This is a genomic window from Vibrio sp. C8, from assembly GCF_054051265.1.
Window position 1 is genome coordinate 115,344 of sequence record NZ_JBPAOE010000049.1, and the last position, 57,671, is coordinate 173,014.

Sequence of the window (57,671 nt, forward strand, 5' to 3'; positions counted from 1 at the left end):
GAAAACTGAATGTGACTCCTCCTAGTGTTTCGCAGCGGCTGCAAAATATAGAACGAAAGCTTGGCGTTAAGTTGATAGACAGGAATGCTCGAATCACCTCATTGACGACTGAAGGCGAAGTGCTTGCCAGTAAAGGACAAGCGCTGTTACAAGATCTTGAACACTTAACCCAAGATCTTTCAGAGAAGAAACTCGCCATTTCAGGTGATTTAAAACTCGTCTCATCCCTCGGGTTTGGTGAAAAACACATCGGTCCTTTATCAGCAGAATTTCAACAGCTATACCCTTCTCTGCGTATTGAACTGAATCTATCGGATATTCCAAAGTGGTCTGCACACAACAGCCCAGACATCATGTTCTACATAGGACACCTTCAGGACTCTGCGTTAAAAAGAATTGTGTTGTCTAAAAACCGTCGATTACTGTTAGCCTCGCCGGCCTATCTAGAATCTGCGCCAGCACTTGAGCAACCAAAAGACTTAGAGCAGCATCGCTGCATCGCGTTACGAGAGAATGATGAAGATGCCACCATGTGGCGACTTACCCACACCACAACCAAGAGTGAAACCAGCGTAAGAGTAGTTCCTGTTCTTTCAAGCAATGTCAGCCGTGTGACCAAAGATTGGTGTGTGGGTGGTCAAGGTATCATTCAACGTTCTGAGTGGGATGTACAAGAAGAACTTAAAAGCGGGAAATTGGTTCGCGTACTTCCTGACTATCAACTGCAAGAAGCAGACATTGTAGCTCTTCTTTCTTCTGAGCAGTTTCATCGTTCACAGAAAATAACCGCGTTTTTAGACTACGTAAAACAACGGCTACCTGAGCGTTTATCGACAAGTTAGCAATTGATAACAAGCATATCGTTAGCGGTATTGATACAAATTGTTTTCTAAACCATAGAGCATCATGGTGCCCGTTAGTTGAAACCCAACGTCTTTTAGCAATCGGTTTGAGGTATCGTTATCTGGGAAGGTCACTGCATAGACCTTTTCGATCTTGTTTGCTGGCAACTCTGCTTTCATCACTGCATGCGCAGCCTCTCTGGCGTAACCATTTGAGTGATATTGTGACAAAAACGCATAGCCAAGATCTGGTGAATCGAGCTCTGGCCTTTTCAAGATGCCACACATACCAATCGGGGTATGCGTTTCTTTCAACTCAACCATATTCAAGCCAAAACCATTAACCTTGTAGCTCAGCATCGGGCCATTGGATAAGTAGTGGATTGCATCTTTTTTCGTTCTGACTTTTTTGTCGCCAATACAGCGAATAAATGCTTCCTCGTTAAGCAGGCGAACAATGAATTCCGCATCTCTTAGTTCAAAATGTCTAATCACCAGCCTAGCTGTTTCACATACGATCTTCATTTATTCGCCTTATTGACTGCACTTACAAAAGTATTGGTTCGAACTGCATCAGCGATTGTGATTTATATTTTTGTAAACATCAAAAATAGATGATGTCGATTCGCGCACAATCAGATCGATTGGTGGTACTCGCACTTGGTGTTCTTCACCACTAAGCATCTTAAATATGGCTTCAGCACAAACACTACCCAATTCTTCAATAGGCTGACGCAGTGTTGTGAGTGCTGGCGTAAAGTAACTGGATGTTTGAAGGTCGTCAAAACCGATGACAGAAATATCTTCAGGAACCTTTAACTCCCTGTCGTGCAGCGCTTTAATGGCTCCATAAGCGGTTTGATCGTTAGCAGCAAAAATGGCTGAAAAGTAGACTTTAGAATCGAGTAGTTCAATGGTTTTTTGATAGCCTTGCTCTGAACTAAAATCACCTTGTTTTATCAAGCGAGAGTTGACGGGTATTCCCCTATCTTTCAATGCTCTTCGATAGCCTTCATAACGTCTTTGCCCGTCGGGTTGAGTGCACAATCCTTTAATATGCGCAATATTGACATGCCCCTGCTGTAATAGGTGCAGAGTCGCTAAATATCCGCCAAGCACATTGTCAAACTCAATAGTCAGTATGTTGTCGGCTTTAATTTTATTGTATCCAACCGCGACTATCGGAGTGTGTAACGAATACTCGATAAGCTCTTCATCAGAGAGATCACCAGAAACAATAATCACACCATCGACATGACTTTTGAAAAAGTAGTCAAGCGCGTGTTTTTCTAGTCGACGCTTCCAATGACCTGTTGCAATTACTAATGAATAGCCTCTGCTGCTCAAACTGGCTTCTAAATCCTTCAGAATACCGATCATAAAAGGGCTGTCTGCATTTTGTAGCAGAACACCAATGGTCATCGAGCGTCCCTTAATTGGGCCTTTGGTTTTATATGTGACCTTGTAACCACTCTTCTGTATCGCTTTCTCGATACTGTAGCTTTTCTCATCTGATACATAAGTAGAACGATTCAAGTATCTTGAAACTGTGCTTGGCGATACCCCAGCTAGTTTAGCAACGTCATAGATGGAGGCAGGCTTTTTACTCGTTATCATGTCCATAGTTCATATATCCATATAAGTCTTTGATTACATGTGCTGCGTAAAAACACAGACTACTGATATCCATTTAGCAATGCGTTTGGACTTGTTTTTGAGAGGTAAAATGAAGTAGTCAGAATAAGACCGGTAACCAAGCTGGCTTACGCAGATTGGTTAAGTCGTGACTACCCCAACATACAACTCTAGGAGAATAGAGCCGACCTCTGGCCGGCTTTGCATTGCTAATGTGATTATTCAGCCGTGACGTCACATACCATACGCCATGCTTCAGGCAGAACCTTAACATCGCCAACAACGTGAACTCTATGACGGAAATGTATCTGAGACGATGAAGAGCCGATCATCAGCTCAAACTCACCGCCTTCAACAACACGTTGATGATGACGATTAGTAAGATTGAGCATATCAACAGGCAGTTTGAAGGTAATGGTTTTGCTCTCTCCCGCTTTAAGGAATACTTTCTTAAAGCCTTTTAACTCCTTAACCGGACGAACAACACTCGATACCACATCACGAGCATAAAGCTGTACGACTTCAGCCCCATCAACACGGCCTGTATTAGTTAGAGTCAGTGATAGCTCAACGGTGCCTTCGAAACCTACCTTATCTGAAGCCACGTTAAACCCTGTGTATGCAAATTCGCTATAACTCAAACCGTGACCGAAATTGAAACTTGAACCAAAGTGATAGGCAATTGGCGTACCTGCACTCTTAAGTTTGTGATTGTAGAAATACGGTACCGCACCCACGTTTTTAGGAATCGAAATTGTCAGTTTTCCGCTTGGGTTGTTTTTGCCAGTGAAGGTATCAGCAATAGCATCAGCACCCGCTTGACCCGGAGCCCAACCCAACACAATTGCCGCCGCTTCATCTTCAGCGCGACCTAGATTGTATGGTCGCCCACCAGTCACCAATACCACTACAGGTTTACCTGTATCCAATACCGCATCAAGCATTTGCTGCTGTACACCCGGCAGCGCAAAGCTGTCGCAATCTGAACCTTCACCCACTGTGCCAGTCTGGAATAAACCAGCCAAGTCACCAACACAAACTACAGCAACGTCACTCTCAGCGGCTGTCGCAACTGCCGCTTCAATCTGACTAAGATCTTTGCTGATAGGTGACTCTGCGGCCTGACCGATTGCCATATCAACATCCCCAGGGAAAACTGGAGCATTGGCGTGACGCTCTGTCAAAATGTCACATCCTTTGGCGTACATAACCGAATCAAAGCGTTCTTTAAAGGCTTCCAAAAGCGTCTTCGACACTTTGTCTGTGCTGTCTTCCTGACTCAAAATCAGGTGCACAGGGAAACTATAACCACCGAGTAGTGCAAGCTGATCGTCTGCGGTAGCACCAATCAACGCCACTTGTTTATCGGTTTTTAGTGGTAGGGTTTGATCTTGATTTTTAAGCAGAACAATCGATTCACTCGCGACTTTGTAAGCAATCTCCTGACTCTTTTCATTGTGCAGAGGAGCTTGAGGAACGTCGGTATAAGGGTTCTCAAATAACCCCATTTCTAACTTTTTACTTAAGATACGAGCAACAATTTCATCAATTTTTTCTATTGAGATAAGACCGCGTTGCAGTGCTTCTGTCAGTTTCGTTGAGCATGCGTCATCGGGCAGCTCAACATCTAATCCTGCATTAAAGGAAAGCGCTGCGGCTCCCGCACGATCTTCGGCAATTGAATGGTGCGAGCTCAACAAATCAATGCCGCCGTAATCCGCGACAATCAACCCATCAAAGCCCCATTTCTCACGCAAAATCTCAGTAAGTAAAAAATGCGAAGCGTGGCAAGGTTCACCGTCAATGTCATGGTAAGCAGGCATGACAGAGCCTGCATTCGCCAGTTTTACAGCCATTTCAAATGGCAGTAAGAATGTATCATTGAGCTCTTTAAAACCCAGATTTACCGGCGCATGGTTACGCGCTCCTTCACTTGCTGAATGGCCAACAAAGTGTTTAAGCGTTGCCAGCAAATCACGCTTTTCACCCTGTAACCCTTTCACATAGTGAGTTGCCATGATACCAACAAGATAAGGATCTTCACCCAATGTTTCCTCTGTACGTCCCCAACGGACATCACGAGACACATCCAACACAGGGGCAAGCCCTTGTTTGGTACCAATCATTCGTGCTTGTCGGCCAATGTCCTTTGCTGCTTCTTCAATCAGATCAGGGTTCCAAGTATGACCATAGTTTAACGACGAAGGATAAAGCGTTCCGCCTTTCGCCATCAGACCGACCAAACACTCCTCGTGTGCCATTGCAGGAATGCCAAGTCGTGTCTCTTCAACTAAATATTTTTGCAGCTGGTTTAGTGCTTTTACGCCATTGACCGCATCAACTGTATGCGTTCCAAGTGGACGAGAAATCTGACCGAGGCCATATTTGAGTTTCTCTTTGACGGTGCGTTCAACGTTTTCACTGGTCATTTCAAGCTCACGCTCTTTATGTTCGCCAGTCGGATCAAGTATCAACCATTGCGCGCCCATTTGAGCCAATTTTTCTTCAACCGTCATATGTGAAAGCAGGTCGTTCACACGTTCTCTTATCGAAAGAGATGGATTCTTGTAGTTCATATTTTTCCTAACCGATGCTGATGACTTTCATAGGCTTAATATCTACCAAAATATTGCCTATTTCTTCCATGAGGAACTCAATTACCAAATAATAGAGACCGATTACCAAATATATTATCCACCCGTTATTTCTTATAAGAGTGATTGTTAAATAGTGACTTTCTTTTTTTGAATATGGTCAAATAAACCATTTTTAATAAGCCAAATATAAGTATTCGTAATAGTGATTAAACGAAATAACGTGATATGGAATGTTAAGAAATTAAGGGAAGGAATTATAAAATAAAAACAAAAAGCGGCTGAACACTCAACCGCTTTTGCTTAAGCAACCAAAGCTCTGTAAGCCTTGCTCGCTCAGTGAACCTTGGTAGTTTGTGTGACTTCAAATTCTAAAGTAATCAGATCTTCATTTTTTGACGAAGCACCGACCATTAAACTAAACGTGCCCGCTTCAACGACTTCTTCAAGTTCTGAATTCACCAGTGCTAAATCAGAGAAATTAACCTTAATAGTCACATCAACACTTTGCCCTGCCGGAATATCAACGCGTTCAAAACCACACAGCTGTTTAATTGGCGTGGTGACAGAAGAGAAATGATCATTAAAGTAAACTTGTACAATTTCAGTACCGTCAATTTCCGACTTATTCGTTACGGTAAGAGACACTTCAATATCGGTATTCGGTTCTATTACTACCTGTTTTAAATAAACATTACTGTATTCAAACTGGCTGTATGACTTACCTTCACCAAAACTAAACAACGGATGTTCCGGCATATCGATATAGCGCTCTTTATGACCGGTAGTATGTGAGTTCTGTGCATGCCAACCCTCATACTTGTTGTAGAAAACAGGTAACTGCCCCACATGATACGGGAAAGAGATGGTCAGTTTGCCCGATGGATTATGCTCACCGAGTATGACTCGTTTTACCGCCTCTCCACCCTTAGTGCCTGAGTTAAATCCACACAACAGGGCATTCGCATTCTCTGCAACCCAAGGGATTGTCATCGGCTTAGAGGCAACTAAGTTAACAATCAATGGTACGCCCGAAGCTTTGATCTGCTCCAACATGGCTTGCTGTTTACCAGTTAGGTCCAGATTCGCTCTGTCATGGAACTCACCATTTTGCGCTAACGTATCCCCTACACAAGCAATGACCACATCGGCTTGAGTCAACGCGTGGGCTAACTCTTCGACCTGCTCAAATTCACTGTCAATACAGCAGGCCCCTTTCACGTATTCAACCTTGAAACCATATTGCTTTGACGCCGCTTGGAACGCCTGTAACGTCGTCACTGCCTGCTCACGGTGAAAACTATCATTTGTAGCACCGGCCTGCATTGAACCAAATGACCAGTCACCTAGCTGCGCAATAACATCATCGGCATTGGGTCCGGTTACCAGCACGGTGAAATCTTTGGTTGGTTTCAAAGGCAAAATGCCATCATTTTTGAGCATCACTATGCTCTTGAGGCTTGCTTCCATTGCCAGTTCTAAGTTCTGCGGATTGCCGAATATTTCTTGGCGATCTGGCGAATAGAATCGCATCTCATCGAACAGGCCTAACTCAAACTTTTTCGTCAGAATACGGGAAACAGCATTGTTAACAACTTCAATGTCCACTTGCCCGTCTTTAACCAGCTTCACCGCCGCTTCATAGAACTCCGCTGTCGACATCATCATATCATTACCCGCGACCAAAGCGCGATAACACGCATCCTCTATTGTCGGGCTTACTTTCTGCTTAGTGTGCAACGATTTGACGTTATCCCAATCAGTAACAATAAACCCGTCCAAACCCCAATCCGTTTTCGCTACATCCGTCAGCAACCATTTGTCAGCGGTACAAGGCAAACCATCGTTGGAGTGATAACCCGTCATAAGAGAAGCAACTTTTGACTTTTGAACCACTTTGCGAAATGGAGGAAGGAAGATAGATTTAAGCTTACGACGAGACACATCAGCTTCATAAGAGTCGCGGCCACCCGTTGTTTCTCCATAAGCAACATAGTGTTTGGCACACGCAAGAATAGAATCTGGGCTTGCGAAATTGTCACCTTGATACCCTTTCACGGTCTCTGCTGCCATTTCGCCGATCAACCACGCATCTTCACCATAGGTTTCATTAACACGTCCCCAGCGCGCGTCTCGTCCAATGCAAAGTACTGGTGAAAACGTCCAGTGAATACCCGTAGCGCGAACCTCTTGAGCGGCCACTTTTGCCATTTCTCTCATTAGTTCACGATCCCAGCTTGAAGAAGCGGAAAGCTGAGTGGGGAACACGGTCGCATCGTTGTCGAAACAGTGGCCGTGAATAGCATCAATACCAAAAATAAGTGGGATGCCAAGACGTGTTTTTGCCGCACGTTCTTGCAAACGCATTGCAGCATCACCGGTGCAATGGAGATAGCTGCCAATATTCCACGCTTCCAACTTATCCGTGTTGCCTTCGACGTTGGCAGGAAGTTGAGTCAACTGACCGATTTTCTCCTCAATGGTCATACGGCTCAACAGGTCAGATACACGTTCGGACACCGTCGCGTTTTTGTTCATGTAGGTTTCTGTCATTATTATTGTTCTCTGTTTAGAAAGAGCCTCTATTGGCATAGTGACTCTTTGGCTTCAGCAAAAAGTATTTAAATTCAGTTTAATGGCTGATTGGTGGTTGGTAAGAAAACTCACCTTTAGATGCAGCAAGTAACGAACTATAAACAGCTTTAAATGCTTGTTTCGGTTTATAGTTCTCATCAAACATCAAAGCACGACCATAACCGGTAAACCAACCGGGCACCCAACTGTACTTATCAGTCACGCCCCAAGTGGTGTACATATCAATCTCTGGGTAATAGATAGCCATATCCATTAAACGGCTGAATATACGTGCCTGAGCATCAAGTGCGAAGTGACTAGCATTGTCGCGGATACGCACATCTATTTCAGTGAAGTGAATCTTAAGACCGAGATGTTTTAAGCGATCAATGTTACGTGTAATATCCTGCTCGCTAAGAGAGTGTTCACCCATCAAATGCAATTGGAAGCCAACACCGTGAATAGGAATCCCCTCTTCCACCATGCTTTTCAACTTGCGATATATAGCATTCGACTTCGCACCCATCCCTTCATTGTTGTAATCGTTATAGAACAGAATCGCATCAGGGTCCGCTTCATGGGCAAACTTGAAGGCTAACTCCAAATAACGTTCACCAAGTACTTGGTACCAAAGGGTTTCACGATAAGAGCCATTTTCATTAAAGCTTTCGTTCACCACATCCCAATACTTTACTTTTCCCTTATAGTGGCCGACCACCGTTTTAATGTGTGCTTCGAGTACTTTTTCCAACTCAGGGGCGGTCCACTGCTTTTGCGTTAGCCAGTCGGGGTTTTGAATGTGCCAAACCAGCGTATGACCTTTCACCTGCATATCGTACTGTTGAGCAAATGCCACCAGTTCATCGCCTTTGCTAAAATCAAAGCGATCTCGCTGGGGATGAATGTTCACCCATTTCATCTCATTTTCTGGAGTGAGCTGGTTAAACTGACTGGAAAATGTGTTGGCAAATTCAGGCTCTTTAAGGTGACGCGTTTCTAATGCCGCGCCAATGTGAATATTGGATAGTTTTGCTAGTGATTTAAGGCTGGGAACTGGTAATTCGGAAGCATGAATAGCGATTGGAGAAACGAGCGAACAGGTGACAACGAACAAAGTGGTAATTGGGTGTTTCATTCTATTTTCCTTGAGAAGTATCAAGTGGAATAAAAAGAGAGCTGCTCAAATCGGGGGTCGATAGTGATAAAAGCAGCTCTGGAAAATTAGCCCTTAACCGCGCCTGAAGTTAATCCGTCGATTAAACGACGCGAGGCAATAACAAATAGGAACAACAATGGCAGAACAGCGATACTTGCGCCTATAGACACGGCACCCCATGGTACTTGTCCGGTACCTTGTAGCGCACGAAGTGCTAGAGGTACGGTGAACATTTTCATATCGTTCATTACAACCAGCGGTCCCATAAAGTTGTTCCAAGTACCAATGAAGGTAATCAGACCTAAAGTACCAAATGCTGGCAGAATCAAAGGCACGATAATGCGGTAGTAGATTTTGAACTCACGACATCCGTCCATGCGAGCCGCCTCAACAAGCTCTTTCGGAATGGAACTAGAGATGAACTGACGCATCATAAAGATACCCATTGCCCCACAAGCTGCAGGAACAATCAGTGCCTTGGGATCATTCATCCAGCCCAACTGCGACATCACCATTGCCGTAGGTATCATGCCGAGAAATGGTGGAATCAACATAGTCCCCATGATCATGACAAACAACGTGTTTTTAAAGCGAAACTCAAACATAGAGAATGCATAACCAGCCAGTGAACAAAACAACAAATTCAATGCTGTCACCACTATGGCAATAAACAAGCTCAAAGCAAGGTTGTGCCAAAAGTAAGGCAGAAAATCTATGAGCGTGTTGAAGTTCGTCACCAAGTAATCACCAAACGTAATCGGTGGCGGCACAGATAGAATGCCGGTATTGGAATGCGATGAGAAAATAAACATAAAGTAAAATGGTGCCAACATGATAATCGCACCGATAAACACGGTGATATAAGCTATCAGCTTATCTTTTCCCATTGATTTCATTAGTCGTTTCTCCCACCTAATAGTTTGCTATTGAGCCACGTTAAACCGGCAATGATCATAAATAGAATCCAGGAAATTGCAGACGCAGTACCAAAGTCGCTCTCTACAAAGGCAGTAATGTACATGTGCATAGCCGCAGTTTTGCCCGCTTGCTCGATACCACCAGTACCACCAGTAATAATGAACGGTTCTTCAAACAGTTGGAGGTTACCTATGATGGTGAGAGTAACAGCAAAGAACGCCATTGGTTTTAGCATTGGAAGTGTGATATGCCAGAATTGCTGGTATCGGTTTGCACCGTCGATAGTCGCTGCTTCATAAAGATCTTTCGGGATCGTTTGTAATGCAGAAAGATAAAGCACGGTATTCCAACCTACGAAACGCCAAAATACGACAAACGAAATCATATCTTTGGTATAAGCAGGACGGGACCAGTCAATGTTCTCCGTTGGGAACAACCACGCCAGAACTTTTATATCTGCAATTGTAAAATTCCCCAACGAAGTAAGCACTTGGTTAATCATGCCGTAGTCACGAGAGAACAGAGTGGTAAACACAAGTGAAATCGCCACTGTTGAAGTAATGTACGGTACAAAGTAGATGCCAATGACCGTGTTTCTCATTCGTGAAAAACTAGTATGAATAAAGTATGCCAGCGGCAAAGCCACTGCATGCTGAGGAATCCCCGATTTCAACGCAATAATAAAGGTGTTGTAAATGGAAGATTGGAACCATTCATCCTCAAGTGCGAATACATAGTTTTCTACCCCAACCCATTCCATTGAAGCCAATCCAGCTGCTGGCTCCCAATAGTGAAAGGAGAGGTATAAAGAGAAAAGAAGCGGGAATAGGCCAAATACGCCGAAAATGATAAAGAAAGGGCTGACATAAAGATATGGCGCTATTTTGTTTCCTTTCCTTAGCCAGAAGTTTCTGCGTCTGGTGGCATTAAGTGGACGTGTCATTGTTGTCATAGGATTATTTCCAAAATTGCTACATGACGCGGGGCTACCAACGTAGCCCCGGTTCTAACGATGAATTAACGACGACGAGCACGGCGTTTAATTTGTTTCTCTGCATCTGCCAATACTTGGTCAATATTGGCATCTTTCTCTAAAACTTTTTCCAGAGCATCATTCACCACCTGACGCGCAACTTCATCGTAACGGTCAACGGTCAATGCAGGAATGTGTTTGGTTGTTTCACGCCAAATTAGACGAGCCTTTTGATCACCTAAGTATGGTATTTCTTGGTTAAAGAAATCATCGTTGTGTGTGGAAACCAACACAGGGAACGCATTAATTTCTTTAAAGCCAGCTAGCTGAATTTCTTTGTCAGTCGCCATGAACTCGATGAATTTCCAAGCCTCTGCTTTGTGCTCTGCTTTTTTAGGGATCGCGTAGAATGAACCACCCCAGCTCGCCATAGCACCATCTGGAAGTTGAGAAGTACGCCATAGACCAGTCGCATCCGGAGCAATCCAACCTTGCAGGTGACCTCCTAGCCAAGCCCCCATCATCTGAACAGATACCGTTCCACGGCGTAGACTTTCCGTCCATTCGTTTGACCAAGCGGCCACTTTCGCGTCGATACCCGCATCACGGGCCTTCTTCGCTAAACGGAACGCTTCTTTAAAACGTTCGGAGTTAACGAGGATATTTTGGTCTTTATCGAAATAGATGCCTTCACCTTCTTTAAGGTTTGAACGAATAACAATGTCTTTAATATCTACCGCGTTAGCGATCAGATAGTTACCCGTTTTCTCTTTAACCTTAATACCCGCTTTGATAAAAGAGTCCCAATCTTTTAGTAGCTCTTCTTCTGTAACACCAGACGCTTCTAAAATGTCTTTACGATAAAAGGTTGCACCCGGACCGATGTCCGCAGGAATTGCTGAAAGAACACCGTCAGAATTGGTTGCTTGCGCAACAGAGTAAGGTACCAATTTGTCTGTAAATGCACCGGCTCCATAAGGCGACATATCATCCAGACCGCCGCTCTCAATAAACTGCCCCACATAGCTGTATTCAATGCCCATGACATCTGGAAGGTTCGCGCCAGTTGCGAGTGCCGTTGTCATCGCATTGTGATGGTCCGCATAAGCGAGCGTAACAACTTTAACCTTGATATCAGGGTATTTTTTTTCAAACATTGGTACCGCAATTTCTGCCACTTGGTTGAAATTGGGGAAAGAAGCAACCGTAATCTCAGTTGGTGCAGCAAACGCTGACACTGAAAAAACAGACGCTGCTATAGCAGAAGCAATGATGTTCTTTTTCATGATTTTTCCTTATTGGATTATGACCTTGTCGTTTTTATCAAACACATGAACCTTGTTTTTATCGAAATAGAGTTCAAATTTGTCGTGAATCTTGTCGTCGGTGTATGGGACTTCCGCAATGATCCTCTTATTGCCAAATGAACATTCGATATGCTTTACCGCTCCCATCAACTCCACCTGTCTCAGTTGAACGCTAATAGAAGCAAGGTTTTCAACCTCAATGTTGATTGGAGTCAGATGGAAATCTTGAGCACGAATACCGACAGATAATGGTTTAACGTCACCTACCCGATCGATCGTTGATTGGAAAAGAAATGGCTGAACCGCATCCCCGAGGTTTTCCAATATGTTCATCTCTGGAGCACCGATAAACTTGGCAACAAATTTACTATTTGGATGGTTATAGATTTCTTTTGGCGAACCAATCTGTTCTATAACACCGTTATTTAGAATGGCGATACGGTCAGCTAAAGTCATAGCTTCGATTTGATCATGAGTGACATATACCACAGTGGTTTTTGTACGTTCGTGTAACAGTTTGATCTCTGAACGCATCTGACCACGAAGCTTTGCGTCTAAGTTAGAAAGTGGTTCGTCAAATAAGAATACGTCCGGACTGCGAACCATTGCGCGTCCCATTGCAACGCGTTGACGTTGGCCGCCTGAAAGTTCTTTAGGTTTTCGAGACAACAGCGGCGTAAGCTCCAAAACTTCAGCGATTTCCTCAACCATGCGCATACGCTTTACTTTATCGAAACCCAAGTTTTCGAGTGCAAAAGCCATGTTCTCTCCCACAGTCATATGTGGGTAAAGCGCATAACTCTGGAACACCATTGCGATATTGCGCTCAATCGGGTGAAGTTCATTGACGACTTCATTTTCAATGCAGATCTCGCCGTCTGTTATATCCTCTAGGCCAGCCAACATGCGCAGCGTTGTTGACTTGCCACAACCTGATGGTCCCAATAAGACAATAAACTCTCCATGTTGAATATTAAGATTGATACCTTTAACAACCTCTGTATCACCATAGTTCTTAATCAAGTTTCGAAATTGAACTGATGCCATGTCCCCACCAAAATATGTAATTAATAACTTTCTTAACAACATATTATTCAGCTCACCAATAGTCACAATTACCAATATTTGAGTTTGTAATTACGATATTTTCTATTTGTGATTAATGTCTTCAGATAGGGTATTCCACGAAACTGTTTCATGGTTTTTTCTTAAAAATCATCAGCTGTTTATGGCGTGCATCACATAAAAAAACCAAGTAATAATACTTGGTTTTTTTGAATTTTATTGCCCTCTACTCCAATGATATTTCCCGATACTCAAGCGGTGTATAACCAAAGCTTTTTCGGTAAAGTTGATTAAGGTAATTTTGTCCTAAGTAGCCGCATTGCCTCGCTATGCTATCTACCGATAAAGAGGTTTCCCTGAGTAACTGCTTTGACTTCTCTAAGCGTAGATTTGATAGGTACTGATGGACCGTCTCACCTTTAAACTCAAGAAACTTATTGTCTAGCGTTTTTCTAGAAACCTTACAATAATCAGATATTTGTGCGACACGAATATTGCGACTGTAATGCTTATGGATATAGACCAGAGCATTATTTACCAGACTATCCGACTCAATCGCTGACTTAGCCGAACTGTCGACATAAAGCTGCTTAGCTTTATAGCTTAACTGTTTACTTGAAGGGCGAGGATTAAGCAGAAGTTCAATACACTCTCTTCCTAGTTGCTTAGGATTTAGATCTATAGAACTAATTGGAATTGGCGAAATATCTCGCTCTAACTCATCATAATCCGTTCCAATAATTGATACTTTATCAGGTACGGGAATATTGTTTTCTATACAGTAACGTATAAATTTTCTGGCTGATCGGTCTGTGGTGCAAAATACACCGACTCTATTTTCTGAGGTTGTAATGGCTTCGATGGCATTGGAGTAATAACAACACCCCAATTTTAGTGCGAGTGATGAAAAGCTATTTTTTCTCTCCATAGCCCAAGACTGGTAATAATCACTCAAATCAGAATAAACAGAAACATTGCGAATTTCATCATTAATAAAGTATCCCAATGCGATATCAGCAACATATTGGTTGTCGTTGTAAATACACAATATTCCATCTGGAGGGTTTGTCACTTTAGCATTAGAAAAAATGAGCTTCTTACCTGACAACTGAGAAATGATTTCATCACAGCCACGCTTATCAAAATCAGCAATTACGTAGTGCCACTTTCTAGATAACAAATAGGTAGCATTCTCTATTGAATCTATATGAATATTGATATTCATATTTAATTCATCGAGCTTAGACTTTACTCCTTTCAATAGCTCACGATCATAGTGAATCATGGTATCGATAAGCAGTAACAACTCCATACGAACCTCTTGAAATTAAATAAGGTTGCCAAAAAAGTTTAAACCTTAAGCAACCTTATCACTTAAATAATATGACCTGATTGATTGAAGACATGACAGCGGTTTGGATCAAAAAATAAATTTATTGACGTCTTTCCATCCAAATCAAAATCCGCTTCAACTTCTGCAATTAATTTCTGCTGTGCCATTGCTGCATTAATTTGTTGTGTGCTACCAAGTAATTCGCTGTTCGTTATAGAAACATTCAGAGCGATACTGCCTTCATTTTGGTTGGCATGAATATCTGTTGGACGAATACCCAAAGTTACGTTTTTTCCATCCATAGCGTCGTCGAAAGACTTACCCAAATCGACTTTTTGATCACCCAATACAACATGCCAGCTATTCGAATCACGTTGCAACTTACCTTCCATCAAGTTCATCGTAGGAGTTCCAATGAAACTCGCGACGAATTGACTCGCGGGTTTGTGGTAAACCTCGTAAGGTGTACCAACCTGCTCAATTTCACCATCGCGCAGAATAACGACTCGGTCTGCAAGTGTCATAGCTTCAACTTGATCATGGGTAACATAAACTGTTGTTTTTGAATACTTGTTATGCAAGCTCTTGATTTCTCGACGCATTGAATTTCGTAGTTTAGCGTCCAAGTTTGATAGCGGTTCATCAAACAAGAACACATTAGGCGTACGAACCATAGCTCTACCCATCGCTACTCGTTGACGCTGACCACCAGAAAGCGCTCTCGGCTTACGCTTTAACAACGGAGTAAGCTGTAGCATTTCAGCAACTCGGTTAACCTCTTTCTCGATCTCAACCTTCTTTTTGCCTTCCATTTTTAGTGAGAAACCGATGTTTTCAGCAACAGTCATATGTGGATAAAGAGCGTAGCTCTGGAATACCATCGCAATATTGCGTTCTTTGGGATTAAGATCATTCACCACGATACCATCAATGAGAATCTCACCAGAGCTGATCTCCTCTAGGCCAGATAACATACGTAGAGTGGTCGATTTCCCGCAGCCCGAAGGGCCTAAAAACACAACAAATTCACCGCTCGCAATTTCCAAGTTAATATCCTTAACGATATGCGTATCGCCAGAATAAACCTTGTTCACATTCTTAAAGGTTACTGAAGACATTCTTAATCCCAATATGATTTCTAACATTAACAATCATTCTTGCCATGTTAAATTTTTTCGCCAATTACCTTTTTTCTTAATCGAGTTTTTATATTTCACGATTGAGCCTTAGATCACGCATAAAAAGACAACTCGTTGATATATCGGTTTGATGGACGCCCAAAAACACACAATTATCACACGTTATTTAAATATAAAAATACCGAATTAAACCTAGTCAAATAATAAAAGCGCTATTCTACGCAGTCATTTCATCTGTCTAGGTTAGTAACTAAAGAATGGGATTTTAAAATCAGTATTTAATGCTATAAGGGGGAAAAATCGTAAAAGTTCTAAAATAAGTATTTTAGACGCGCACTTTCAGTTGTCTTATCACCTCAGGCATAGTTATATACCATTTTTATAACAGTACAAGTCACTTTCTGTTATGTTCTAAGCGCTAACGTCTGTATCTACTCTCTTTAAACATCTTCAGTAAGATAGGCTTATCTGGACATCAATGACGATCATGGTCCATTTTCACTGCTACCAAATGTTGTAACACCAAAAGCTAGGTTAAAACTTCTCAACTGCACTGTAGACAGTTCGTCAAACATGGATACTTCGCCAAAAAGACACAAAACTATGAAAGAGAAATTTTGTAAAGATTGCGGCCACTCACTCACTGAAAAGGACTGCACCAATGAAGGAATCGTTCCTTTTTGTAACCACTGTAATCAATATCGTTTCCCAGCATTTAACACTGCTATCAGCGCTATCATTTTGAACCCTGATCAAACTCAAATAGTGCTGATACAGCAGTATGGCCGCAAAGACAATATTCTGGTTGCCGGATATGTAGCTCAGGGAGACAACCTTGAATCAACACTAATAAGAGAAATCCAAGAAGAATTGGGGTTATCAATCCAATGCTACCGTTTCATGAGTAGTGAATACCACCAAGTCTCAAACACACTGATGTGTAACTACCTTTGCACAGCCAATTCTGAAAATCTGTCCGGCACCAACCATGAAATTGATCATGCTGCATGGTTTACATTCGAAGAGGCGGTTCGTTGCGTGAAAAGAGACAGTCTTGCACAAACATTCCTCCACAGAGCTATAGAGTCACTTAAATAGGTTAAATCAGTTTACATTGCCTTTCCTTGCCAATACTCTTCTGCTGAGTCGTTTTTAGAGTAGATAGCCTACAACAATAGATTGGCTAAACTGTGAGTTATGAAATCAGATAAGCAAAGACATTCAGCTTTAGATCGCCAAGCCAAACGAGAAGCCCTATGGGCAATACTTCTCGCTTTCGGTTATTTCGTCTGGTGGTACTGTAGCGCCTACATTTTTTCAGCTCCACAAGGTAAACAACAACTACCCCAACTTTATTGGGGCATGCCGTTATGGTTTTTGTTGTCCTGCGTTCTGGGGCCGATCATATTCACCGCGCTTTGTGCGCTAATGGTTAAGTACCTATATAAGGATGTTGACCTCAATAGTTATAACGATGACCAACATGAATAGTCAGCTTATTTTCCCTTTGTTCATTTATCTGATCGCCGTTTTCGCATTGGCTTTCCTGACTCAGCGTTATCAAAAGGCTGGAAATTTTCTTACTGAATACTTTGTTGGCAGCCGAAGTATGGGAGGATTTGTTCTCGCCATGACCCTTGCGGCAACCTATGCCAGTGCCAGCAGCTTTATTGGTGGACCTGGAGCCGCATATAAAATGGGGCTTGGTTGGGTACTACTGGCTATGATTCAATTGCCAGCAACTTGGCTTACTTTAGGCGTACTCGGTAAGAAATTCGCAATAGAAGCCAGACGCCACAACGCACTCACAATAAATGATATGCTTTATGCCCGCTATAAGAGCCGTAAAGTAGTGATTTTCTCTTCACTTGCACTGCTTCTGGCTTTCTTCGGAACTATGGTGGTGCAATTTGTGGGCGGTGCTAGACTTCTGCAAACCGTTTTAGGGATTAGCTATCAGAATGGGTTAATAATATTTGCGTGTACGGTCGGAATATACACCACTATCGGTGGTTTCCGAGCAGTGGTAATGACCGACACCATTCAAGGGGTAATGATGGTTATTGGTACTGTCATTCTACTGGTTGGTGTAATTCACGCTGGAGGAAGTCTCGAAAGTCTGGTCACAAAGCTTCACGATATCGATCCGGCACTGGTCTCACCATATGGGCCAGATCATTTCCTTAGCCAGCCATTTATTTTGAGCTTTTGGGTTCTCGTCTGTTTTGGTGTTATCGGACTACCTCAAGCTGCCGTAAGATGCATGTCTTACAAAGACAGTACATCGTTACATAAAGGTATGGTGATTAGCACTGTCATGATTGGCCTATTGATGTTTGGAACCCACCTGACAGGCGCTTTGGGAAGAGCACTCGTACCGGAAGTCGCCAGCCCTGATCAAATTATGCCAACACTAATGATGACTGTTCTTCCACCTATGCTTGCTGGCGTTTTTCTTGCCGGCCCTATGGCAGCCATTATGTCGACCATTGATTCACAGTTGATACAGGCTTCTTCAACCCTGCTTAAGGATCTCTATATCAACTACATTAATCCTCAAATCGTTAAAGAAAATAATGCCGACCGTAAGTTAAGTAGAATTTCCCTTTGGACTACAGGTATCTTCGCCAGCTTAGTCTTTGTCGCAGCAACAAATCCGCCTGACATGATTATCTGGTTAAACCTCGTTGCTCTTGGAGGTTTACAAGCAGTATTTTTGTGGCCTTTAGTATTCGGATTATATTGGTCTAAATCATCCGCATTTGGCGCGTTATCTTCGATGGTCATTGGGCTTGGGGTTTACATTAGCTTAATTATGATCAAACCGGATATGGCCGGCGTTCATCCCATCGTACCTACGATGATTACTGGACTGTGTGCATTTGTTATTGGCAGCTTCGTTAAACCTCGAAAAGACGTAAAACATTCATCAATGCCAATCAATGAACAGAGCTAATTTGTTTGAAAGCATGGTTCTTTAAAAGCATAGTTGTTTTAAAGCATAGGCGAGATGGAAAATTTGAAATGGCAAAGCACGCAATAAAATGCAGTTGGTACTGGGAAATTGCTGCTTTTGCCGGACACGAAACACCTAAAGTCACATTTGAACATTACTTTCATCTTAGTGACTTGCTCTCATCAAAATTGGTAGAAAATGAACAATCCTCTATTTCTCGAACGCATGCGGAAAAACTCAGCCTATCAACAAGACGGGATTTCCAAAAACTCAACAAATTAAAGCACACAGTAACATATATTGATTGCTATTCGTTTGTACTATCATCGCTAGATTGTGTTGAGATAAAACCAGATCTCACTACTTTATCGACGATGGCTCCATTGAAACTCCCAGTACAAAAACTTATCAATCTCAATATTTGTTATCAAACGATAGAAGCTATCTCGTTGGGCGAAAACATTAAAGACATCAGTTATCGTTACTGTCTTGAACAGACAGACATTAACAAATGGCTACTACTTAAAATCTCTAACTACAAATACCAATAATAAGCAGTCTTCAAGACACTTTTCATCTCAGCGAGAAAAAGCTTTATTGCCAGGGAAATTAAAAAATCAAAAAGAGTTGAAATATGTTGACGGAATAATCGAGAAACTACGTATTGAATACAAAGACGAAGAGAAAAGACATTCAATACAACAGATGATCATTTACTGCCTTACTCACACCTCAGTAAGTAAATCCGGTGTTACTTTTAACTCTCCTGAAATGTTACGGCAGTTTATCGAGACATTTCACTTCGCCATTCCTCTTGCACACTGGAGAGCGGTAAAACTCTACATAAACAACAGTACGCTAAAGTCACAATGGCAAGAATCCTTGAAAGGAGTGAAAACTGTCGAAGAAAAAAGAGGCTCACTAAAAGGTAGAACAGTGAAAGGTTCTATTCGCCTTGAACTGGTAAGTCCTATCGAATCCGAATATTTAAAAAAAGGCACAATGAAAAATATTCAACTCATTTATTAGTATATTTAATGTACATGACCTATGTGATGATAAACAATCCTTCATAGAAACTGTTTACCTGTAGTGGTCAACAAATTCCGGACACGGATTTAAGCCGATTTTCAGTATTTACTGGAGACAGCCCATCATTTGCTTGATGATGCTGTTGCTGATTGTAGTAGTCCATCAGATCATAGCTGATGGATTAGTGGAACCATTTTCTATGACCAGCTCTACAGCTGCTTTCATTACATGAGCGGATTTGTTGCGTAATTCCAATGGAAAGCGAAGATTTCTAAAATTGAGCAATTATTAAACAACTCACTGAGTTTTGGGCATACCTAGCCCCGTAAGTTTGTTCTGCTTGCTTTGCTTCCATTCGCTTATAGTTTCCACATCAATCCCAAAAGTGATTGAACCACGATTAATTAGGGCTTTGTTACTGGTATTGCTGCTCAGAATACTTTTCTACATGACGATTTAAAAAGTGCATCCCAGCAGAACTTAGTACATAGTGTCTGTCACCACATTGATAGAGAAAATTGCGATCTGCCAGATAACTAATCGCTTTATCCCATGTTTCAATACCAAGCGCCTGGCGAATATCGTTGTAATTCGCCTGTTCAGCAATTTCATCGAGAGCAGTACGTCCTAACCCAATAACAGGAGTAGCCAAATCGTCGAGGTCATAGCCTTTATCGACCCAGTAACGAGAGATAATCAACAGCATCGCCTGAATCTTGGTGGCATTAACATCCGCGTCTTCTTCATCATCACTACGACTGATATAGAAGAACTCGCCTTCAACATTGAAGTTCAGGGCATATCCAATATGTAGATATAGCTGGGTGAAATGCTCCAGATGATTATAGATTTCTGTATACAGTGGGCTGTCTAGGAACTGCTGTTGATGGATATCGTATACCTGTTTAGTGAGCACCCTACCGTTAACAAAAGTGGCATATATCTGTTGGCTTCTCGCCATGTTTATTTGTGAAAAAGCCGTTGTCATTGCTCCACTCTCTCCGTTCGTATTTTACGGTATAAATAGACCATCTCATCTTGAGATACGCGGTTACGATAATTAGTCGTGTTAATTACGTGTCCATCCAACAAAGCGTCGTTACGCATTACAAAATTAATACCTTCTAACAAGTCGATAAATCGATACCCTTCGAGGTTGTCTTTTAATCTACGGTGCAACGCCAAAGTAAGATCCAGATACTCTGCCATCTGCATCTTCTTTATCAGCTTATATATCTGTTCGGCACGCTGCAGGCGTAATTGGGTAGAATCATCTTTCGAACTAGCTAATTTCACATATCGGTTCTGCTGTAATAAATTTTGGTCGGCAACTCTGGCTTCAATATCACTGACGACATTATTCAAATACGCTTCTGAACTACTAATACGTAACACTTTTGGCCTTGCTTGCTGCATCAAACCTAAAAATGCTCCGTTGTTACGTGCAAATTCTCCATCAATCAGACTACGCTTGAGATTATAACGAGTCGCTTCTAACGCTTTGGTCAGTTCCCCAAACGCAGATTCAATAGCATTAAACTGTTTAAGACGCTTTTTCGAACGAGCTAAAAACTGGTCAACCGAATGTGAAACCTTACTGATCTGGTTATGAAAACTATTAAAGCTCACCTCATATCTCAGCATCGCCATTGCTCGTTGGTGATCCTGATGGAACTCAAACCTCTCCCGTAACTTTTGTAGACATTCAAATAAGTTTGGCCCGTCATTCAATCTACTTTTCTCATCAAGAAATTGTCTGGTAGGTAAAATATGACGTGAAAGCAAATGAGAAATCTTGCTGATAGATTCTCTCTGAAGTATGGAAAATGACTGAGGATTATCCGCTTTTGTCGCCAGCTCACTGGCTTCGCTCAGTTCCTGGTTGATCGTCTGCATTTTTACCAAGTTAAGACGTATTTTATTCAGCAATTCACTAAGGCGGTGAAACAGCTCATCCATCAGCTCTTTGTAATCCAGATCTTCATCGCTGAACAACATGGAACCTGAGTGAATTTGTTCCAACAACAAACGTATTCCGCCCAATTGAGTCTTTAGTGCCACATCTGTCAGGTCCTGAAACAGGCTTTTGTCAAACAGACGAAACAAGCCTATGACAGAACGATCGAAGATCAATCGGCTCTCACCACCGAACTCATCTTTATCCACTAAGATATGAGCCGCGAGCATATTATCTGTTGAAAATGCGGTTCGTAGTTGCTGGCGTTTTTCCCTGCTTTGATCCTGCATATAACGATGTAACCGAGCAACAAACCGAGCTTCACGAACATAGGGCTCACCGTTGCTATCCATCTCGCGAATAACGTCCCTCATGATTGAGTGATGCTCAAGCATGATGGAAAATGTTGGGATCGTCAGCAGCCTTTGCTCACTCATCGGCATCTCCAAACATATCCAGTTGTTCTCTGTCCATCGCACTGCCCTTCACAACAAAACTATCAGGCATACCGGTGAAAGCGATAGTGCGTGCTGGATGATAAGGTGTAGCCGTTCTCATGGCATCTAACCTGAAATGCTGACCAAACTTAAAAATGATCTCACTTGACGCAGAATTCGTTGAAGCACTGAGCACTCTAAAGCCAGCTTGCTTAAGACTTGGTAGTAACCAATCAAACTGAGAGCTGTCAACGGATGCGCCTTCATCAATAATCAGGGGGAATTGGGTTGTACACGCTTTATTTCTTAAACGACCAAGTAAAATCTCCACCAGCTTAAGATTTATCAGCATAATGGTTGAAGTTGATTGCGACTTACTCTCCCAGCTATTTTGTCCCTGCTTTTTCACCCGATACGCAATACCTGCCACAATCTGTTCCATAGTCAGTAACGCAGCTTTCCCATCCGGGAAGAACTTCTGACTGAACGCTTTTAACCGTTCTATAAACTGATCAGAAGCTTTTTGGTCTGAGTGAGTGTCTAAATGTTCGATTTCCCCGACTAAATCACTAAAACGGGCTTCGACCTTAATTGACGCTTCGACCTGAGTTAAATCATTAATAGAGACTCCGGCAAATGCCCGGTTAATACTCTGCTCAAACTGACGAACCATCTCCCGGTTATTTTTCAACTCGTTAATAATGCTATGAATCGAATGTTTATGCTCAACGAAGTTTTTACGCAGAATATCAAACTCCCCCTCCAAACCCTGATAACGGGATTGAAGCTGTTCAAACGCATGAGTTAACAGTTCATCATCAACAAACGAACGCATTAATTGATCATCATTCTCCAGAACCTGATTTCGGACGAAGTCCTGAAGTCGATTAACAATATCTGTTCTGGCAGAACGCTTTTTTTGCAAGTTACCAATCAACTGATGCAAATTGTCTTCGTTCAGCAGTAACGATGGATTGGGCATCACTGTAAAATTACTGGACGCTAAACCATTGGCTTCCAATTGAGCTTTTGCTGAAACTAAACACTGGTTTAAATTGCCAAGCTGAGATTTCATCTCACTCACTTTATCTGTCTGCTCATCGTGCTTTTGTCTTTCCAGAGTCAACAGTTCATTTTGAGTATCGAGTTTCTTAACCAGCTCTTGTTGCTTGTTTTCAACTTCTTCAAGCTCCTGATTTAGAGTCTGTAACTGCTGAGAGTTACTATTCGATGCCAAGAGCAATTCTATTTCAGATCTAGTTCGACCAATTTCAGTTTTTAACGCTGTAATATTTTTAACTTGTTCAAAACGATTCTCTTTATCCATGGCCGTGATTTCTGCCGCTTTTTTACGCTTTCTATCCAGAACCGCAAGTACCTTAGCTAAGCGGATTTGATCTGATTCTCTTGTATCCAGAGATATCGCATCAAGTTGGACACCAAACAGTTGATAGCGACCACTATCATCTAAAGTTATAAGATCGGTAAAAGCACTGATTGCCTGATCTTCAGCAGAAGACAACACCCTACCAAGATTAGATTCCGCAACATCCATATTCAGAGCGGCCAATTTCAACCACACAGGTTCAGCTAATTGGTTAAACAATTTAAACTGCTGATTATCTACTGACGCCTGATAACGCTTTGCTATTCCCTCAAACTTTTCGATCTCCTGCTCAAGCGTCAGCAATTCTTGTTGACGCTGTTCTGCATTCTCTTTCAGTTCAAGTTCATGCTCTTTTTCCGCCAAATGCCCACGGTGACCCTCAATAATGATCTCTAAAGTATCGTCTTCATCATACTGATTAATCAGTAACTGCGTTTTTTGCACCAAATCATCAAACTTGCTCTGCTGCCGTAGCAAAGTGCGATGGTCACCTAGCAGAGTCTTCTGATCACTTTCTATTTGACGACATTCAGCAGCACTCGCACGAACACGCTTATCCAGTAATGCTAATTGGGTCTCTTCAATCCCAAACTCTTTACTTTGCTGATCAAATTTCGTTTGCGACATCATGGCAAATTGCATCAGCTCTTGTTCAGCATTCTTGTTTTTTGTTAACTCTTCATAACTTGCAGAAAGTTTTTCAAATTCAGGGCGAAGACTTTCGATATTTTTTAGCAAACGTTCACGCCGGGCTAGCGTATCGTTGTGTTCAATGAAAGCATCAATGTCGAAATTCAGTTCATCTTTACGCTCTTTTTTCTGAGTTTCAATAATATTCGCAACAGCAACACGAACGGTATCGGACCCTGTTTTCATATCAAACAGCAAACGAACTAAAGCACGGAAAGCATCAACATTGGCATCGTCGGTGGTACTAAGAGGAAAAAGACAAAACCGCATCGTATCAACATCGAGCAATTGGTTAGCGTAAATCACTTCTTTAATCGCGGACGAACGCACTAAGGTTTTAAAGTACTTATCTTCTCTCTTCAGGAACTCAGTGACTTTGGTTGGGCTTAATCCATCAACTCGCCCGCCGATACCATCTTCTCCAGCGTTGGCATCCCAGAACAGGTGGCGTATTTGCTCATAACGAAGCGAAGTAAACATACGACGATAATCGAGTTTATCGGTGTTTCCACGGTATAAAATCTGGCAGTGAGGCAAGCGCCCGCCCAAATAGTTGTCGCATTCAAGGATTAAGAAACTGCTGTTACTTGGAAAGTAGTGTTCAAAACTCTCGTCATCAGAGAAAAATTTGCCCTCTTTATCGGAGAAACCAAACTTTTTAGAGGAACTTTTGAAATTCTCTTCAGGAAGTAAAAACAGGCGAATGGCGTTAAGAAGTGATGTTTTACCGATATTACCCCCACCTATCAATATTCCTCCTTCTCTAAGGTCAATCTCAGCAATAGCCACACCTGCTGAGTCAACTGCAACTAAACGGGATATGCTGATAAGTAAATTATCGATTGCGTGATTATCCATTTCGATTCCTAATTTTCAACTGACAAGAAAGATTCCTGTTCTAAAAATGCACGTGTTTGATTCATTAACTTCGCTTCTTGTGTAAGCCCCAATTCCCGAGCAAGTTTTAAAGCCTTCGCTAAATGGTCTGAAGTTTTAGGTTTAAGATTAAATTTATCTCGATGCAACTCCCAATCAGGTGGAGACAACCACTGACACTGCGGCAATGCTTTCTTTAATGTTTGATAGATAGCTAAACCGCCCAAATCCAAATCTTGAGCGCAGTAAATAACATCATATTTCGAGAGAAATGGAAGATTAAGCTGATCGCAAATTTGATTACCGGCACCCAACAAAATATCGCAATTAGCTATTAAACCATGTTGCTCAATAGCTGCCAGAAACGCCTTATAACAATAAAAATTTTCAACGTTTTCGACAATCACTGCTTGCTTGCCACACAACTGCCCTTTTGTTTTAAAACCGCTAGCATCAGAAAGAACCACAAATGGAATACCAGATGAGCAATGCTGGTTCAAAACTAAAATGTGAGAAAAGCTAGTGGTGACATCATGAGAACGACCATACTTTGCTGCACTTACCCTGTCCTGCATAAACGGCTTATACAGAGCCTGATGCGCTTGTTCATCAATGATCGTTAGTTGATATCCGCCTCGTTTCCGTACAGCCTTGTAGACTTGTCGCCATTGCTGAGTATCGGAATACGGCAAACACGCAATAAAACAATCAAGGTTGATGGGTTTACCTTGTTCTATTTTAGTTAGGTATTGGTTGAGCATTGTTATCACTACTTTTATCTATTTGATATTAAATCAGTATCTTAGCTATTCAGTATAAGCCCCAAGTAAATAAATACTTGGGGCTCCAACTCATACTAAAACTTTTCTACCTAACCTGATAACTAATGTCAGTAGACCAAGCCTCGCTATTTTTAACCAGCAACTTATCCTCTATCGCTTGTAATGCTGCTAATTGCGGCCCAAGGTCGGAATTGAAATTATATTTAACTGTAGAGAACCTAGAGTTTTCCTCGCTGATCTGCCAATAGCCAACCCCTTGGTCAAACTTAAATCTAAGTTCTTTCCCTGAAGCTAAATTAAGTGTCAACAGCCTTCTATGAGCTATGTCGCTTCGTCTTTCATGGCAAATAACATGTGGTCTGATTGATGTCTTAAGTTCAATCCATGTTTTATACGCTTCAATAAACTCATCATGGTCTTGCCAGTCATGATGTAACAAACTGCCCATTGTTTGCTTTTCATGGTACAGAGTTTCGATCACCACCGAGTTTATCGACTGACTACCATTACAGATAAATGCTATCAACTGGGAGATCATCAGCATTGAAGATGGACTTTGAATATAGCGGTCACTGTACTTCACAGATTCAATTTGTTCCGAGGAAAGAAAATCCATCAGCTCTGGTTTAGATTCAAAAATAGTCTTCCAGAACGCAGAACCGAAACTATTTAACTTTCCGTTGAGCCCATCAACAACTTCTAATGAGTTATTCAGCGAAATGGATTGTTGACTATCATGACTTTCAAGACTTTCAAGACTTTCAAGACTTTCAAGACTTTCAAGAGAAATATTAATAACTTTAGCTTCTTGTAAAGGTTCTTCTTTAGATAAGATTACGATTCCGTCAGCACAATGCCAATCGACACCTGGACAAGTATTACGACGCTCAGAACAAGCAATAGTGATAACTTCTGCTTCATTCCTAAACTGAGCTGCTATTTGCGAATTCCTATTTGCGCCTACTGCTACCCGAGCTCCGAGTTTCTGAAGCGCCCAAAGTTCTTCCCTAGTATCTTGGTCTATCGCTTCTCTAGGCAGGAGAATTGTTACATCAAGATTATCTGAGGTTATATAAGTAATTAAAGCTCGTTTGAAATTAGGGTGTGTCAAATCCCACTCAGATTCATCTTCATTCAGCCAAACTGTTAAGTTTCGAGCTCCATGGTTTATTTGGTTTCTTATAACCGCTGATACTGATGCTGGTTGATATTGCCCACCAGTAAACTGCTTCAACTCTTCAGGAACAGAGTTAAACAACAAAAAGTCCGAACCTAACCAATCTCTAGCAGGCTCGCTATCAATCAAGTCAATATCGTGACGAGTATCTGAGTCCAACAGACAATCACTACACCCATTAACACATTTATCGCAGCTTAGATTTTTCACCATTTCGGTCAATAAACTTTGAATATGATAGTTAGCTGAACTAGCAAAGCCAGCGCCACCAGCAATAACGTCATAAATTTGAATAACCATCGCTGGAGCGCTCCCACCAACGATCGCAGGTCGAACAGAGTATCCAAGTTCAGAGGTGGCAATACCTAACTCTTTTGCTAACGCCGATCGGAGAGCAACAGCAAGCGTTGTCGCAATTACTCTACCGTCACTGTCATCTGAGATATATTCATTACGAACAGGATGTTTTAAGACCAGTTCAAATACATCTGTTTTTGAATGACAGCCCAGATGAATCCCTTTCATCAACGTTCCAGAACCATCACAATCGACTGTTTTATCACCATACTTATCTTTCTTTACAGCTTTAAGCGGCTGATGTGCTTTACTTGGATTTAACGCATTAGGGTAATCTCCATTCTTATCCAGTGATTCAGCTCGACCACAAGTCATGCAAAGCGCATAACCTTTGCCGTTTTCTCCAGATGTATGATTGAAAACCGTCCCCTCTGAAGTTGAAATCATGTACCCCATTTTTTCATTGGGCAAGCTAATTGGTTTTGCGTTACCCGTGGATACCCAGGCATCTTCCACAGGGATAAATTTCTGTGTTGAAATATCATTTGAAGGCGAATGATAAAAATCTGTCGCAAAGCCAGTTGGTTGCAAGACTTGCCTGATATGCTTCTGCTTAATCTGAGCACTACACTCAGGATTAGTACAAGTCTTATTTGATACAGAAGCTGACGTCTCGTAACCAGTTTGACCACAGCAATCACATCGCCATGCCAAATCAAATTTCTGAGCTTCATTTTTACCAACACCAGAGACATTATGCCAATGAAGCGCAACACCACCAGATCGGAACACACGGCCATCCAGCACAATTTCAGAACCAGGAGCGTACTCGCGAATCGCAACAGCTAAGTTACGGCTTGGCAGCCCTCGAAAGCGCGATACGTTGTCCTCTCGCTCATCTTTTTTCTGGTCTTTACCTTTTTTCTCTCGAATAAAATCTTCAATATTGTTGTTGTCAAAATTTACGACATCAGTAGGGAATCCGTAGCCAGGTAAGAAAGCTTTAGAAGCCAGTTCTCTTAATAAGTATTCTTTCCCAAGTCGATATTGTTCCACATTAAGCCTGTAAGCATATGGCGTGTCAGCCTCTGCTGTAGATAACTCACTTTCTAAATAGTTATATTCGCTAAACCATTTATCTTTCAAATCTTTGATAACGTCCAACGTACGTCCTCTAAGAACATGCGGTGGAATATCAGCAAGGACGGTACCTCTAACCAACGAAATAATATCGTTATCCCAACGTTGACTGTCACTCTGCAGCCAAGCCAGAAAATCATCAGATACTGAATTGGATTCAGGTAAGTAAAACCACTCCAAATTCAATGATGTTTTTTCTGTAGCTGTACGACCAACACAATGCCTCAAAAATACCGAAAGAAGTAACGAGTTGACGTGACGTTGTATTAAACGTTCTGAATTGAATGCCACATAAGGCGCAGGAATTTGTGTAACAAAAGGCCATTTAGGGCTATTAAATACTTGTTGGTCATGAGGATTTCCCTTGCATAACGTATATGAAATTGCTCTAGATTCCTTACTACGCCCCGCTCGACCAGCCCGCTGCAAGTAGTTAGCTGGATGTGGAGGTACGTTGTTCATTACAACCGCAGAAATGCCACCGATGTCGACCCCCATCTCCATTGTTGTTGAACAGTTCAGTACGTTTATTTTACCTGCCTTAAACATGTCTTCGTACTGATTTAAACGTTCTGAACTTTGCTGTGCAGAGTGCTCAGCGGTTCGATAATAAAACCCGCCTTCAACAGCCCTATCATTTATATCTGTCCAAAGGTTACGCGATCTCAACGCTGTTACTTTAGAATCATTTTCAACTTGTTTGCGTACGGAGCTTAGACCCTTTTGATAATCAAGCTGCTTAGCCTCTAGATGCCAAATACTAGGAAAATCGATTACTGTACATTGATATTTCTTAGCATCATCGACCTTACGAGGTAAATAAGGTGTGAATCCTTTAAAAGTTGTATCAATTAATTTATTCGTTACAGGACAAATAGAAACTTTATCTACAAACGAAAAAGTAATTTTAGCTCGCTCTAGTGCGAACTGATTATTATCTACTGAAAGGATGCGAGAATTATCTGTTAACTCATGCCAAGCTGCATCCAACCAACTATTGATAATATCTTTCCCATAAGCAGCATTAACATCAATGTTCGATGCGATAATCAGTAACTTAGCTAATCGATTATAATTTCCAGAACGAATCTGAGGCCATTTTTTAACACGACCTTCATCTTCCTCTTGAGAAAGTGGGTTTCGAAGAGTTTTAGATGCAAATTTGCTTCCGACCCATTTAAGCCAGCCACCTTCTTCCAAACGAAGATAGTTGTTTTCGCGAACAAAGAAATCCAGTGATACTTTTATAAAGTCACGCCAATCATCAAGCGTAAATCCATTATTTTCCCAATGTTCCGGACACTGTTTGATCTTTTCTAACCCTGTGTAACCCAACTTTACAAGTCCCTGGGTCTCTGAGTTATTCTGTCTTTTCGGTCTTCTAGCAAACTCCCTGAATAGAAGCATGTCAGCAAGTTTAGAGCTGCCATCAACCTGCTGATTAAAGATTTCAGGGGATAGATATTGATTGTAGAGAATCATAGCACCTTTAAAATCACTCTTTTTCGCTAGTGCAGTAACCATTTCATTCCAACTCATAGCCGCTAGCTGGGTTTACGGGGCACCTGACTCTATTGCTTTCGCTTTAGCTTCCAGTTCACTAGCCATATCAGCCATACCCAAAGCACGTAATCCACCAGCCTGTGCCAGTAGATCCGCTACCGATACGCCTTCTATCGGTTGATTAATACTTTCAGGCTGATCCAATTGCTTTTCACGCAAGATCTCGACTACAGAGCCTCTTAATTTTGAGCGTTCTGCCTCTTGCTGCATGCGAACAGATAACCGTGCTGTACCCTGTCGGCTATCTGTAAAGGTAATTAACCTTCGACCACGAGCAGGTAAAGATTGAGGTCCTTCTGGACCTTGCCCATCGAAATCTGGGCAGAACTCAAGCAACGTAGGAACCACATTCGCAATATAAAAAGGTGCCCCTAACATAGCCCTTCTAAACGGTGAGCTACCGTTATAGCCATCAAAGCCACAACCACTACAAGTCTGTTTCTGAGGAACATTAAGGACAGTTAGCTCATATCCGTTAGCCTCAAGAGAGCAAATTACACCGTCTTTACCAATATTCATTGACGAATAAAAACCGTCATTATCTAGGTGTGCTGCATATATTTCTGGATAATGAGAGTTCGTATCTAACTGTTGAACATCCAAATCTCCATCTTCGTCATTTAATTCATGTTGAAGGGAAAACTCATCACTACTATTGCTATTCCATTGAGTTAAAAATCCACCTTTGTCTCTTCCCATTAAATGTGGTTCATTGCACTCCAAGCAGAAACTCAACTCCAATACCGGCGCTTCACAATCACACATCTGTCTTTTAACAGAATATACGTACCCAAATGGCCAATTATGCTCTAAAGGAGTGCCTTTTTTACATTCACAATCTTTGTTGATACAACTCCATAAACCATTAGTCATTCGTTGAAAGAAATGAGCCCTTAATTTAAGAAATGCCTCAGATTTTAAGTTAGGCTTAGTCCCCGTCATTAAGTCTAACCAGCGCAGTAATTCACTTTGAGGAATAACAGATTTATTCATCCGTATAGCTGAACGAGTATTTATCTCGTCAAGAGTTAAAGGTGCTTTACTATTTACGATAATATCTCGAAGTACTCGGGCATAAGTTGAAGCTTTAAGCGCTTCATATCTATTCAACGAGATATCAGGGTCATTTATCTTAGCTTTCTGCCCTTCCTCACCTAATGGTTCTATAGATTCAAGCTCATCTAAAGTTAAATTTTTCTCTTCACAAAAATCTAATTCCGGAATAACTCGTCTCCCACCAATCACCTTAATCTGACTCGGTGAAACGCCAGCTAAATCAGATAAATAGCGCTTTAATTGTTCAGTGGCTTCATCACCAGCAATAGTTGCAGACGTTGCAACAAATCGAACATTTTGGGCCTCAACACCAAATGCTTGTAATACTCGGCGAAGTTGTAAAGATAACTCTGCAGCTTGAGAACCAACATAGGTATGAGCTTCATCAAGAACGATCCAGCGTAATGATTTTTCTTGTTTGGAAATTTCAATTATTGGTGAATCGATTTGTCTCACCAACATGTACTCAAGCATAGTTCCATTCGTAACCAAGATTGGCGCAGGCTCTTTACGCATTAATTCTCGAGTCAACACTTCATTGGGTCTTTGCTCTTGAGCTTTACGCTTTTTCTTTTCACTGTTTTCGGTGTTGCCATTGTAAAGACAGTATCGAATACCTTTACCAAAGTGTTGAGTCCAGGCATTTAAACGCTCTTGCTGAGAATTAATCAATGCATTTAATGGGTACAAAAATAGTGCTCTTACACCGACTAGAGGCATATTTAGCTGACGATATTCACGGTACAAGTCTTCCAAAACGGGCACCATAAAACACTCCGTCTTACCAGAGCCCGTACCAGAGGTTACTACCACCGATTTAGCTTCATTATCAAGTAACGTCTTCCAGGCTTCTAACTGATGCTTGAATGGTTGGAATTTTGCTTCAAATCGATAGCGACCGTTCTCTTTGTTATCGAGTGCATTAATAACAGCTTCCGAAAGTAAATCACCTTTTAAGTCCGAAATCTTAGGTTCAGCAGACTCCCAACCAAATGTGTGTTCAAACAAAGGTGGAGCTAAAAATGCGTTTTGTTCACCACAGTTTTCTCCCATCAAGTTACTTAAATGCTCTCTTAACTCAGGATTAGTAATTCCCAACACACTCAATGTTGATTCTTTTGCTCTTGCTACTGATTGTTCAACTAAGTCAGAAAAATAACGTGTCATGGACTAATCCTTATTTAGCTTGATGTGCGAAGTAGTTAATGAAAACGCTATACATAGGTTCAAACCATTCACGATCAAAATCTCGAAGTTTACGTAAGTGGAAAATTGCATCTTTAGGCAAGTTGTCAGCGATTACCGCAGGTATTAATCCCGAAGCCATTGCTGCGGCAAATAGAGGCAGATAAACAACACCAGCCTGGAAGTTAACATTGACCTTTAACTCACATGGTAGTAGCTGTAAATTATTGCACCACTGCTTTAGCTCGTTTCCATATTCTGTCGGCCATTGATTATCTTCACTATGCTGATGTAACAATTCCTGGAACCAAATCTCCGAAGTCTGCAGCATATATTCAAGCGGAATTCGTGGCTGCATCCCACTATTTATCAGGTAGCTAACAACCGAGTTCGCAAACGCTGGTATTGTCAGGCCTAACTTTTCAATATTTTTCTGAATCATTGGCTTAAGTATCTCATCAGATAATCCAATATTTTTCAGCGCGTCTTTCATAATCGAAGCAGCATGCTTCCAGTATTCCAAAGATATAAATTCCCAAAACACTGAAAATTCACTCTCTATATGAGAAATGAACTTTTCATCAATATCAAAAGCAAAAACGGCAACCGCGAGAGCTTCTGGATTTCTAACCAAATGACGCCAAACTTCAAATGTTGAAAGAGGTAAATGACCATAATTCTTATATGTATCTCTTAAATAGGTCCACCCACTGTGAGTCAAATCCGAACTCATCTGCAATAGGACATCAGAAATCACACCCGGATTATGTTGCGGATGAAAAAGTTTTGCTGCCTTTTGCAAACTCTGCACTTCATCGTCAGTAGTTTCTGCCCTTGAGCCTGGGAAAAACTTTGCCCTAAACGCTACTTCTGAAGTTACATCTGGAACGATTAACCAAGGTCCATCCGTTTCAATAAACGATGGAAGTTCATATTCACCAATAGCAATACCTTCAGTCTGACGACTTACCAATGCGAAAGGCTTCTGCTCTGGATCAGATAAAGACATAAGAACAGGCTTAACGCATTCGGCATTCGATAAAGCAGTTGAGCGTAAAAAAACAGTATTTGTCGAACGCTCATGCTCAAGCATCGTCGAATAGTGATTGATGATAAAGTTAAGCGTTTTACCCGGACCTTTTACACATAGTTCCACTTCACCGTCTAGCAGATCTGTTAACGAAAGAAGTTCTAAAATGGCATCTTTTAGACCATATAGACTGACTTCTAATGGTTTGTCTGTAACCTTATAATTCCATTGAAAATAAGGTGTTTTGCTGTTTCCTTGTCCCATCGTTTTGATAACAGCTTCAATCTGGAAATTAGCTGGAATCCCTTGAGTCGAGAATAGATGTAAACGACTACCTAGTAAGTCATTTACAGTTAACCGACTTGCTAACAATTTACCATCGCGGTTATATGCAATAGCTCCTCGCGCGGGGAAAGGAACCTCAATCAAAATGGGGTCAGAAAGTATATTTGCGCGAATTGAAATAGTGATTGAAGCAGGTGTTTTACCAATAGAATCAAGCAAGATCTCTTTCAAACCCTCAGATTTATATGAGTTTGTAACCTGTACATCTTCAGAAATAACATCCCAGGTGCACGGCGAATTCGTTTTTACCCTGATAATGCCTTGGATAGGCGTTTCACCATTAACCAACTCAATTTCAAAATCCTTTGGTAGTATGCCAATACGCTTTCTCAGCAAAATAATTCCGCTTGATGTTTTCGCAGTAAGGAGTTGACGACCATTGAGTTCTGATTGGCATAGCGAACCAATAACTGAACCATTCAAATAAGTCGACACATCTTCATGATCATCTAGTGAAAGTTCATTCGAATATCTTTCGACTTTGGGTACACCTTTAAATACAAGTGCTGGTACAGTTCGCCATGGTAATTGCTCGCCTTTAAGGATGAGATCCGATGCATGAATACTATTATCATTAGTGGCTATAACGTACCTTTCTGTATCGTTGACGGTTAACTCACACCTACCGTCTAGATATTTGAGCGCTAAGCCACTAAAACTAAGCTCTGAATCTTCTAAGTACCCAAATCCCATATTAAACGCAGTATGTTGAGGTACTAATATGCCAATTTTTCTGTGTTTAGTTATGAGGGATGACTGACCTAAAATTTGCCACTTGTCGTCTTTATCTAGTAAAGAAATTGGTGACTCGCCAATATCTATAGAGCTGGACGGCAACCGAACTTCAGCTAGTGTGCATCCAGCTTGCATTACAGCGACATATAATTCACTACCAGATTCTATTCGACGAACCTGTACAGAAGAGTTTCTAAAACGAATTAACGTTAAGTTATCTTCAAATTGAGCAAAGCCAGTGCCGAGGGCAGCAATTTGTTGATCCCCTTCAAAAATAGCTAACTCAACTCGACTGGTTTGCAGTTGCTTTTTAGATAATTCAAAAGTGTATGTCGAAGGAAGCGTAACTTCTGTATAAACTGCTTGATTAACAAAAGAAAGATAATGGTTACATGCAAGTTTTCTCTTGGTAGTTGTGACTTTCCTTACTTCTTTCGTCGCTGTAGAAAGCAATTGGTTCAAAAATGCAGTTCCAACTGTACTTTCCAGGGGTAGAGGAAAGCTTTCTCGCCAACGGGAATACTGTTCGTCTAAGTACTTGGCTGGATCTTGCTGCCTATCTAAAGAAAATTGATACACCAATGTATCGAGCTTTTCAGCCATACTAGCGATAAGACATACAGACTCGTCACTTTGCAGTGTCATCGGTAAAACAGTAATCCTGGACCTAATGAGCCTCTCAATAGCTATAGTACCTAGGTCTTTCGCCTCTTGATAACGTTCAAATACCGCGAAAAATGCATTCTGATAATTATTTGAATCACTGGATAGCAAATTTGAAGGTAACCCACCTTCAAGAAAGATAGAACCAAGGTAGTCTGAAATATTTGAGTTGAATTTCGCAACCGGTTTTCCCCAGTAAATAGACAAACCTCTGGGTACTATTTCACTTCGTTGTAGTGGAGAGAGTTCAAAAGAAAGAGATTCAAAAATCGGCTGCCAGCTCCAATCACCACTATACTCCCTGCGAAACCACTCAGAACAATATAGAACGAATGCACCACACCATTCTTTCGTAAAAGTATTTTTAACCTCAAATCTAAAGCTAGAGGAAAGAGTTCTACGAAGGGATAAATACTCGTCGTTAGTCATATGGTATTGATACAGAGGACGACCAGAGTCTCTTTTGACACTACGACTGTTTAAGAAACCATTTAACCATTGAGAAACTGATTGTGATGTACCTAGAATAGACGTGTTCATATCTGTAATCGCTATATTGTTAAGTATAAATAGTTATAGAATGCTGCTTAAATTAAAACGCCAGATACTCAAAAAAAGCATTGATATCACCAACTGTTTTTAATTTCAGTTTTAGCGCAGGCTCTCCCTTCGATAACCCTGGAGTACTATAGGTATTACTGTGGCGCCCTTTATCTTCCAGGTATTCAGTGCACTCAACATTAGCAAGCGGAGCTCCAAGGTTAGACTTGGGCAACCAAACATTGACGTATGAGCCATCTCTTGGGGAATCTACCTCAACAACGAAGCCAAATTTAGTAAAAATATGCCACGCATTAATTTTTTTCGTGACTCTCGTTGGTTCGCCATAAACGTTTTGAATTCGATTTATAAATTGCTCTCTAATCATCATTTTTTACTTATTCTGCTTTGTTGACTTAACAGTAATTAATTTTCCGTACTAATCGTTGTTTATAAGCTTACGAACTTCATGATTATCACCAAACAACAATCGGCTCTTCCCATTCACACACAGTTCAAATGGCACAACCCAAAGCCTTAAGTCGTCACTAAAATCAAAGCTATATTCTATCGGTTCTATAAAAGAATCGTGCGCAGGATAAATCAGCACTAATGCTCCACGACCATTTAAATACTTTTGTCCGTATGCATACATTTGATAAAAGTCGGATTGGGACAGACCAAAATTGTGCTCATCAAGATCAATGAGTTTCCATTTAGTATCTAAGACAACTTTGCTTTTATCTGGGGATGTCACGATTAAATCTGGTTTGAGCAAGAACTGCTCTCTTTGGTTATGAGTGACCAAATACTCAGAACGAGCTTGAGTCGTCAGGGTAGCACCTTCAACCAATTGCCCTCTTAAAACCGAAGCAACATAACTTTCAAATACCGCTTCCATTGGAAATAACAAAGATAAAGCGCCGTGCTCTCCTTTCATGCTCAATGGAGAAAATCCTTCCAGGATCAGCTTTGCCCACGCTAGAGGAACGTGGTAATCAAGCATTCCGCGGTCTAACTTAACGGCATTGATATCTTGTTTGATGAATTTGCTCTCTGGTACTTCAGCGAAAGCAAACTGCAATTCTCTTAATAGTTTTTGATTGGATGCCAACATGACATAGCGTGTGAGTTTTCGTAGTGCTGTTTTAATTAAGCGGTTAGCGGGTCTGTTAATCAGATACTCATCGTATTCAACGTAGAACTTATGCTTATTCACCAGATTGTGTTTTACCTGTTGAGCAGTTAGCAGCTTACCCTTTTTATAATTGAGGTTTTCAACCTGCGCGACATAGTCACTTTTTAGCCCCTTCTTCACTAAAGAATTTACGGCTTGTAAGAACTGGTTGATAAACACCTCTAGCAGAGGCATTTTCTTGCTCGCAATATTCGCTTGGTTGGTCGACACATGACGAAAAGAACCCAAATGTTGAAGCATCATCAAGAGCATTTCTCGTGAGTCTTCTACTGATAGCATTAAGTCATCTTTTTTAATACCAACCTTGGGCAAAACTTCAATATGTTCACCAGTGGGTGTAAATAATACACCCACGTAGTTTTTTACCTGAATCAGCTCATAGCCATAACGCTTGGTCAAGCTCAGACATCTTCCTACACTTCCCTCATCCGAACCTAAACAAACCTCTTTGAGATAGTTATAGGCACTCTCAGATATTCTAGAAGTTTTTTGAATGGACTGATCGACATCTTGTGACGTTAAATAACCATGTTCGAAAACCGTCGTATGCATTACGTTTACTCGGCTGAACTATCTAACGTTGAATAAATGCCTATATAGGACTCCGGTTTGGTCCAGACATCAGTCTCTTTATCAGCTAGCGTATATTTGGTGATGGACTGACCATATTGTTCCAGCTCGTGGTTGTTGCCAAATAAATCGTTTAACTGCTGAGTGTTCTGAACTTGTTCAGATACGAACTGAAGCTCTTGATATTTTTTCTGGTTGTCTGCTAAAACCAAACGAATTTTGTTCCAGTCTTCAAAGAAGTATTCCTCAAGTAGAGGAATGATTTTATTCTGGAAAACGGAAACTAATACAGAAAACGCGTGTTCTTCTTCACCAGCATCCACTAGTTCTTTGACAGGCATAAAGAATGCGTGACCTAATGTATGTTCACGGTCATAGAGTATTTCTATACGTTGATTAAGAACCTGAAGTAACTTCTGTAGATCAATACCTTTGACACCGTCATTCACAGTTAACAATTCTGGCTGTGGCATCATTTCGATAAATTCAAAACGGCGCCGAAGAGCGGTATCCATCATAGCCAAAGAGCGATCTGCGGTGTTCATCGTGCCAATTAAAAATAAGTTATCAGGAACTGAAAAGGGCTTGCCAGAATTTGGCAGCACAAGCTCAAGAGCTTCTGAGGCATTTTTACGTTTGGAAGGCTCAATAAGAGTGATTAATTCGCCAAAGATTTTGGAGATATTGCCACGATTGATTTCATCGATTACAAGAACATAGTTTTGCTTTTTACTATCAGCGTTTCCTTTCTTCGATAACACAACCCCATTCTTTTCAAGATGTTCAAATAATTCTGTAGACGTAAATCGAGTTAGCTCATAGCAGGTTTTAAGCGTCAATCTTGTATTATTGTTGAGTTCATAAAGATCAACATCTAGCCCTGTAGCCAGCCATTCAACAGGCATTACATGACGAAAATCCTCTCTATCTTCTACACCGTCTTTTCTGAATTGATAGTCTCCGGAAACAATACCAACAGCTTGAATCGCCCATTGACCTCTAACACAAACGACGATGTCCCCTTTAGTCATTCGATTAGAAAACTCTGTAATTGATGATTTAGCGAGCGAGCCAAGCTGTTCAAAGTAGTTTTCCTCGTCACTACTGCGTTGTTCAGATGACATATCACCGGTTTCGCCCCAACCAATCGCCGATATATTATTGTCAAAGCAATATTTTCTTACCTTACTCGCTTTCACCCCATCAATAGATAACTTCCAGATTCTAGGGTTTGAATTGGCTAATAAAGGCTTCTTGCCTCCACTAGCTGCTGCGTCATTACAAATTTGCTTAAATACCCCAGGTTTTACAAAATATTCAATCTGATTGTCTTCTGTCGTCGTAGGGCATAAACCTTCCACGAACTCCTCATACCCGTAGCTTTGATGAAAAGTAACAAATCGAATTCGTTTCTCTAAAACTAAACGATCATACTCTCCTTTTAACTCTTCTCTTGAGTCCCAGGTAAATTGAGGATTTGCAGCATTCACCGCAGCTTCGATCGTATGATAAGTTTTTCCTGTACCTGGAGGACCATATAAAATTTGGTTAAGTGGTGGTTGGTTTAGCATCAGTTTATCCTTTCCAATTTCATCGTTGTCATCCGGGCTGTCGTTATCATTATCCAGATAATCACTCGGCCAATAGGGTTTTCGTTTAACGGGAAATAGTTTCTTGAACTCTGCAAACTTTTTAGATTGGTTTAAACGTTGGTATAACTCGTGACAAACATCTTCAACGCTAGAGTTCTCTAACGATTTATCAACTAATTCAAACTTAATACCTTCGCTATAAGGCGTAAAAAGACCAAATACTGACTTAGCTTTCTCAGAGCCTAGCTCTTTACGACCAACTCGAATCATTGCTCTATCGGTCATCTCGACAGTAAAAACATCAAGGCTGTTTTTATATGCCTCGCTAACTATCGAACAAAATGCTTCAATGGTTTCACCAGACCAATCAGGTAAATACTTCTGGAAAGATTTCACGTGCAAAAACTGGTTTAGAATAGACCTTTGTTCAATCTCTTTATGCTTCTGATGCACTATCTCCCAACACTTAACACCAAACTCCAATAGATCTTCACTTCCTTTCATTTCAACCAGTTTTCGGTACATGACAGGAAATGAAGCACTATTATCACTAGATGTTAATATTTGTAGCCTTGGTTTAAAGAAGGTGTTTATCAAAACTGGATTGTTCTGATCTTGGTATAAAAATGCGATTTTCCATTTCACCATCGGAGCAAAATCAATCTTATCGATAGCTTCTAGGTCACGGTGCATAACGGCTTCAACAATATTAATTAGAGCGCTTTTAACATAATCGAAGACTTTTTGTTCATTATCACCGTAGCGAGTACGCCAAGTATAAACATCGCCGTGAGCTATGCCGTTTTGCTCTTTCCCTTCACTATTTCGCTTGTAAATACCAAACTTCGCAGATGTATTGCCTTGGATAGAACCTATCGGTCTAGTTTTTGTTTCCAACCAATAGGTAAACGTGTCTTGGTCTTCCGTTGAAACATATTGTTCTAGCGTTAACTCTTTTAGCTTTTCAATTGGCCAGCGCTTTAAAAACGCATCCCACAGCTGTCTTTGGTTTTTGATTTTGCTTTGTTTATTTTCCGTGGTCATTTGGGTTCTCTTTTTGTTCTAACTTGCCTACTGCAACATGAACTCTCAAACTTTATGCCTACGAAACCTCTGCAATACTAAATCGTAGGCATAAGATTAATTATATTTACATTACGGAGTACGATTTAAAACAGCCACAACCTAAATGGGTGCATTAGATCTCATAATGTGAAGAGGGTTGAATAGTATTGCTCCACCTCTCATTCGCTAATGGTGATTTACCCACTTATCGAACTCGTTATGACTCATGCAGTAATAAGGACCAACCATTGAACATTTGCGTTTAACTAATAAGCGGTAACGTCGGTTAATCCTATAGCTCAGCCACTTTTTGTTTCGTTGTAACACTTTAGGTCTTGTGCCTTGACGAACCTCACCTTTGCAGATTTTCATAATCAATATCTTTGCCATTTCCATGGTTGCTGGAGATGCCTTAGAAGCAACAACTTCTACTTCTGAGTCGCCGTTCACGCTTACATACTTGGAGATCATAGTGCCTCCTACTTGTAACGTTGCGCGAACTTAGCAACATCAAAGCCCGTCTCAGCTAAAGCGGTTTCTATCGGTGTGCAAATGAGAGGACGACTCTTAAAATAACCGTCTGAACCATTACCGTTCTGGAAAAAAGAACCGTCTGGGCTAAGCATTAGATAGGAGTTCGTCATTGAGTCGTTGTTCTCAACAGACATCAAATGAGACACCGATTGGTGACGTTCAACGAAAGCTTCAAACTGCTGGTCATTAATGGTTTGAATAGAATCAAATACTGGTAACACTCGAAGAACTTTCCACTTGTTAGGCTGAATAGCTTCCATTAAAGCGTTGAAGTCTTCCTCGGTATTATATTGATTGACGACTGTATTGATTTTTAGCTCTGTCTTAGGGGAAACCGATTTTACTTTCTGAAAAATTGACTGTAGACGCTCTGCAGATAACACCTTACCTGATGCTGTCGCACGCCCTATTTGCTGCTGAACTTCCAGACTACAAGCATCGTAACTAATACCTAGCATTTGAAGTTTATGGGAGTGCTGCGCAATAAATTCGTCAGTAATTAAATGACTATTAGTAATTATCGAGGCATCAAAACCTAACTCTAATGCGTAGTCTAACGCCTCAATAAAACGTTGCTTGAGCAGTAATGGTTCACCACCAGCAAAGTTAAGCCGAACGCGTTGATAGCCCAATTGTTGCTGAATAGCATTTGGCGAAAGAAAGTAATCGGCTAATCTACTTAGCACTAACTTCATGTCATCGAGGTTTCGATGAAGTTCGTTCGGCTTTGCCCACTTTGCGTAACAGTAGTGGCAGTCGTAATTACATTTTTCTGTGATGTGATAGTTAATAACTAATTGTTTTGCGTAGTTCATAACACTACTCCTTCTGGTTGGTAGGAGTAGTGTTGATTTGTGCACTGCACAAAAAAGCGTTTTTTAATCAGGCAAGATATTTAATAGAGAATTAAAAGACTGAGCTTCCTGAAGGTCTTGTCGAACTCGCATAACGAGCGCAGCTAACAGATGATCTTCAGCCATGAGTGCCGATTCTATTTGGTCAGCAACATTCACCGCACCAGCAAGATCGTTTTCCAATAAGCAAAGAAGTAATGACTCTTTATGAGAGAGAGCTAAACGCTGAGAACGAAGTAGATGGTACAACAACCCTGTATTTGCGATATCCATCTGCGGTAAGCGCTGCTCTATAAACGGGCTAGCGATTCTTTCCTCACGTAATCCAAACTTTGCATCGCTAAGTTGAATTAGAAAAAGCTGAGACTCACTGATTAACTTTGCTCTTTCATCCACAGATTGAGCTTTAAGTAAAATTTCTTCACACAGTTCAGTAGCTTCGTTTCTCGTTTTTGCGCTATCAAAGATCTCTTTTACATACTTGGTATCATTGAAAAAAGCATCTAACACCAAGGCATTAAACAAACAATCCACGGCTTGAGATTTGAGTAGTTTCTTACCTCGCCTACCCGATTCGGAATCAGAAAATCCTTCATCGATCACTGCCGATGAAGGAATCGTACCATTACGTAAGTAACTGTTCGCTTTAGAACGAAGATGCTTACCATCAACCCCAAAAAGCTGCTGTACAGCCTGATTAGTATTCACTAACGGCATACAGTATCTTCCAGCAGCTTGGTTTCTGAATAGTAACTACCTTTAATTGACGCTATCACTTCTGCTGAACGATAAACCGATCTAGAACCATAAGCGCATGTGTTATTCGCATGCATTACAGCTCCGAGGCAATAACCTGCGCGAAAACTCTCTTCTTTTGAGGTGGTTAGGTAAGCCCCAAAACGTGGGTCATCTTTCTTTTTATATAGCTCAATATATTCCTGACATGACGATACCAAAAACGCTACATCGCCCGGCTTAGCAGTAGAGTGCTCAAAGGCATAACCCATTTTCGCTATTGATAATAAAAGGAGTCCTGCTAAGAAATGGATACGTTTCATTCTGCTGCTCCTTCATTAGCGACGGGTGCTACTTTTATAACAGCCTTTTGTGGATATTTTCTCAAGCGGCTATAGCTATATAAAAATGTGATTGACATCAGTACGTAACAGACAAAATCCATCAGTGGCATTTTTTCAAAGTCTTTTACATTGAATTCAAAGAACTGAACCGCAATTACTCCCATAATAATAAAGACTAATACCAGATGAGCCTGATGCACCCAGGGAGTAATGAGTTTGCGAATAAAAGGAGCGTCGGTGCAGCGACATAGTTTTATATAGCGGTATGCAAACATCACCAATAAAACCATAAACAGAGTTTCTATCAAATCCAACTCTGACGCTGAATATGAATACTCAAATATCTCCAACGGTAGAAATGCATACGCCGCGATTCCCAATACAAACATAATTAAGAGCCAAAGCCACTTAACCGCAAACTTTAACCACTTCCAAATTGACGCACCTATTTTTTTATTTTCTTGCATATCCCTAACCATTTACTATTTAGATATTTGTTTTATCGGGAGCTGATGAGTTTAGTCACCTTATTTTGTTTTAAAATCCACAGCCAACATCAACCTCAATGCTTTATAGAAAACAAACAAAAACGCGATGGGTAGTAGTACCGTTTGCAATATATAAAACACGATTAAATCTAATAACGATGAGATGGAGCTTTCTACACTGCCCGTGATATCACTGACTTTATTTTGAACGCTAGAAAAACCTTCTTTGGTTTCACTAAATGTCTTTTTCACCTTATCTAGGAAACTGTCTGATTCATGTGCGTTGTTCTCAGCCGCCAGTACAGCGTTATCCTCAATCACCGTTTGTGTCTCAACCAATGCTGCCTGAGCAGTATTTTTCTGATCACTGAAATAGTAAACATCTAGCGCATAGTTACATATGAAAACCATTGAGAGCGAAAAGCGAATAAAGAACAGAATACAGATGGCTTTGAAACTGACATTGCGATATTTCGCGAATGGCTTGTACCAAAGCGCCGCGAGATATCCAGCAACAACGGCACCTATCAATAGATTTGCGGCCTTTGATACCACAACAGAGAGCAGGACTTTCTGAATGCCTAGTGATGCGATTGCCATCATCACAATCCATGAGAATCGCTCGATCAGGTCATTAATTGGGTCAAGTAATTCACCGATAGATACCGATACAACCACAACACTGATATCCGTGCCCTGCAGCATAGATATTGCAGCGTTTAACGCTCTGGCAATACCGTAGATGGTGAAAGCACCAGTAATACTGTCTTCCTGATAATTCCAAACTAAGGTTCTTTCTAACAGCTGACTCATTGCAATGGCAAAAATGACCAGAATCACCACTGATTTAAACCATTTGTTGTTGTTCGATTCACTCATGCCACTGCACACTTACCTGTTGTTTATTTGGAACTTCCAATTAATAGACTAGGCTTTCTTATTTCCAGCCTTCTTCGCCGCTTTAGCCAATGCCTCAGCCTCTTTACGCGCCTTAGCTATTCGCTCTAAAAGCACTTCAGCAGGTTCGTCGTCATCATTTTGCGGTACTAACTCACCACGGAAGGCTTTGGCTAAAATGCTTTGAGTGAGGTTATCTACCCTAGCCTGCGCTTTTTTCACTTGCGCTTCGATGGTATCGGCGAAGGCGAAATATTGGTCGACTAAGCGGACTATTTCTTTTTGTTCAGATATAGGTGGGGCGATAAAAGGAAATGACTTTATCGTTTTCATATTCAGGAATGGCTGTACCGCCGCAGATGCGATGTTATTAAACGCCGCTTTCTGCGAGTTTAAATACAGCTCTGCAAACTTAAGCACACAAACCCTAGTATCCACACGTATTCGAGTACTTCCTGTTGTTGACAACATTGCCTCTTCACTACCTAGTGGATAAATACATGCGTTCCCAATCGTCCCGACTTTTCCAAGCAGTAAGTCGCCACCTTTAACATTGTGGCGCTTTAAATCTGCAAACTTTTCTTCTGAGATAAACTTCAAGTTCTCATTATCAAATTTGAATGGGTTAATGTTATTGATACGAATAACTGGCACACCCGATTCAATATAGTCAGTTTTGACATTAATGGAAGCTCCAAACGGGCCATCAACAATTGAATCTGCATTGTTTTGACCAATGTTTCCAATACAGCTAACAGCCCACTTGTCCGGCAGTTTAGGAACAAATTTCTCGACCCATTCTGGGCTTGCAAAAACGTTAGGGTCTATGCATGATGGCTTGCGAGGTTTTCTAGCCCCGACAGCTTTAGCTTCTTCGCATGAGCAATGATATTCAGCTTCTCTCTCGACACTAAGAGCTTCTAAGTAGGCCGTCATTGATGTCAAATTATCGTTTTGTTCACGCCACTCCTCCGTCAACTTCCCTGAAACTGCGGAAGCGAGTACCGATTGGCGGAAGCGTTTTAGCAAATTGGGAATACCATCTAAACGGGCTTTGATGGTGTCAACCTGTGCCAATACTTCATCGAGTTTTTCAACGATGCGTTTTTGTTCGGGGAGTGGGGCGATCAAAATAGGTGACTCTCTTAAAGTACCTAAAGAAACAAACTTCTGTGTTCCCCCTCTTTCTCGAGAGCTAAGCCAGCTTTGATAAGTGTTGCTTTTTAGCCAGTAATACGAAAACTTCTCAGTCAAAAGGCTTTGAGACTTCCTAAATAAACCAACATTTTTGATACTAAAATCTGTTTTATCTTCAATAATCGAAACGTTTCCAATTGTCCCGATCATTGAAAACAAAATATCTCCAGTCTCTACTTTTGAGCGTTTTGATATTTCAAAGTGGTCTTCAGCAGATATATTTTTGGTATTCTGGAAATCCAAACCATATGACTTTAAATTCTTAGATGTAACTAGAGGATAACCTTCGCCCTCAAACTGCTTTGGAGAATCATGAGTACCATCTCGGACTTCATTAAAAGCAAAATGAGCATATTCTACTGTCCAATGCTCTGGCACAGAAAAAATAGCTTTAAACTCACCTCGATTTTTATCGTTTAAAGGTTGTAGTTTAGCCATTAGATTTTTCCTCTAAACCGAACGCTTCTTCCAAGAGTTGTTTCTGTGCTTGCGCTTCATCATTTGCACCTAAAGCTTGCATCAACTGGTATATTTCAGACATCGCTTCAGTGAGTTCAGCCATTGCTTCGCCTGCCAACACTTCTGGTTCTGGTAAGTTTTCAGCACTGGTGGCTTCTAGGTCTTTAAGCCATGAGATATCTAAACTGTCGCCTTTCTGCTCACGAATGTAGTCGCGGCTGAATTTACGCCAGCGCGCGCTATCTACCTTGTGCGCTTTCTCGCTCAAACTTTCTGCTGTTTCACCTTCTGCGAAAATATTACCTAGCGTTTCATATACGCCGTCTTCACGAGGTGATTGACCGTTTTTATCTGCGCCGTAGGCAGCAACAAAGGCATCAAAGTGTTTTTCAGTCAGTGGGCGACGCTTGCCAAAAGTGTTCATATTGGTTCGCATATCAAATACCCAGGTTTCTTTTGTACAACCTTTATCCTGATGTTTGTTCTCAGGCGTGCCTTTTTGGAAGAACAGCACATTGGTTTTCACCCCTTGGGCGTAGAAAATACCCGTAGGCAAACGCAAAATAGTGTGTAGGTTACATTTGTCCATTAGGTCACGGCGGATCTCCGTCCCTTTACCACCTTCAAATAACACGTTATCTGGAATCACCACAGCAGCACGACCACCCGGTTCTAGTGCATCATAGATATGCTGCATAAAACAGAGCTGTTTGTTACCTGTTGGGTGAACAAAGGTGCGCGTAATATTAGTACTGGCGGCACTACCAAATGGCGGATTGGTCAGAATTACATTGGCTTTTGGCAGACTTTCACCAGCGCTACCTAATGTGTTACCAAGACGAATGGCACCTTCGTTTGCGTCACCTTCAATATCGTGCAACAAGCAGTTCATCAATGCTAAACGGCGCGTTTCAGGTACAAGCTCTAAACCGACAAAGGCATGCTTCATCTGAAAGTCCTGATCGTCGCCGTCAAGATCATCCAAATCGTGGGTGTTCGCTTTAATGTATTTATCCGCTTCAATTAAAAAGCCGCCTGTACCCGCAGCAGGATCCTGAATCACTTCACGAGGCTGAGGCTGCATTACTTTGACAATAGTGCTGATAAGCGATCGCGGGGTGAAGTACTGGCCAGCGCCGGATTTGGTTTCATTGGCGTTTTTTTGCAATAAACCTTCGTACATATCACCGAAGTCGTCTCGGGATTTACCTTTACCACCAAAATCATACCAATCCAGATTATCCATGTTGGACACTAACTCTGTAAGCTGCGCTGGCTGTGTGATTGTCGTGTTCACATTCTGAAAAATCGCACGCACAATAGCGTGAGTATCTTCACCTAACTGAACTAACATTTTGCGATAAAACTGATGTTGTTCCTGTCCAATTTTTCCTTTGAGATCTTTCCAATACAATCCCTGAGGCAGTAGCTTTTTTTCTAATCCTGTCTGCTCACACATTTTAAGAAACAGCAGTGAAGCAAGCTCATTCACGTAGTTCTGATAAGAAACACCGCCATCACGCAGGTTGTCACACAGTTTCCACAGTTTGGTGACTAAATCGTTGTTATTCATTTTATACTCTTAATTGCGCATTTCTGGCGGTACCAACACCACCAGATTGTATTGTTGGTTATTGTACGGGGCTAAGCTCGCTCATCCCATAAATATTCGTTGAACTGAGTCAGTATGCTGTCTAATTCACCATCGAAGACGTTCATAAGTTTATTTTTACCGCCACGACGCTTAAAGTTACCAGCTTTAAAGGTATCGTCATCCAATACCACTTTTTCTTTGATCGCCACTGAAATGTAAGCCAACCAGCTTAACTGCTCTTCAGACCAAGTGTGGCCGGCTTTGATCTTCTCCAGTGCATGATCAACCCGTTCTTCAAACGGCAGCAAGGCACAGCCAATGGCTGCACGCCGGATATGCCCCACTAAACGGGCAGCAATATCCTGATTGGTCACTGCCTGCCACGCTTTGCGCAAGGTTGCATCATCGTATTTCTGCGCATCGAACCACTCTTGTAATTCAACCAACCCTTTACGGGTTAAATCTCGAGGGCGATTAATCACAATATCCAAAGCTTTGTGTTGGTTACCAGTGGTTTGTACTAAGCGATCAAAAGCTTCGAGAAAATCCTCCGGCTTATTGAAAACCCCGTAAAGGGTTTCGATTGTCACCACTTCATCCGGAATATCGGTAAAGATCGGCATATCCCTCAGATCGTTGATATCCTTTTTCAACTGCTCAATACGCCCGACCAGATTAGTGATATTGTTAATCACTTCCGCCGTCCATCGCGCTCCTTTATCTTTTAATATTCGAGGTAACGATAAAAAATCACACCCCGCATGGGTCTGGCACAACTCATCCAAATGGGCGATTTGGCGATCCACCTCTTTATTCCTTCCCCGATAAAAACGAGCCTGAGTACTAACCCTCTGAAGCTTCGCAACCAACTGTTCATGACTGTGTTCAGCAAAACTGCGGCCATCCGCTTCTTTCACCTTGTAAGTTTCAGAATCAGTGATTTCATTGACCAGCGTTTGCAAATCCACCTGGGGACGCACTACAACTGGACGCATGGTATCCACACTCTGTAGAGAAGAATAAAGATCGACGGCATCAAAAATACGGAATGAGGTTTTGCCTACTTCTGGGCATAAACGAGTAGCACGACCTTTCATCTGCTCATACAAAATCCGGCTGCGTACTTTTCGCATAAATACCAGATTGCAAATACTAGGAACATCAATCCCCGTGGTAAGCAAATCGACCGTAACAACAATATTCGGCAGACGCTCTTTTTTAAAGCGGGTGATCATACTCTGCACTTTGTTGGCATCTTTATCGGAATCACCGGTAATTTTCTGGATGGCATCATGTTCCAGATCAGGATACTTCGCCTGAAAAGCTTCCTGCAACGCTAAGACTACATTATCCGCATGGGTATTATTAACGCAGAATACTAGCGTTTTTTGCGGAGAAGTGGGATCAATGTGATTGACCAGTTCTTCACACACCACTCGGTTAAAATCACTGGCAATTAGACTGCGGTTGAAGTCGGCGACTTCAAACCCCTGTTCATCTTCCAGTGTATCGTTAATCAGTTCACCTTGTGGACTCAAACGGGTAACGACGCTGCCACCATTCATATACACGCCATCACGCGACAATTTGGTAATAATTTGGATTGGAGGTTCTTGATCGGTCAGGTAACCATCAACGACTGCTTGTCGATAGCTATAGCGGTAAACAGGTTTGCGTTTTTTCTCATCACAAAAGATATCAATAGTATGCAATGCTGGTGTAGCCGTTAAGGCGACTTTAACGGCATCGAAATGATCAATGATACGTCGGTAGGCGGAAATGTAATCCAACTGATTACGGAACTGCAGCTCCCCTTCAGTTTGTTCTTTATCGAGAATATAACCACGGTGTGCTTCATCCACAATAATGCAATCGTAGCGAGAAACAGGCATCACCTCGTCACTTTGCAATGTTCTCTTAACTAGAGACTGCACGGTTGCTACGTGAATTTTGGTACTGTCTTCCGGAAAACGATCCGTCAGCCCTTTAATATTAAAAATAGAATTAAACGAGTCGCCTTTAATTTGGGTATCTTCAAATGCGTCTAGCGCCTGTTTACCCAATGAAGTCCTATCCACCAAAAACAGAATACGTTTAAACCGCTGTGACTGAATTAAGCGAAACATCAGTGCGATAGCAGTGCGGGTTTTCCCTGTACCGGTTGCCATCGCTAATAGAATATCCTGCTGACCTTTTACAATCGCCAGTTCAACGGCTTTGACCGCATCCTCCTGATAATAACGCAGCCCCAAATCACTCATATCAGGGTGGTCAGCAAACCACTGGTTATGTTTTTGATAATCCGTTTCCAGCATCGCCATTAACTCTTCGGGACGATGCCATTCAGGCAATGCTTTTGCTAGATTTGTTGAATGACGAACATCACGGTACCAAATACCACTTTTGGTTTTAATTGCTGCTCGATAATCACGACCATTAGCAGAAAAGCAGAATGGAATCTGGAAATTACGCTGTTTCTTATCAGAATCAGACCAAGTTGGATGATAGTTAGGAAGCTGTTCTGCAACCTGATGTAACCATTCATCGTCATTCGAGGACTGAATTTGTAGCTCACTGCGTAAGAAGTCATAAGCAAAATAACGGCTATAGCGATACGCTTCTTTTAGTTTTGATGCTACATCGGTATTTTGCTTTTTCGCTTCAATCACACCGATGGGTTTTAATCCCACAAACAACACATAATCTGCCCAGCCTGTTTTACCTGTTTCATCTTTACCGGTTGGCCATTCCGCAATGGCCATATTACGCCCTACTTGCGGGCATGTTCCATGGGATTTGAAGTTGAGGTTATTACTGTCAACATCCCACCCGGCCTTACGCAATTGAGCATCAATCAGGAAGCGGGTTTCTTCTTCATCTATATTTAAAGCACGGGAAGCCGCTTCCTGAGTTATTTGTTTCTTATATGCCTTACGCTCAACTGCCGTTTTTTCGGCTAGCTCTTTGTCTTTCTCTTTTAATTTCGCTTCAAGGGCAAAAATACGTGCTTGAGTTTGTTCTTGAGTCTCTTCTTGCTTACTCTCCAATACAGATATGTACCCATTCAAAGCAACCAACTTTGCCTGCTGGGCTTCATATTCCACTTGAGTCTGTGTCTGATTGTTACGAGCCTGCGCAAGCTCTTGTTTCAAAGACAGAATTTCTTGTGCGTAATACTCACTATTTTCGGATGTAGGCAGTATGAATACAGGAACTGCAAAATCGTATTTCTTGGTGACTAAGCGGTAATACCATACGGCAAGACGAAATGCTAAACGCAGACACATTTCTGAATCTTGCAGGTCATTGTGATACTCGTGTACAGCCTGATTACCAATTTTTCGTAGTTGATGAAATACCTGCAATATACTGTCATCTACAAACGGAATACGTGCTAATTCCCTTAACAAATCATTCTGATTTTCAGGAATTTCAATATCCAATAGCTTAGCGAGATGCTTAGCAGTCGCCTCACCAAATATTCTCAGCTTTACCAGAGTCGTATTCGGATCGTCTGGATAATTTTTTTCAGCCGCACGAGCAATGGCAAACAGAAAGTCATTTACGCCTTTCAAAAACTCAAAGTTAGACCTAGCCATTCGCCTCTCCATCTCTTTTATCGATGTTCATTTAAATCCATTCTATCTGACAGTTGCTCTCTGCTAATGCCACCCGGTAGCGTTGCTCCGTTCCTTCAGAGCTAGAGTTTATTTCTAGTTTATCCGCTATTTTTAACGGCAGTTCTTTTCTAAGCTTACGATTTATGTTTGAGCAGATAGGCTGAAGGAACTCTCGCTCCATACCAGACAACGTAACGTGATCCCCTGCTTTAAAATCTTCTGGTGTTGTTTTAAAGGTACTAAACACTCTCGGGTCTGACGCTAATTCACTGTATTTAGTAAGGTAATCGACACTGTGTTGCGGGTCGTCTTCAAAGTATCGGTCGACAACTAAACCTGCACTACTCTTTTCATATAACCATATATAGAAAGCCATCTCTTTGGCTGTGAGCTTAATATCCACACCTGCTGTTGTTAGAATCTTTGCTGATGTATCAATGACGACGTGAAGATCATTTTTGTGGCTGGCGTTAAGCATGCCTACAGTTTGGCTAAACGACAGATTAGCCATAGAAGTGATAAGGCTCTGTTCAACAGATTCTCGCAAACGAACAAAGGGAATTTCGGCAAGCGTAACTTGAGCCTGGCTTAAATCAATTTCCCCCTGACCATATTTGCCTGTCACCCACTTGGGTTGCTTAGTCGGATACCAAAAGTCACGAACAAACTCATAATCGTCATCAACAAAGACATGGCTCAAAACATCTTGTGAACGCCCAAACATCGACATTGCGTAACCAAAGTAAAACGCCATCGTTTTACGTCCACCAGCTAAAGAAGCGTGAATACTGGTATGACTGTCTTGCGTAAGTTCATACACCTTGCGGGTGATAAAATCAGCCATTGATGTTTGGTCTTCTATCGACTTCGCATCGTCTATTTGCCCCCCTTCGGAATCTTCAATCAACCAGATGTGGTTTTCATCAAATTCAAAATCAGGTAGTTGGTATTCGTCTTTTAAAGCCTGCAAATGACCATCTCTAAACAGACCATTTAACAAAGATGGAAGGCTACCTTTGGTGGTGATTACAAATACTTTATCTGGAAACGGGCGACCACTTTGGTGGATAGCAAACAACGTCTCGGTTAAGACCTGAGGGCTGGCACCAATCGTTGCGAGTAAAATATTCTTCATAAAATAACCAAACGTTGCATTGAAAGTAGTTTAAATGTGCCTATTTGAATATACAACGTTTACTATCACAGAAAACAAACAACGAGTTGTAAGAAAAATCCACATAAATTCATATAGTTCTAAAAAGAAATTCGAAATCTTTCTGCGGTAGACATTGCCTCTTTATGACCTTTAGACGCAGACTGGCTTATCCACTTTTCACCATGTTGACGTGTTTTAGCATCACTCTTATTTCCTAATAACATCATACGCCCCAATTGCCACATTGCTTCAGCATTCCCTTGATTCGCAGCTTTCTTGATGAACAAGTCATAAGTTTCATGATCACCAAGCTGTTTAGCCGTTTGAGCCTTTTGTAAATAAAGTGTGCTTTTCTGCTCAAGACCACGAAGTTCACCAAACTTGCCAGTTTCAACTTCGCTAGCCCAGAATTTTTCCACCCATACTTCTAGGAATTCCTTGCGCTTTTGAATCATTTCGTTTGTTGGAGAAACGACTAAACCAACCCCTTGTTTGTATTTGTTAACATCAGGAGGAAGGCCTCTAAAATAGGGAATATTGCTATCCGGGATGACTTTCAATTTGGTACGGAGCAACGTTTCGCAGAAATATTGCCAAAATGGTCCGTGATCATGAATCTCTAACTGAGACATTGCACGAATTTCAGCTGAATTAAGTTCTTTACTGCTAAATAATCGCTGAGAATTCCATTCATTGTTTTTAAAAAACCGAGTTTCGCTCAGAGGGCCTCGCAAAAATTCAACCGCTATGGTTTGCCCCATTTCAAAGATATATATCTCTGAGTCAAAATCTGACTCGTCGCTTATTTGATCGACAAATTCTGGTACACCCTTGCTTTGCTTAACAACAAATTGATAGGTCGCTTTCGGTAACATTACTCTTACACGTTCAAAACGAGAGCTGTAGTTTGACCAGAACATCGAACGGCTACGAATCTGCTTTGTTTGGTCTTCAGTGAAACCTAATTCATCTGCTGCAAGCTCTGAATAGAGTGTTTTTGATATAGAACGTAAATCAAAGTAATTGGAAAGCTTGTATTTTTTCTTAAGGATTTGCTTAGTGGCTAAATCCAGTCTGTTCCAATAACTCACTTCCTGAGTTGGTAAGCAATAGGTAGAGATCAATTCATCACAAAACTCACCATAGTCGAATTGGTCAAATTTATTGATAAAGGCCGAACAGAATTCAATTTTCTGTTTTGTGGACTTCAAGAAACTAAAGTTTTTATTTAGCCATGCATCATCATCTGAGCCTAAATGCCCTTCAACGACACACTCCAATAAACTGATATTCAAATAAGTAAAATAACTATTAGCTTGAGGCAAACGATAATCTTTCACTAACTCGCTATAAGTTTTTTGACACAAATAACATTGGTGAGCTAATTGACTATATCGACCTTGCTGTAACGCCAATAGCCAGTCCATTCTGTTCGCATTATATTCATCAATACCTTTTGCAGTTCTAGCAATAGAAAGGGTATTAGTAAGATTTGATACAACACTACTGGGCTTGCCATCAAGTGATAACGCTACCTTAAACAGCACCACTTCACCTAATGACGGGTAAGTAACTATGGTTTTCCATGTAGCGATACAGGCTTCCATTTCCTCTCGCTCTGACAGTTCATTCCATTGTTGCTGATCTTCAATTACGTCAAGCCATTCGAATATGGAAATTTCTGACTCTCGATTGTCATTAACTAGTCGAACAAGCTCTTTCAATCGCTTGGGGGGGAAGCTTGGTAACGTTTCGTTTTCTAATCCTTTCAAATAATCGTCAAAAGAGACGTTCTCTACGCTATTTATGTCAGGCAGTTTAGGGGTTGAGAACAGGAAACCACTACTTTTCGACATGGTGAACCTCCGAAAAATTGCCTAGGAATTCATCGTCTTTAAACTGGAAACGGAACTTAACTTTTCGGTCTTCAGCTTTGGCTACTTCCTGGTTTGATTCTAGGGGCCCACGTCCTGAAATTACCACTTTGTCGAAAAATCTAGTTTTATTTGGAAAATCCATTGAGTTAATAAATGCGATTACGCTATTAGCACGAAGGACACTGAGTTCCATATTTCGATTAAACGAACCTTCCGAACTTGAATGCCCTTCAATCACGATACGACTCACTTCGTCAGCAGTTGCTTTCGTTTGAAATATCACTTCCGAATATAGAGGTACAAACTTATGCAAAAAAGCTTTACCAGATGACTTCAGTTTATGATCATCTAAATCAAACAGTATTGAATCAGTAATTGAAATATCACCGGTTTCACTATCCGCTTGAACCTCAATCCCCGCAGCATTTAAGGCATCATTGATACCTTTAATGATAACAATACGGGTATTCTGGCTCTCTTCATAAACTTCAGAAATCTGCACCAAGGCACTAATTAGCAACAATGCAAAAATCATTAGCAGCACTGACATCAAATCACCGATAGAAAGCCATACTCCGGATTCTTCCGCATCGGCCGTTTTAGGTACAGTTCTCATGCTGCGCATTATGCATTCGCCTCATCCAGTTCTCTTTCACGACGGTGCGATTCAGCATTAATCAAGTAGCCAGCCGCTTGAGATAATTTGTTGTGGATCGAACTCGCTGAATGATCAAAATCTTTAAAGAAAGTTTCAAAGCTTTCGTTAGCTCTGGAGAAATAGTCGTCCATTGCTTTAGGAAGATTTTCAATCACATCTGTGAATGTTGCGGAAGCTTGCGAATACTCTTTCTTGAGTAACGCAATCTCTCTGCTCATTGTATGAGCAGCATCTTGCAACTCTGCCATTTTAGAGGCTTCATTTAAGCCAATCGCTTTTGCGACTCGTTCTATCGTACCTGCCGATGCTTCTAGTTTTTCATATTGAGCAGTTAGCTCTTGCAGAAGGTTGTGTCTTGCCTTGTATTCACTTTCAAACACCTGACGGAAGTTTTCCACCACTTCATTTAGTCCAGTTCTCTGCTTACTTAAACTTGATTCAAGAATGTCATTTTGCTGTTCAAAGTAGTTGGTTAAATTCTTTTGATACTGTAAACGGAACGTATCCAGCTCTTTCTGAACGGTATCCGACATCGATTTCACTTTCGTATCAATATCACCTAAGCCTTGCTGAAGCTCCACTTTGGCTGATTGCATAAGTTTTGACGCTTCTTCACCCGTTTGGGCGATAACAGACGTTTGACTTTCAAAAGATTCCGCTACATCGTCCAGCAAACTACTGACTCGATTGGTAACACTATCAAACAAACCTTGCTCAGCTTTTTGACGTTCATCCAGTGCCGATTCAAGTGAGTCTTTCATCTCAACAAACGCGTCTGAAGCGCGCTGAGCACTTTGTTCAAAAGCTACACGTTGCTGTTCCATACCTTGAGACGTATTTTCCAGCATTGATTGAACTTCAGATGCTATTGATGTCATTGCGCCTTGAGTATCTTCTTTAAAGCTATTAAAAATCTCTTTAAGTGACTCTGCAAAAGACTGTAGCTTCAACATGGTTTCTTTTTGGAATTCATTAATAGTTTTGACAGTTTCCGACGTACTGGTAACGACTCTCTCAACATTACTATTAAGTTGGGCAGCAATCTCATTACTATTGGTAACTGCTGCGCTTGTTTTGTTTAACTCTTCAGTAACCGGAGCAATCAACTCAACCTTCATTTCATTAATCAGAAACTGTACCAACTCTTTTTGTGATTGCTCTTTAATGTGCTTCAAAGATTCAAGTTCTTGCTTGATTGAACCCAACATAGGGGCCATTGTATTTTCAATGGATAGTGACAACGCGGTTGAGACTTTTTCAGCAATAACATCACCGTTAAATGAAGAACCCAACTGAGCTAACGATTGCGTTGTCGCCTCCATTTTTTCACCCATGGATTCCATTACTTGAGCGGAGCGCATTTGAGCTTCAATGACTTCCTGTTGTCCATCATTAGAAATATTTTTTAAATAGTGGATAGCGCTGGCTTCAAAATAATCTGACGATAGCTTGCTGATGAACTTTCTTTGCTCTTTCGCTAAAGCGCTTGATGAATACTTCATATAAGCCATAAATATGGCTGATGAGCTAAGACCAGCTAAAGATGTATAGAACGCTGTTTTCATCCCTTCCAAAAGCTCACCAGCAGACGCTAGCAAAGCTTTTGAATCTCCCCCCATGTCAAACTGGCTTAAACCCATAGTAATTCCGAGAAATGTACCGGTAATACCAATGCTGGTCAGAAGCGCAGGAACCAGTTTATAACGAGCACTATCGTGAGTCGGTAACAATTGAGAGATCGGAGATTTTGTCATCCATAGACTATTTTTTGATTCAATTTCAACGCCATTAGGTGTCGGTGCATAAACCAAATGTTCCAATATCCAGACACGCTGAACGTCATTTATCTTATCTAAATGAATTACATTGAAATCAGTACTAGATTTTATATTCGCAATATCATTTAGCTGTTGTTTGGCTTGCTGAAGAGCGAGAAATTCGCGATAAACAAAAAAAGCAAACAAGACGAGTGTAATCGTAATAATTAAGAAAGTGACGGTATCACCGATCATTGGAGCCAACTGGATTTGCATGACAAAACACCTATTTGTTTAGGAATTTACTAATTTCTTCTTTAGTGAAAATTTCTTGAGCAATGCGCATAGGTAAATGTTCAACATCAAACCTTTCCATGCCTGCTACAACTAACGTTTTTCTTAACCTGACGCTATACACTTCTTCATCTTGATCTGCACTGTCTGACGCTACAACTAAGTATGTATCGTCTGGGAACTCTCTTAGCAAAGTAGCCTGTAACGATGATTTGGTATGCCTTAATGACTTTGTTGCAGAGAAATCATTACCAAATTCTTCACGCGATAATTTCCATGCATGATTGACTGTGATAATTCGCTCAACAATTTCTTCAAATTTTACTTTCATCTGCCTAGTACCTTAAATTCGAAGCTTGTGATTTATAGTTTTCAAGAAAGTCATTGATGGTAACAACTTGCCATCCGACGTGATTTGCGTCTTCAATATCGTTCGGTGATATCGCAATTCCAAATCGATGTTTAGGCCATGCAAGTTCAATTCTCGCTGCAATATCGCCTAGGCTGTCTTCAACATAAAAGTTAACTTCTGGTAGCTTAAGCGTCGCTTTACGACAAGCATGTAAAACGCCATGTACACCAGGGTCTCCATAATCAAACAACTTTTGCCATTCACCCAAACTTTCAAGAATTCCCTGTTCTTTCCGCAGTTGGTTAATTAGCTGCCTTTCGGAATGGCGCACTAACATGTGATTATGCATGGGCTGCTTGCTGTGGCAGTCAATACAAAGAGCTTTCAAGTTAGACTGTTGGTTATCAGACTTAACGCCATTGATATGATGGACATGGAGCAAGCCTCTATGAGTTCGTAAATTCACTTTGCACTGCTCACACTCAAAGTTCTTTTCTACTCGATAGTGAGAAGAAATTTTTGCCCAATCGCTACTGTAGTTCGTTTCAGCAGCCTCGGCTTTTCTTGATGGCATATGAGGGAAGAAAGAACTGTATGTAGCAAAAAACTCCTCCATATCAAATTGGTCAAAGATCTGATCACGACTCATACCCGTAGAGTAACCTTTATAATTAAGCTGCCCTAAACAGAACTTACATATTTTTAGCTTTGCTACCCCTTCGTCTACATGACCGCCATAATACGAACTGCCAGATATAGGAAAGTTACCAGAGGTATCATTTATTACGACGTATCGTTCAAAACGGCCCTCTGTTCGCATTGATTTCAACTTGCTACAGTCAGCCACGTGAAACTTATTCCCTGTTTCCGGTCTATAAATTACAGACTGAACCGCTGAACCGTGGTCTTTTATATAAAGAAGAACCTGACGCCCTTTATAACTCAGAAGTCCAGAATCAACATCAACATCCTTGAGCTCAACGTCTTTACCTTCAGCTAGTTCGAGATCAAGCTTTTCAATTTTCTTCTCGGTTAACTCTAAGTGG

General features: G+C 41.2%; 42 protein-coding genes (2 of these 42 cut by a window edge). 6 read left to right on the plus strand and 36 right to left on the minus strand.

Annotated features, from left to right (window positions below; all coding sequences use genetic code 11):
- Positions 1-842, plus strand: partial view of a LysR family transcriptional regulator gene (locus ACRQQK_RS17155; RefSeq protein WP_457513416.1) — the 3' portion only. The gene continues 70 nt to the left of window position 1, outside the view; the window shows 842 of its 912 coding nt (coding positions 71-912); its start codon lies off the left edge, out of view; the stop codon is at positions 840-842.
- A 21-nt stretch (positions 843-863) separates the two neighbouring features.
- Here the strand turns inward: ACRQQK_RS17155 and ACRQQK_RS17160 are convergent, their stop codons facing one another.
- The 11 genes from ACRQQK_RS17160 to ACRQQK_RS17210 all read right to left on the minus strand — a co-directional run bounded on the left by ACRQQK_RS17160 (position 864) and on the right by ACRQQK_RS17210 (position 15,515).
- Positions 864-1,367 carry a GNAT family N-acetyltransferase gene (locus ACRQQK_RS17160; protein WP_457513418.1) on the minus strand — a complete coding sequence of 168 codons (504 nt, stop codon included), beginning with the start codon at positions 1,365-1,367 and terminating at the stop codon, positions 864-866.
- Between the two features lie 48 nt (positions 1,368-1,415).
- Positions 1,416-2,459, minus strand: coding sequence for a LacI family DNA-binding transcriptional regulator (locus tag ACRQQK_RS17165; protein WP_457513568.1), 1,044 nt, complete (start codon positions 2,457-2,459; stop codon positions 1,416-1,418).
- A 236-nt stretch (positions 2,460-2,695) separates the two neighbouring features.
- A complete protein-coding gene (locus tag ACRQQK_RS17170; protein WP_457513419.1) occupies positions 2,696-5,053 on the minus strand; it encodes a glycoside hydrolase family 3 N-terminal domain-containing protein in 2,358 nt (785 codons plus the stop codon).
- A 354-nt stretch (positions 5,054-5,407) separates the two neighbouring features.
- Entirely contained in the window at positions 5,408-7,624 is a 2,217-nt protein-coding gene (locus ACRQQK_RS17175) for a glycoside hydrolase family 3 N-terminal domain-containing protein (protein ID WP_457513420.1), read from the minus strand.
- 79 nt (positions 7,625-7,703) lie between these two features.
- A complete protein-coding gene (locus ACRQQK_RS17180) occupies positions 7,704-8,780 on the minus strand; it encodes an endo-1,4-beta-xylanase (RefSeq protein WP_457513421.1) in 1,077 nt (358 codons plus the stop codon).
- Between the two features lie 86 nt (positions 8,781-8,866).
- Positions 8,867-9,697: a carbohydrate ABC transporter permease gene (locus ACRQQK_RS17185; protein ID WP_457513423.1), complete on the minus strand. Its 831-nt coding sequence runs from the start codon at positions 9,695-9,697 to the stop codon at positions 8,867-8,869.
- Complete coding sequence (locus ACRQQK_RS17190; protein ID WP_457513425.1) at positions 9,697-10,671, minus strand: carbohydrate ABC transporter permease; 975 nt, start codon at positions 10,669-10,671, stop codon at positions 9,697-9,699. The genes ACRQQK_RS17185 and ACRQQK_RS17190 overlap by 1 nt, the downstream gene beginning before the upstream one ends.
- Positions 10,672-10,736: 65 nt before the next feature.
- Positions 10,737-11,978, minus strand: a complete 1,242-nt coding sequence (locus tag ACRQQK_RS17195) for an ABC transporter substrate-binding protein (RefSeq protein WP_457513427.1) — start codon at positions 11,976-11,978, stop codon at positions 10,737-10,739.
- A gap of 9 nt (positions 11,979-11,987) precedes the next feature.
- On the minus strand, positions 11,988-13,046 hold the full coding sequence (locus ACRQQK_RS17200) for an ABC transporter ATP-binding protein (RefSeq protein ID WP_457513428.1): 1,059 nt from the start codon (positions 13,044-13,046) through the stop codon (positions 11,988-11,990).
- Positions 13,047-13,290: 244 nt separating this feature from the next.
- Positions 13,291-14,376 (minus strand): helix-turn-helix domain-containing protein, encoded by a 1,086-nt coding sequence (locus ACRQQK_RS17205; RefSeq protein WP_457513430.1) that lies wholly within the window; start codon positions 14,374-14,376, stop codon positions 13,291-13,293.
- 62 nt (positions 14,377-14,438) lie between these two features.
- Complete coding sequence (locus ACRQQK_RS17210; protein WP_457513432.1) at positions 14,439-15,515, minus strand: ABC transporter ATP-binding protein; 1,077 nt, start codon at positions 15,513-15,515, stop codon at positions 14,439-14,441.
- 624 nt (positions 15,516-16,139) lie between these two features.
- Between ACRQQK_RS17210 and ACRQQK_RS17215 the strand changes: the two genes are divergently transcribed.
- The 5 genes from ACRQQK_RS17215 to ACRQQK_RS17235 all read left to right on the plus strand — a co-directional run bounded on the left by ACRQQK_RS17215 (position 16,140) and on the right by ACRQQK_RS17235 (position 19,521).
- The gene (locus tag ACRQQK_RS17215) at positions 16,140-16,634 is read left to right on the plus strand and encodes an NUDIX domain-containing protein (RefSeq protein WP_457513434.1); all 495 of its coding nucleotides are present in this window, start codon (positions 16,140-16,142) and stop codon (positions 16,632-16,634) included.
- A 99-nt stretch (positions 16,635-16,733) separates the two neighbouring features.
- Positions 16,734-17,027 carry a YhdT family protein gene (locus ACRQQK_RS17220; protein ID WP_457513436.1) on the plus strand — a complete coding sequence of 98 codons (294 nt, stop codon included), beginning with the start codon at positions 16,734-16,736 and terminating at the stop codon, positions 17,025-17,027.
- Positions 17,020-18,492, plus strand: a complete 1,473-nt coding sequence (panF, locus tag ACRQQK_RS17225; RefSeq protein ID WP_457513438.1) for a sodium/pantothenate symporter — start codon at positions 17,020-17,022, stop codon at positions 18,490-18,492. The genes ACRQQK_RS17220 and panF overlap by 8 nt, the downstream gene beginning before the upstream one ends.
- 68 nt (positions 18,493-18,560) lie before the next feature.
- Positions 18,561-19,043 carry a hypothetical protein gene (locus ACRQQK_RS17230; RefSeq protein WP_457513439.1) on the plus strand — a complete coding sequence of 161 codons (483 nt, stop codon included), beginning with the start codon at positions 18,561-18,563 and terminating at the stop codon, positions 19,041-19,043.
- 46 nt (positions 19,044-19,089) lie between these two features.
- Entirely contained in the window at positions 19,090-19,521 is a 432-nt protein-coding gene (locus tag ACRQQK_RS17235) for a hypothetical protein (RefSeq protein WP_457513441.1), read from the plus strand.
- A 418-nt stretch (positions 19,522-19,939) separates the two neighbouring features.
- Here ACRQQK_RS17235 and ACRQQK_RS17240 read toward each other — a convergent pair whose 3' ends face one another.
- The 25 genes from ACRQQK_RS17240 to ACRQQK_RS17360 form a co-directional block, all read right to left on the minus strand.
- Entirely contained in the window at positions 19,940-20,512 is a 573-nt protein-coding gene (locus ACRQQK_RS17240) for a condensin complex protein MksE (RefSeq protein WP_457513443.1), read from the minus strand.
- Positions 20,509-21,918: a hypothetical protein gene (locus tag ACRQQK_RS17245; RefSeq protein ID WP_457513445.1), complete on the minus strand. Its 1,410-nt coding sequence runs from the start codon at positions 21,916-21,918 to the stop codon at positions 20,509-20,511. The genes ACRQQK_RS17240 and ACRQQK_RS17245 overlap by 4 nt, the downstream gene beginning before the upstream one ends.
- Positions 21,911-24,853 (minus strand): hypothetical protein, encoded by a 2,943-nt coding sequence (locus tag ACRQQK_RS17250; RefSeq protein WP_457513446.1) that lies wholly within the window; start codon positions 24,851-24,853, stop codon positions 21,911-21,913. Before ACRQQK_RS17250 ends, ACRQQK_RS17245 begins: the two co-directional genes overlap by 8 nt.
- A gap of 8 nt (positions 24,854-24,861) precedes the next feature.
- Positions 24,862-25,632 (minus strand): Wadjet anti-phage system protein JetD domain-containing protein, encoded by a 771-nt coding sequence (locus tag ACRQQK_RS17255; RefSeq protein WP_457513448.1) that lies wholly within the window; start codon positions 25,630-25,632, stop codon positions 24,862-24,864.
- 106 nt (positions 25,633-25,738) lie between these two features.
- On the minus strand, positions 25,739-29,791 hold the full coding sequence (locus tag ACRQQK_RS17260; protein ID WP_457513450.1) for a helicase-related protein: 4,053 nt from the start codon (positions 29,789-29,791) through the stop codon (positions 25,739-25,741).
- Between the two features lie 30 nt (positions 29,792-29,821).
- Positions 29,822-32,053, minus strand: coding sequence for a DEAD/DEAH box helicase (locus ACRQQK_RS17265; protein ID WP_457513452.1), 2,232 nt, complete (start codon positions 32,051-32,053; stop codon positions 29,822-29,824).
- A 10-nt stretch (positions 32,054-32,063) separates the two neighbouring features.
- Positions 32,064-35,384 (minus strand): STY4851/ECs_5259 family protein, encoded by a 3,321-nt coding sequence (locus ACRQQK_RS17270; protein WP_457513453.1) that lies wholly within the window; start codon positions 35,382-35,384, stop codon positions 32,064-32,066.
- Positions 35,385-35,436: 52 nt separating this feature from the next.
- Positions 35,437-35,772, minus strand: a complete 336-nt coding sequence (locus ACRQQK_RS17275) for a hypothetical protein (protein WP_457513454.1) — start codon at positions 35,770-35,772, stop codon at positions 35,437-35,439.
- Between the two features lie 51 nt (positions 35,773-35,823).
- A complete protein-coding gene (locus ACRQQK_RS17280) occupies positions 35,824-37,134 on the minus strand; it encodes an McrC family protein (RefSeq protein WP_457513456.1) in 1,311 nt (436 codons plus the stop codon).
- A 5-nt stretch (positions 37,135-37,139) separates the two neighbouring features.
- The gene (locus ACRQQK_RS17285; protein WP_457513458.1) at positions 37,140-39,788 is read right to left on the minus strand and encodes an AAA family ATPase; all 2,649 of its coding nucleotides are present in this window, start codon (positions 39,786-39,788) and stop codon (positions 37,140-37,142) included.
- A gap of 207 nt (positions 39,789-39,995) precedes the next feature.
- On the minus strand, positions 39,996-40,280 hold the full coding sequence (locus ACRQQK_RS17290) for a ParE family toxin-like protein (protein WP_457513460.1): 285 nt from the start codon (positions 40,278-40,280) through the stop codon (positions 39,996-39,998).
- A gap of 8 nt (positions 40,281-40,288) precedes the next feature.
- Entirely contained in the window at positions 40,289-41,158 is an 870-nt protein-coding gene (locus tag ACRQQK_RS17295) for a viperin family antiviral radical SAM protein (RefSeq protein WP_457513462.1), read from the minus strand.
- Positions 41,159-41,221: 63 nt separating this feature from the next.
- The gene (locus ACRQQK_RS17300) at positions 41,222-41,914 is read right to left on the minus strand and encodes a hypothetical protein (protein WP_457513464.1); all 693 of its coding nucleotides are present in this window, start codon (positions 41,912-41,914) and stop codon (positions 41,222-41,224) included.
- Positions 41,905-42,255, minus strand: coding sequence for a hypothetical protein (locus ACRQQK_RS17305; protein WP_457513466.1), 351 nt, complete (start codon positions 42,253-42,255; stop codon positions 41,905-41,907). Before ACRQQK_RS17305 ends, ACRQQK_RS17300 begins: the two co-directional genes overlap by 10 nt.
- Positions 42,252-42,743, minus strand: a complete 492-nt coding sequence (locus ACRQQK_RS17310; RefSeq protein WP_457513468.1) for a hypothetical protein — start codon at positions 42,741-42,743, stop codon at positions 42,252-42,254. Before ACRQQK_RS17310 ends, ACRQQK_RS17305 begins: the two co-directional genes overlap by 4 nt.
- A 60-nt stretch (positions 42,744-42,803) precedes the next feature.
- Positions 42,804-43,643: a hypothetical protein gene (locus ACRQQK_RS17315; RefSeq protein ID WP_457513470.1), complete on the minus strand. Its 840-nt coding sequence runs from the start codon at positions 43,641-43,643 to the stop codon at positions 42,804-42,806.
- 48 nt (positions 43,644-43,691) lie between these two features.
- A complete protein-coding gene (locus ACRQQK_RS17320; RefSeq protein WP_457513472.1) occupies positions 43,692-45,296 on the minus strand; it encodes a restriction endonuclease subunit S in 1,605 nt (534 codons plus the stop codon).
- Positions 45,289-46,890: an N-6 DNA methylase gene (locus ACRQQK_RS17325; RefSeq protein ID WP_457513474.1), complete on the minus strand. Its 1,602-nt coding sequence runs from the start codon at positions 46,888-46,890 to the stop codon at positions 45,289-45,291. Before ACRQQK_RS17325 ends, ACRQQK_RS17320 begins: the two co-directional genes overlap by 8 nt.
- Positions 46,891-46,961: 71 nt before the next feature.
- Positions 46,962-50,510 carry a type I restriction-modification system endonuclease gene (gene hsdR / locus ACRQQK_RS17330; RefSeq protein WP_457513476.1) on the minus strand — a complete coding sequence of 1,183 codons (3,549 nt, stop codon included), beginning with the start codon at positions 50,508-50,510 and terminating at the stop codon, positions 46,962-46,964.
- A gap of 31 nt (positions 50,511-50,541) precedes the next feature.
- A complete protein-coding gene (csm6, locus tag ACRQQK_RS17335) occupies positions 50,542-51,666 on the minus strand; it encodes a CRISPR-associated ring nuclease Csm6 (RefSeq protein ID WP_457513478.1) in 1,125 nt (374 codons plus the stop codon).
- A gap of 119 nt (positions 51,667-51,785) precedes the next feature.
- The gene (locus ACRQQK_RS17340) at positions 51,786-53,543 is read right to left on the minus strand and encodes an EH signature domain-containing protein (protein ID WP_457513480.1); all 1,758 of its coding nucleotides are present in this window, start codon (positions 53,541-53,543) and stop codon (positions 51,786-51,788) included.
- The gene (locus ACRQQK_RS17345; RefSeq protein ID WP_457513481.1) at positions 53,530-54,189 is read right to left on the minus strand and encodes an OmpA/MotB family protein; all 660 of its coding nucleotides are present in this window, start codon (positions 54,187-54,189) and stop codon (positions 53,530-53,532) included. Before ACRQQK_RS17345 ends, ACRQQK_RS17340 begins: the two co-directional genes overlap by 14 nt.
- Complete coding sequence (locus tag ACRQQK_RS17350; protein ID WP_457513483.1) at positions 54,189-56,255, minus strand: chemotaxis protein; 2,067 nt, start codon at positions 56,253-56,255, stop codon at positions 54,189-54,191. Before ACRQQK_RS17350 ends, ACRQQK_RS17345 begins: the two co-directional genes overlap by 1 nt.
- A 10-nt stretch (positions 56,256-56,265) precedes the next feature.
- Positions 56,266-56,604 (minus strand): hypothetical protein, encoded by a 339-nt coding sequence (locus tag ACRQQK_RS17355; RefSeq protein WP_238856051.1) that lies wholly within the window; start codon positions 56,602-56,604, stop codon positions 56,266-56,268.
- Between the two features lie 4 nt (positions 56,605-56,608).
- On the minus strand, positions 56,609-57,671 hold the 3' portion of the coding sequence (locus tag ACRQQK_RS17360) for an HNH endonuclease (RefSeq protein ID WP_457513486.1). The gene runs 74 nt beyond the window's last position; 1,063 of the gene's 1,137 nt are visible here — the last part of the coding sequence; its start codon lies off the right edge, out of view; the stop codon is at positions 56,609-56,611.

What these genes read in the sequence shown, in the direction of transcription:
- ACRQQK_RS17275 (WP_457513454.1), bottom strand. Translation starts at nt 35,772, where the DNA reads ATGATTAGAGAGCAATTTATAAATCGAATTCAAAACGTTTATGGCGAA.
- hsdR (WP_457513476.1), bottom strand. Translation starts at nt 50,510, where the DNA reads ATGGCTAGGTCTAACTTTGAGTTTTTGAAAGGCGTAAATGACTTTCTG.
- ACRQQK_RS17170 (WP_457513419.1), bottom strand. Translation starts at nt 5,053, where the DNA reads ATGAACTACAAGAATCCATCTCTTTCGATAAGAGAACGTGTGAACGAC.
- ACRQQK_RS17190 (WP_457513425.1), bottom strand. Translation starts at nt 10,671, where the DNA reads ATGACAACAATGACACGTCCACTTAATGCCACCAGACGCAGAAACTTC.
- ACRQQK_RS17165 (WP_457513568.1), bottom strand. Translation starts at nt 2,459, where the DNA reads ATGATAACGAGTAAAAAGCCTGCCTCCATCTATGACGTTGCTAAACTA.
- ACRQQK_RS17270 (WP_457513453.1), bottom strand. Translation starts at nt 35,384, where the DNA reads ATGAACACGTCTATTCTAGGTACATCACAATCAGTTTCTCAATGGTTA.
- ACRQQK_RS17325 (WP_457513474.1), bottom strand. Translation starts at nt 46,890, where the DNA reads ATGAATAACAACGATTTAGTCACCAAACTGTGGAAACTGTGTGACAAC.
- ACRQQK_RS17175 (WP_457513420.1), bottom strand. Translation starts at nt 7,624, where the DNA reads ATGACAGAAACCTACATGAACAAAAACGCGACGGTGTCCGAACGTGTA.
- ACRQQK_RS17210 (WP_457513432.1), bottom strand. Translation starts at nt 15,515, where the DNA reads ATGTCTTCAGTAACCTTTAAGAATGTGAACAAGGTTTATTCTGGCGAT.
- ACRQQK_RS17230 (WP_457513439.1), top strand. Translation starts at nt 18,561, where the DNA reads ATGGCAAAGCACGCAATAAAATGCAGTTGGTACTGGGAAATTGCTGCT.
- ACRQQK_RS17265 (WP_457513452.1), bottom strand. Translation starts at nt 32,053, where the DNA reads ATGACACGTTATTTTTCTGACTTAGTTGAACAATCAGTAGCAAGAGCA.
- ACRQQK_RS17320 (WP_457513472.1), bottom strand. Translation starts at nt 45,296, where the DNA reads ATGGCTAAACTACAACCTTTAAACGATAAAAATCGAGGTGAGTTTAAA.
- ACRQQK_RS17260 (WP_457513450.1), bottom strand. Translation starts at nt 29,791, where the DNA reads ATGGTTACTGCACTAGCGAAAAAGAGTGATTTTAAAGGTGCTATGATT.
- ACRQQK_RS17240 (WP_457513443.1), bottom strand. Translation starts at nt 20,512, where the DNA reads ATGACAACGGCTTTTTCACAAATAAACATGGCGAGAAGCCAACAGATA.
- ACRQQK_RS17215 (WP_457513434.1), top strand. Translation starts at nt 16,140, where the DNA reads ATGAAAGAGAAATTTTGTAAAGATTGCGGCCACTCACTCACTGAAAAG.
- ACRQQK_RS17250 (WP_457513446.1), bottom strand. Translation starts at nt 24,853, where the DNA reads ATGGATAATCACGCAATCGATAATTTACTTATCAGCATATCCCGTTTA.
- ACRQQK_RS17280 (WP_457513456.1), bottom strand. Translation starts at nt 37,134, where the DNA reads ATGCATACGACGGTTTTCGAACATGGTTATTTAACGTCACAAGATGTC.
- ACRQQK_RS17195 (WP_457513427.1), bottom strand. Translation starts at nt 11,978, where the DNA reads ATGAAAAAGAACATCATTGCTTCTGCTATAGCAGCGTCTGTTTTTTCA.
- ACRQQK_RS17245 (WP_457513445.1), bottom strand. Translation starts at nt 21,918, where the DNA reads ATGAGTGAGCAAAGGCTGCTGACGATCCCAACATTTTCCATCATGCTT.
- ACRQQK_RS17290 (WP_457513460.1), bottom strand. Translation starts at nt 40,280, where the DNA reads ATGATCTCCAAGTATGTAAGCGTGAACGGCGACTCAGAAGTAGAAGTT.
- ACRQQK_RS17300 (WP_457513464.1), bottom strand. Translation starts at nt 41,914, where the DNA reads ATGCCGTTAGTGAATACTAATCAGGCTGTACAGCAGCTTTTTGGGGTT.
- csm6 (WP_457513478.1), bottom strand. Translation starts at nt 51,666, where the DNA reads ATGAAGAATATTTTACTCGCAACGATTGGTGCCAGCCCTCAGGTCTTA.
- panF (WP_457513438.1), top strand. Translation starts at nt 17,020, where the DNA reads ATGAATAGTCAGCTTATTTTCCCTTTGTTCATTTATCTGATCGCCGTT.
- ACRQQK_RS17340 (WP_457513480.1), bottom strand. Translation starts at nt 53,543, where the DNA reads ATGTCGAAAAGTAGTGGTTTCCTGTTCTCAACCCCTAAACTGCCTGAC.
- ACRQQK_RS17185 (WP_457513423.1), bottom strand. Translation starts at nt 9,697, where the DNA reads ATGAAATCAATGGGAAAAGATAAGCTGATAGCTTATATCACCGTGTTT.
- ACRQQK_RS17220 (WP_457513436.1), top strand. Translation starts at nt 16,734, where the DNA reads ATGAAATCAGATAAGCAAAGACATTCAGCTTTAGATCGCCAAGCCAAA.
- ACRQQK_RS17350 (WP_457513483.1), bottom strand. Translation starts at nt 56,255, where the DNA reads ATGCAAATCCAGTTGGCTCCAATGATCGGTGATACCGTCACTTTCTTA.
- ACRQQK_RS17200 (WP_457513428.1), bottom strand. Translation starts at nt 13,046, where the DNA reads ATGGCATCAGTTCAATTTCGAAACTTGATTAAGAACTATGGTGATACA.
- ACRQQK_RS17305 (WP_457513466.1), bottom strand. Translation starts at nt 42,255, where the DNA reads ATGAAACGTATCCATTTCTTAGCAGGACTCCTTTTATTATCAATAGCG.
- ACRQQK_RS17255 (WP_457513448.1), bottom strand. Translation starts at nt 25,632, where the DNA reads ATGCTCAACCAATACCTAACTAAAATAGAACAAGGTAAACCCATCAAC.
- ACRQQK_RS17310 (WP_457513468.1), bottom strand. Translation starts at nt 42,743, where the DNA reads ATGCAAGAAAATAAAAAAATAGGTGCGTCAATTTGGAAGTGGTTAAAG.
- ACRQQK_RS17355 (WP_238856051.1), bottom strand. Translation starts at nt 56,604, where the DNA reads ATGAAAGTAAAATTTGAAGAAATTGTTGAGCGAATTATCACAGTCAAT.
- ACRQQK_RS17295 (WP_457513462.1), bottom strand. Translation starts at nt 41,158, where the DNA reads ATGAACTACGCAAAACAATTAGTTATTAACTATCACATCACAGAAAAA.
- ACRQQK_RS17180 (WP_457513421.1), bottom strand. Translation starts at nt 8,780, where the DNA reads ATGAAACACCCAATTACCACTTTGTTCGTTGTCACCTGTTCGCTCGTT.
- ACRQQK_RS17160 (WP_457513418.1), bottom strand. Translation starts at nt 1,367, where the DNA reads ATGAAGATCGTATGTGAAACAGCTAGGCTGGTGATTAGACATTTTGAA.
- ACRQQK_RS17205 (WP_457513430.1), bottom strand. Translation starts at nt 14,376, where the DNA reads ATGGAGTTGTTACTGCTTATCGATACCATGATTCACTATGATCGTGAG.
- ACRQQK_RS17285 (WP_457513458.1), bottom strand. Translation starts at nt 39,788, where the DNA reads ATGACCACGGAAAATAAACAAAGCAAAATCAAAAACCAAAGACAGCTG.
- ACRQQK_RS17315 (WP_457513470.1), bottom strand. Translation starts at nt 43,643, where the DNA reads ATGAGTGAATCGAACAACAACAAATGGTTTAAATCAGTGGTGATTCTG.
- ACRQQK_RS17345 (WP_457513481.1), bottom strand. Translation starts at nt 54,189, where the DNA reads ATGCGCAGCATGAGAACTGTACCTAAAACGGCCGATGCGGAAGAATCC.